Source organism: Syntrophorhabdaceae bacterium, from assembly GCA_036504895.1.
Taxonomy (GTDB): domain Bacteria; phylum Desulfobacterota; class Syntrophorhabdia; order Syntrophorhabdales; family Syntrophorhabdaceae; genus PNOM01.
Genome location: DASXUJ010000109.1, coordinates 1 through 56,577, shown reverse-complemented (window position 1 = coordinate 56,577; position 56,577 = coordinate 1). Strand labels below are relative to the sequence as shown.

Annotated in this window: 57 protein-coding genes and 2 tRNA genes (1 of these 59 only partly in view); 24 read left to right on the top strand and 35 right to left on the bottom strand. The window is 52.8% G+C overall.

The features are described from left to right. Positions 1-325: the 5' portion of a M14 family zinc carboxypeptidase gene (locus VGJ94_15840; GenBank protein ID HEY3278089.1), read on the bottom strand. Its footprint begins 644 nt before the window's first position; only the first 325 of its 969 coding nucleotides appear in the window; the start codon lies at positions 323-325; the stop codon falls past the left edge of the window. 280 nt (positions 326-605) lie between these two features. Here VGJ94_15840 and VGJ94_15835 point away from each other — a divergent pair, with 280 nt between their 5' ends. Next, a complete protein-coding gene (locus VGJ94_15835; GenBank protein HEY3278088.1) occupies positions 606-1,067 on the top strand; it encodes a hypothetical protein in 462 nt (153 codons plus the stop codon). A gap of 10 nt (positions 1,068-1,077) precedes the next feature. Here the strand turns inward: VGJ94_15835 and VGJ94_15830 are convergent, their stop codons facing one another. Next, a complete protein-coding gene (locus tag VGJ94_15830; GenBank protein HEY3278087.1) occupies positions 1,078-2,748 on the bottom strand; it encodes an alkaline phosphatase in 1,671 nt (556 codons plus the stop codon). Positions 2,749-2,976: 228 nt separating this feature from the next. Between VGJ94_15830 and VGJ94_15825 the strand changes: the two genes are divergently transcribed. The 4 genes from VGJ94_15825 (at position 2,977) to VGJ94_15810 (ending at position 6,229) form a co-directional block, all read left to right on the top strand. Next, positions 2,977-3,894, top strand: a complete 918-nt coding sequence (locus tag VGJ94_15825) for an FAD-dependent oxidoreductase (GenBank protein ID HEY3278086.1) — start codon at positions 2,977-2,979, stop codon at positions 3,892-3,894. Positions 3,895-3,990: 96 nt separating this feature from the next. After that, positions 3,991-4,911, top strand: coding sequence for a hypothetical protein (locus tag VGJ94_15820; protein HEY3278085.1), 921 nt, complete (start codon positions 3,991-3,993; stop codon positions 4,909-4,911). Between the two features lie 192 nt (positions 4,912-5,103). Then, the gene (locus VGJ94_15815; protein HEY3278084.1) at positions 5,104-5,640 is read left to right on the top strand and encodes a tetratricopeptide repeat protein; all 537 of its coding nucleotides are present in this window, start codon (positions 5,104-5,106) and stop codon (positions 5,638-5,640) included. Between the two features lie 28 nt (positions 5,641-5,668). After that, positions 5,669-6,229, top strand: a complete 561-nt coding sequence (locus tag VGJ94_15810) for an HDIG domain-containing protein (GenBank protein ID HEY3278083.1) — start codon at positions 5,669-5,671, stop codon at positions 6,227-6,229. A 40-nt stretch (positions 6,230-6,269) separates the two neighbouring features. Here the strand turns inward: VGJ94_15810 and VGJ94_15805 are convergent, their stop codons facing one another. Continuing rightward, entirely contained in the window at positions 6,270-7,142 is an 873-nt protein-coding gene (locus VGJ94_15805) for a hypothetical protein (GenBank protein HEY3278082.1), read from the bottom strand. Positions 7,143-7,270: 128 nt separating this feature from the next. Between VGJ94_15805 and VGJ94_15800 the strand changes: the two genes are divergently transcribed. Then, positions 7,271-8,005, top strand: coding sequence for an N-acetylmuramoyl-L-alanine amidase-like domain-containing protein (locus VGJ94_15800; GenBank protein ID HEY3278081.1), 735 nt, complete (start codon positions 7,271-7,273; stop codon positions 8,003-8,005). A gap of 61 nt (positions 8,006-8,066) precedes the next feature. On the opposite strand, the gene VGJ94_15795 is transcribed toward VGJ94_15800, so the two are convergent. After that, on the bottom strand, positions 8,067-9,053 hold the full coding sequence (locus VGJ94_15795) for a hypothetical protein (protein HEY3278080.1): 987 nt from the start codon (positions 9,051-9,053) through the stop codon (positions 8,067-8,069). 13 nt (positions 9,054-9,066) lie between these two features. Further along, the gene (locus VGJ94_15790; protein HEY3278079.1) at positions 9,067-10,071 is read right to left on the bottom strand and encodes an MBOAT family O-acyltransferase; all 1,005 of its coding nucleotides are present in this window, start codon (positions 10,069-10,071) and stop codon (positions 9,067-9,069) included. Between VGJ94_15790 and VGJ94_15785 the strand changes: the two genes are divergently transcribed. Beyond that, the gene (locus tag VGJ94_15785) at positions 9,997-10,281 is read left to right on the top strand and encodes a hypothetical protein (GenBank protein HEY3278078.1); all 285 of its coding nucleotides are present in this window, start codon (positions 9,997-9,999) and stop codon (positions 10,279-10,281) included. The two genes, VGJ94_15790 and VGJ94_15785, sit on opposite strands and share 75 nt — an antisense overlap. 922 nt (positions 10,282-11,203) lie before the next feature. Here VGJ94_15785 and VGJ94_15780 read toward each other — a convergent pair. Then, on the bottom strand, positions 11,204-13,468 hold the full coding sequence (locus VGJ94_15780) for a PAS domain S-box protein (GenBank protein HEY3278077.1): 2,265 nt from the start codon (positions 13,466-13,468) through the stop codon (positions 11,204-11,206). Positions 13,469-13,670: 202 nt separating this feature from the next. Here VGJ94_15780 and VGJ94_15775 point away from each other — a divergent pair, with 202 nt between their 5' ends. Continuing rightward, complete coding sequence (locus VGJ94_15775; GenBank protein ID HEY3278076.1) at positions 13,671-14,630, top strand: chemotaxis protein; 960 nt, start codon at positions 13,671-13,673, stop codon at positions 14,628-14,630. A 293-nt stretch (positions 14,631-14,923) separates the two neighbouring features. Then, the gene (locus VGJ94_15770; protein HEY3278075.1) at positions 14,924-15,874 is read left to right on the top strand and encodes a pentapeptide repeat-containing protein; all 951 of its coding nucleotides are present in this window, start codon (positions 14,924-14,926) and stop codon (positions 15,872-15,874) included. Positions 15,875-15,901: 27 nt separating this feature from the next. On the opposite strand, the gene VGJ94_15765 is transcribed toward VGJ94_15770, so the two are convergent. Both VGJ94_15765 and VGJ94_15760 read right to left on the bottom strand, forming a co-directional pair. Further along, complete coding sequence (locus VGJ94_15765) at positions 15,902-16,960, bottom strand: enolase C-terminal domain-like protein (protein HEY3278074.1); 1,059 nt, start codon at positions 16,958-16,960, stop codon at positions 15,902-15,904. After that, a complete protein-coding gene (locus VGJ94_15760; protein HEY3278073.1) occupies positions 16,951-17,880 on the bottom strand; it encodes an NlpC/P60 family protein in 930 nt (309 codons plus the stop codon). The genes VGJ94_15765 and VGJ94_15760 overlap by 10 nt, the downstream gene beginning before the upstream one ends. Positions 17,881-18,159: 279 nt before the next feature. On the opposite strand from VGJ94_15760, the gene VGJ94_15755 reads away from it, so the two are divergent. Both VGJ94_15755 and VGJ94_15750 read left to right on the top strand, forming a co-directional pair. After that, complete coding sequence (locus VGJ94_15755; protein ID HEY3278072.1) at positions 18,160-20,943, top strand: PAS domain S-box protein; 2,784 nt, start codon at positions 18,160-18,162, stop codon at positions 20,941-20,943. Continuing rightward, positions 20,904-21,305, top strand: a complete 402-nt coding sequence (locus VGJ94_15750) for a response regulator (GenBank protein ID HEY3278071.1) — start codon at positions 20,904-20,906, stop codon at positions 21,303-21,305. Before VGJ94_15755 ends, VGJ94_15750 begins: the two co-directional genes overlap by 40 nt. A gap of 46 nt (positions 21,306-21,351) precedes the next feature. Here the strand turns inward: VGJ94_15750 and VGJ94_15745 are convergent, their stop codons facing one another. After that, positions 21,352-22,284: a YihY/virulence factor BrkB family protein gene (locus tag VGJ94_15745; GenBank protein HEY3278070.1), complete on the bottom strand. Its 933-nt coding sequence runs from the start codon at positions 22,282-22,284 to the stop codon at positions 21,352-21,354. 492 nt (positions 22,285-22,776) lie between these two features. Here VGJ94_15745 and VGJ94_15740 point away from each other — a divergent pair, with 492 nt between their 5' ends. Beyond that, positions 22,777-23,568: a lipopolysaccharide kinase InaA family protein gene (locus tag VGJ94_15740; GenBank protein HEY3278069.1), complete on the top strand. Its 792-nt coding sequence runs from the start codon at positions 22,777-22,779 to the stop codon at positions 23,566-23,568. Positions 23,569-23,611: 43 nt separating this feature from the next. Here the strand turns inward: VGJ94_15740 and VGJ94_15735 are convergent, their stop codons facing one another. The 11 genes from VGJ94_15735 to VGJ94_15685 all read right to left on the bottom strand — a co-directional run bounded on the left by VGJ94_15735 (position 23,612) and on the right by VGJ94_15685 (position 33,644). Next, positions 23,612-24,493, bottom strand: coding sequence for a lysophospholipid acyltransferase family protein (locus VGJ94_15735; GenBank protein HEY3278068.1), 882 nt, complete (start codon positions 24,491-24,493; stop codon positions 23,612-23,614). Positions 24,494-24,499: 6 nt separating this feature from the next. After that, positions 24,500-24,676, bottom strand: a complete 177-nt coding sequence (locus tag VGJ94_15730; GenBank protein ID HEY3278067.1) for a Trm112 family protein — start codon at positions 24,674-24,676, stop codon at positions 24,500-24,502. 19 nt (positions 24,677-24,695) lie between these two features. Continuing rightward, positions 24,696-26,411 carry a 30S ribosomal protein S1 gene (locus VGJ94_15725; protein ID HEY3278066.1) on the bottom strand — a complete coding sequence of 572 codons (1,716 nt, stop codon included), beginning with the start codon at positions 26,409-26,411 and terminating at the stop codon, positions 24,696-24,698. Continuing rightward, complete coding sequence (gene ispH, locus VGJ94_15720) at positions 26,395-27,906, bottom strand: 4-hydroxy-3-methylbut-2-enyl diphosphate reductase (protein ID HEY3278065.1); 1,512 nt, start codon at positions 27,904-27,906, stop codon at positions 26,395-26,397. Before ispH ends, VGJ94_15725 begins: the two co-directional genes overlap by 17 nt. A gap of 125 nt (positions 27,907-28,031) precedes the next feature. Then, on the bottom strand, positions 28,032-29,108 hold the full coding sequence (gene hisC / locus VGJ94_15715) for a histidinol-phosphate transaminase (GenBank protein ID HEY3278064.1): 1,077 nt from the start codon (positions 29,106-29,108) through the stop codon (positions 28,032-28,034). After that, complete coding sequence (locus VGJ94_15710; protein ID HEY3278063.1) at positions 29,105-29,764, bottom strand: histidinol phosphate phosphatase domain-containing protein; 660 nt, start codon at positions 29,762-29,764, stop codon at positions 29,105-29,107. Before VGJ94_15710 ends, hisC begins: the two co-directional genes overlap by 4 nt. A 2-nt stretch (positions 29,765-29,766) precedes the next feature. Then, on the bottom strand, positions 29,767-30,264 hold the full coding sequence (locus tag VGJ94_15705) for a bifunctional nuclease family protein (protein HEY3278062.1): 498 nt from the start codon (positions 30,262-30,264) through the stop codon (positions 29,767-29,769). Further along, positions 30,261-31,583 carry a tRNA (N6-isopentenyl adenosine(37)-C2)-methylthiotransferase MiaB gene (gene miaB / locus VGJ94_15700; protein HEY3278061.1) on the bottom strand — a complete coding sequence of 441 codons (1,323 nt, stop codon included), beginning with the start codon at positions 31,581-31,583 and terminating at the stop codon, positions 30,261-30,263. The genes VGJ94_15705 and miaB overlap by 4 nt, the downstream gene beginning before the upstream one ends. Positions 31,584-31,659: 76 nt before the next feature. Beyond that, positions 31,660-32,760, bottom strand: a complete 1,101-nt coding sequence (gene fbp / locus VGJ94_15695) for a fructose-1,6-bisphosphate aldolase/phosphatase (GenBank protein ID HEY3278060.1) — start codon at positions 32,758-32,760, stop codon at positions 31,660-31,662. Then, positions 32,757-33,506: a 5'/3'-nucleotidase SurE gene (gene surE, locus VGJ94_15690; GenBank protein ID HEY3278059.1), complete on the bottom strand. Its 750-nt coding sequence runs from the start codon at positions 33,504-33,506 to the stop codon at positions 32,757-32,759. Before surE ends, fbp begins: the two co-directional genes overlap by 4 nt. Positions 33,507-33,570: 64 nt before the next feature. Beyond that, positions 33,571-33,644 (bottom strand) — tRNA-Pro (locus tag VGJ94_15685). 206 nt (positions 33,645-33,850) lie between these two features. Between VGJ94_15685 and VGJ94_15680 the strand changes: the two genes are divergently transcribed. Further along, entirely contained in the window at positions 33,851-34,435 is a 585-nt protein-coding gene (locus tag VGJ94_15680) for a carbonic anhydrase (GenBank protein ID HEY3278058.1), read from the top strand. A 213-nt stretch (positions 34,436-34,648) separates the two neighbouring features. Here VGJ94_15680 and lgt read toward each other — a convergent pair whose 3' ends face one another. From lgt to VGJ94_15660, 4 genes are all read right to left on the bottom strand, one after another. Continuing rightward, positions 34,649-35,461, bottom strand: a complete 813-nt coding sequence (lgt, locus tag VGJ94_15675) for a prolipoprotein diacylglyceryl transferase (GenBank protein HEY3278057.1) — start codon at positions 35,459-35,461, stop codon at positions 34,649-34,651. Between the two features lie 64 nt (positions 35,462-35,525). Further along, the gene (locus VGJ94_15670; GenBank protein HEY3278056.1) at positions 35,526-36,143 is read right to left on the bottom strand and encodes an HAD family phosphatase; all 618 of its coding nucleotides are present in this window, start codon (positions 36,141-36,143) and stop codon (positions 35,526-35,528) included. After that, a complete protein-coding gene (locus VGJ94_15665) occupies positions 36,121-36,822 on the bottom strand; it encodes a hypothetical protein (protein ID HEY3278055.1) in 702 nt (233 codons plus the stop codon). The genes VGJ94_15670 and VGJ94_15665 overlap by 23 nt, the downstream gene beginning before the upstream one ends. Positions 36,823-36,970: 148 nt before the next feature. After that, a complete protein-coding gene (locus tag VGJ94_15660; protein HEY3278054.1) occupies positions 36,971-37,186 on the bottom strand; it encodes a dodecin family protein in 216 nt (71 codons plus the stop codon). A gap of 169 nt (positions 37,187-37,355) precedes the next feature. Here VGJ94_15660 and VGJ94_15655 point away from each other — a divergent pair, with 169 nt between their 5' ends. Continuing rightward, complete coding sequence (locus VGJ94_15655; GenBank protein ID HEY3278053.1) at positions 37,356-38,240, top strand: amidohydrolase family protein; 885 nt, start codon at positions 37,356-37,358, stop codon at positions 38,238-38,240. 40 nt (positions 38,241-38,280) lie between these two features. Further along, on the top strand, positions 38,281-39,159 hold the full coding sequence (locus VGJ94_15650) for a hypothetical protein (GenBank protein ID HEY3278052.1): 879 nt from the start codon (positions 38,281-38,283) through the stop codon (positions 39,157-39,159). Positions 39,160-39,247: 88 nt separating this feature from the next. On the opposite strand, the gene VGJ94_15645 is transcribed toward VGJ94_15650, so the two are convergent. Next, positions 39,248-39,676, bottom strand: coding sequence for a hypothetical protein (locus VGJ94_15645; GenBank protein ID HEY3278051.1), 429 nt, complete (start codon positions 39,674-39,676; stop codon positions 39,248-39,250). Positions 39,677-39,954: 278 nt separating this feature from the next. On the opposite strand from VGJ94_15645, the gene VGJ94_15640 reads away from it, so the two are divergent. Genes VGJ94_15640 through epmA form a run of 4 tightly spaced genes read left to right on the top strand, consistent with a single transcriptional unit; the run spans position 39,955 to position 43,962 of the window. Continuing rightward, complete coding sequence (locus VGJ94_15640; protein HEY3278050.1) at positions 39,955-40,395, top strand: DUF2141 domain-containing protein; 441 nt, start codon at positions 39,955-39,957, stop codon at positions 40,393-40,395. 4 nt (positions 40,396-40,399) lie between these two features. Next, positions 40,400-41,122 carry a MerR family transcriptional regulator gene (locus VGJ94_15635; GenBank protein ID HEY3278049.1) on the top strand — a complete coding sequence of 241 codons (723 nt, stop codon included), beginning with the start codon at positions 40,400-40,402 and terminating at the stop codon, positions 41,120-41,122. After that, the gene (locus VGJ94_15630; protein ID HEY3278048.1) at positions 41,119-42,957 is read left to right on the top strand and encodes an NAD(P)H-dependent oxidoreductase; all 1,839 of its coding nucleotides are present in this window, start codon (positions 41,119-41,121) and stop codon (positions 42,955-42,957) included. Before VGJ94_15635 ends, VGJ94_15630 begins: the two co-directional genes overlap by 4 nt. Positions 42,958-43,011: 54 nt before the next feature. Continuing rightward, on the top strand, positions 43,012-43,962 hold the full coding sequence (gene epmA / locus VGJ94_15625; protein ID HEY3278047.1) for an EF-P lysine aminoacylase EpmA: 951 nt from the start codon (positions 43,012-43,014) through the stop codon (positions 43,960-43,962). Here the strand turns inward: epmA and VGJ94_15620 are convergent. The 3 genes from VGJ94_15620 to VGJ94_15610 are packed head-to-tail and all read right to left on the bottom strand — an operon-like array spanning position 43,952 to position 46,219. Continuing rightward, positions 43,952-44,704, bottom strand: coding sequence for a YdcF family protein (locus VGJ94_15620; GenBank protein HEY3278046.1), 753 nt, complete (start codon positions 44,702-44,704; stop codon positions 43,952-43,954). The two genes, epmA and VGJ94_15620, sit on opposite strands and share 11 nt — an antisense overlap. Before the next feature lie 2 nt (positions 44,705-44,706). After that, positions 44,707-45,600 (bottom strand): patatin-like phospholipase family protein, encoded by an 894-nt coding sequence (locus VGJ94_15615; protein HEY3278045.1) that lies wholly within the window; start codon positions 45,598-45,600, stop codon positions 44,707-44,709. Then, a complete protein-coding gene (locus VGJ94_15610) occupies positions 45,575-46,219 on the bottom strand; it encodes an MBL fold metallo-hydrolase (GenBank protein ID HEY3278044.1) in 645 nt (214 codons plus the stop codon). The genes VGJ94_15615 and VGJ94_15610 overlap by 26 nt, the downstream gene beginning before the upstream one ends. A gap of 224 nt (positions 46,220-46,443) precedes the next feature. Between VGJ94_15610 and VGJ94_15605 the strand changes: the two genes are divergently transcribed. Together VGJ94_15605 and VGJ94_15600 are read left to right on the top strand one after the other, a co-directional pair. After that, complete coding sequence (locus VGJ94_15605) at positions 46,444-47,103, top strand: thymidylate synthase (GenBank protein HEY3278043.1); 660 nt, start codon at positions 46,444-46,446, stop codon at positions 47,101-47,103. A 77-nt stretch (positions 47,104-47,180) separates the two neighbouring features. Continuing rightward, complete coding sequence (locus VGJ94_15600; protein ID HEY3278042.1) at positions 47,181-47,720, top strand: hypothetical protein; 540 nt, start codon at positions 47,181-47,183, stop codon at positions 47,718-47,720. Positions 47,721-47,730: 10 nt separating this feature from the next. On the opposite strand, the gene VGJ94_15595 is transcribed toward VGJ94_15600, so the two are convergent. The 4 genes from VGJ94_15595 to VGJ94_15580 form a co-directional block, all read right to left on the bottom strand. Beyond that, positions 47,731-48,621, bottom strand: a complete 891-nt coding sequence (locus VGJ94_15595; GenBank protein ID HEY3278041.1) for a hypothetical protein — start codon at positions 48,619-48,621, stop codon at positions 47,731-47,733. Between the two features lie 4 nt (positions 48,622-48,625). Next, complete coding sequence (locus VGJ94_15590; protein ID HEY3278040.1) at positions 48,626-49,258, bottom strand: hypothetical protein; 633 nt, start codon at positions 49,256-49,258, stop codon at positions 48,626-48,628. After that, positions 49,207-49,479: an HU family DNA-binding protein gene (locus tag VGJ94_15585; protein HEY3278039.1), complete on the bottom strand. Its 273-nt coding sequence runs from the start codon at positions 49,477-49,479 to the stop codon at positions 49,207-49,209. The genes VGJ94_15590 and VGJ94_15585 overlap by 52 nt, the downstream gene beginning before the upstream one ends. A 27-nt stretch (positions 49,480-49,506) precedes the next feature. After that, positions 49,507-49,580 (bottom strand) — tRNA-Met (locus VGJ94_15580). Positions 49,581-49,717: 137 nt separating this feature from the next. Here VGJ94_15580 and VGJ94_15575 point away from each other — a divergent pair. Further along, on the top strand, positions 49,718-50,680 hold the full coding sequence (locus VGJ94_15575) for an NAD-dependent epimerase/dehydratase family protein (protein ID HEY3278038.1): 963 nt from the start codon (positions 49,718-49,720) through the stop codon (positions 50,678-50,680). A 61-nt stretch (positions 50,681-50,741) separates the two neighbouring features. After that, positions 50,742-51,467: a ribonuclease Z gene (locus VGJ94_15570; GenBank protein ID HEY3278037.1), complete on the top strand. Its 726-nt coding sequence runs from the start codon at positions 50,742-50,744 to the stop codon at positions 51,465-51,467. A 2-nt stretch (positions 51,468-51,469) separates the two neighbouring features. On the opposite strand, the gene VGJ94_15565 is transcribed toward VGJ94_15570, so the two are convergent. Together VGJ94_15565 and VGJ94_15560 are read right to left on the bottom strand one after the other, a co-directional pair. Further along, positions 51,470-53,317 carry a hypothetical protein gene (locus VGJ94_15565; GenBank protein HEY3278036.1) on the bottom strand — a complete coding sequence of 616 codons (1,848 nt, stop codon included), beginning with the start codon at positions 53,315-53,317 and terminating at the stop codon, positions 51,470-51,472. 267 nt (positions 53,318-53,584) lie between these two features. After that, positions 53,585-54,172 (bottom strand): hypothetical protein, encoded by a 588-nt coding sequence (locus VGJ94_15560; GenBank protein HEY3278035.1) that lies wholly within the window; start codon positions 54,170-54,172, stop codon positions 53,585-53,587. Between the two features lie 411 nt (positions 54,173-54,583). Between VGJ94_15560 and VGJ94_15555 the strand changes: the two genes are divergently transcribed. Further along, positions 54,584-55,072: a hypothetical protein gene (locus VGJ94_15555; GenBank protein HEY3278034.1), complete on the top strand. Its 489-nt coding sequence runs from the start codon at positions 54,584-54,586 to the stop codon at positions 55,070-55,072. A gap of 250 nt (positions 55,073-55,322) precedes the next feature. On the opposite strand, the gene eno is transcribed toward VGJ94_15555, so the two are convergent. Further along, positions 55,323-56,577 (bottom strand): phosphopyruvate hydratase (gene eno / locus VGJ94_15550; GenBank protein HEY3278033.1); only part of this gene is annotated, 1,255 nt, incomplete at its 5' end.

Genomic DNA, 56,577 nt, shown 5'->3' with positions numbered 1-56,577 from the left:
GGATCTCATCTCCGTGGATCCCTCCGAGAAAGAGGGTGCAGTCGGAGGGGGAATCGCCGAACCGGGCAAAGATCATCGGCCTCTTGAGGTGGCTTGTCCGGTATGACTGCCATGGGATATCCTCTATTTTAATGTCATTCCAGCCGTATGCGGCACACCGTCTGCCCAGCTCGTCAATAAGGGGAGACAGTTCTTTTATTGGAGACGGCGCGGCTGAAACGTTGACGGCGAGGAAGACCGCAAGAAAGGCAGGGCTTAAAAAAATGCCCAGGACCGTGAGGGCGGTGCGGGAAAGAGGTTTCTTTATCTTCGTCAATAAACCCATTGTTTCTGATCCTGACTGTCTCGCTGAATGTAAGGTTCTTGCAGCGGAATGGCCGCAGGTAGTGCAAGATATACTATTCTTTTTACCGGGCGGATTCAATAGTTTCCTTCTCTATAATTGATCGAAGCCGACGGCCCGGGACAAGAGTTGACGACAGCGCATCCGAAGGTATATAAATAGACGTCCATATATGAGAGGGCGCGGAATTCCCTCGGCTTCCTTACCATCTAATCTACTCAAGGTTCCTCTGCTTCGGGGAACCGGTCACTCAGGGGGGACCATGAAACGGCTGATTATCATTCTCGGATTGCTATTACCCGCAGTCTTCCTGTCTGTCTCGCAGGGAGTCGCCGCGCCCAGGCTCAAAAACTGGACAGGCAGCCGCGGGTGGGGCGCTGAGGCGCCTTATGTGCGGCTCTACAATGTAAAGACAGTGGAAACCGTGCGGGGCATGGTGACGGCTGTTCAGAGGTTTATCCCCGGCAGGGGCATGTCGGCGGGGGTGCGTATTCTGGTGAGGGTCGGCATCGATGTGATGGACGTCCACCTGGGGCCGGAGTGGTTCATTGAAAATCAGGACCTGATGATTCACCCAAAAGACCAGGTTGAGGTAAAAGGCTCAAAAGTTTTTTTTCGCGCTCAACCAGCCCTGATAGCCTCGGAATTAATAAAAGGCGACAATATTATGAGACTTCGGGATGAAAACGGATTTCCTGCCTGGATCGCCTGGAGGCGCCATTAGCCGCTTTGCCTCACCTGCCAACGGGAATATTTTTGATTGAACGTTCCAACAGTCTTGCACTTTCCCCTGGCAGATAAATCTTACCTGTGTGGGGCGCGAGCACTGAGATGCCCTCCATCTCATATGTTTTTCCCTGAGATTTAATATACATCAGATTGGTCCCAAGGGGAAAATCGGCACGGGCCTCCCCCTTTCGCACCGTGAGTACAGCCTTGCCCGTCCCGGCCCCTTCCAATGAGAAGATGACGCCCGGAGCACTGAAAACCTCACGGGCGGGGACGAATAGACGGCTCTCCACCATGCTCAAATCGAATCCAAGTGCCTTGGCGGTCATTCCGGCGATCTCGGTGTTCTCGATCAAACCCAAAGGACGGTTAAGCCCGTAATGGTAAAGGAACACGTCCTCGCCCGTGTGACCTTTCGTGGTCCAGCCGATTCCCGATCTCGCGCTCATCATGGGACCCAAAGCCCGGCGGGGACCTTGTGACGCATTGCGCAGGGTTTTTATCTCGCCGGCGGTTAAATCCTTAATCCCATAAAATTCGCCTACTATGTTCCGGATCTTTTCTTCCGAGCCGTCCTTTTCCAACTTCTGCTCCACTCCTTCAGCGGTAAGAACGGCTTTTTTCAGAGGACCGAATACTTTTTCGAAGGGGAGGGTGGAGTAGCTCTTATTCACCCCGTCGCTTCCAAGGGACATGCCGCCCGTGCCATGGTCCGCGAAGGCAAGGACGAGGGTCTTGCCATCCTTCTTCGCGAAATCGAGGGCCACCTTTACGGCTTCGTCAAAGGCGAGGACCTCGCTGACCACGCCGATGGGATCATTCGCATGGGCTGCCCAGTCGACTTTACTCCCTTCCACCATAAGAAAGAAACCCTTCTTGTTCTTCGAGAGGATCGTAAGCGCCTTTTTGGTCATTTCGGCGAGGGCAGGCTCCTCCGGCCTCAAATGGGGGCGATCGAACTCATTTGCCATGGCGTCATCGGCAAAGGCCCCCCAGACCCTGTTGCCCCTTGCCTTTTCCAGCTCTTCTCTCGTGTGGACAATGAGATAGCCCTTTGCCCTGAGCACTTCAGTCAGATCCTCTCCGTCCGTCCGGGCACCGCCCTTTTCCTTCGGTACAAGGTATTGTTTCCCGCCGCCCAGTACCACATCCATGCCTTGATATACCTGATGCTTCCCGATTTCGTTATAATTATTCCGATCCGGCCAGTGAGCGGAAAAGGCCGCCGGGGTGGCATGCTGAATATTCGACGTGGCCACGAGACCTACCGACTTCCCTATAAGCTTTGCCCCTTCGAGGACGCTTGGCACCGGCTTATACCTCCGCTCCTCCGGTATGGGTGCGGCGCCCGGTGTGGTTACCGAATCGGGAAGAATTCCGATAAATTTATCGGCAGTCTTATGTCCTGTGGCAAAGGCAGTGGCGGCCGGGGCGGAATCGGTGATCAGGGAGTTCGCGCCATAGGTTCGCACGCCCCCGAGATACATCCGATCGAGGGCGAGGGGAGCGCCTTTATACCATCGTGCAACGGTAACCTGAGCCGGGCTGCACCCATCGGGCACCATTATGATCACGTTTCTGAAACGGTTCCCATGTTGGCCTGCGGCGGCTGCGAGAGATGAAAAAAATAAAAGAATAATGAGGGCCAGGACAGCCGGTCTGAGACGGAATCCCATCAGATTCTCCCTAGTATACATTTTGCCAAGAAATGGCTTCCCTAGTGTAACCTCAGATCAACCGAATGTGGAGAAAATAAAGAGCCGGACCCTATTACCTTACGCTAATTATTGACAATAACAGGGCTGGTGCTGATAATCGGGTATTGGGGGCAGTAAGGACGTGACTTTTCCGGTCACACGCGAGAAACAAGCCCCTGACCCTATTGACTGCCGATGGAGAGTCCCATGTATGATGTCATCATCGCGGGAGCAGGTCCCGCCGGCCTTACGGCTGCGGTCTATTCCGCCAGAAAACAACGGAGGACTCTCCTTGTGAGCAAAGATATGGGCGGTCAGCCGAACTGGACCCTTGGCGTCGAAAATTACATGGGTTACCAGTTTATAGAAGGACCGGAACTGATGCGGAAATTTCTGGACCAGGCGCGGCAATTTCCGATTGATGTAAGGGTGGGGGAAACCGCCAGGGCCATCTCCCTTCATAAGGGGATATTTACACTCGCAACCGAAGGAGAGATATCCTATGAAGGCCTCACTATAATTGCGGCAACGGGCAAGAGTCCACGGACCCTCAACGTGCCGGGCGAGAAAAGTCTGATAGGACGGGGTGTAAGCTATTGCGCCACCTGTGATGCGCCATTTTTTCGAGGCCGCGACGTGGCGGTGGTCGGCGGGGGCAACTCCGCGGTAGGGGCCGCCCTGGACCTTGTGAAAGTGGCAAAACATGTATATCTCATCTCCCTCACCGTATTGACTGCTGACCACGTGCTGGTGAAGAAACTGGGAGATTCTCCGAACACTACCATCCTTACGGGACATGAGACTTTGAGTATTATCGGGGAAGAGTTGGTAGGCGGTCTCGTGGTCCGGGATCTAATTAAGAACAGGGAAGTAACCCTTGAAGTGGAAGGGGTATTTGTGGAGATCGGCCTCTCCCCTAACTCAGGCCTGATAGGGGACCTGGTTCCCCTGAATAGCTTGGGCGAGATCGAAGTGAGCTGTGCGAATGAAACCATAATTCCGGGACTTTTTGCGGCGGGGGACGTGACGAACGTCCCTGAGAAGCAAATCGTCGTCGCTGCGGGTGAAGGCGCGAAAGCGGCGCTCCAGGCCCACCGTTTCCTCCAGAGGCAGCGGGACGCCTGAAAGCTCGAATCTCCATTCACTGTAAAACAGAATTCTTGCAAATTATCCATCTCATGCCGTAAACTGGTGAAATAAATTTAAGAAAGGGAGGAGAAGATGCCCGTTATTACCAGAGATAACATAATGGTGCCCTTGGACGTGCCGAGGGTAATGCGCGATACCTATATCGAGAACTATTTGGCGATCACAAGGTCGAGCGGAAGATTGATGCTCTTTGCGGGAGACCAGAAGATGGAGCACCTGAATGATGATTTCTATGGAAAAGGGATCCATCCCGATGATAACGGACCGGAACACCTTTTTAAAATTGCCGCTCAATCGAAAATCGGCGTATTCGCAGCCCAGCTCGGCCTTATCGCAAGGTTTGGTATGGATTATCGAGATGTGCCCTATCTGGTGAAGGTGAACTCCAAGACCCCCCTGGTGCCTACGGCCCAGGATGACCCCGTGAGCCACCAGTGGTTTGACGTGGAGCAGGTGGTCGAATTCAAGGAGAACAGCGGCCTCAATATTCTCGGGGTGGGGTTTACCGTTTACCTCGGCAGCGAATATGAAAGCGATCTCCTGGTGCAGGCCGCCCAGCTCGTCTATTACGCCCATCTGAACGGTCTTGTCACCGTCCTGTGGATGTATCCCCGCGGTAAAGCGGTAAAGGACGAGAAAGACCCTCACTTGATAGCGGGTGCAGCGGGAGCGGCCGCATGCCTCGGCACCGATTTTGCCAAAGTAAATTATCCCACAAAGGCAGGAGAGGAGTCCCGTGAGATTTTCAAAGAGGCGATTCTCGCAGCCGGAAGGACCAGGGTGGTCTGCGCGGGCGGTGGAAGTGAATCCGCGGAGAAGTTCCTCGGTCAACTCTACGACCAGATCCATGTGAGCGGCGCGGCGGGAAACGCCACGGGAAGAAATATTCACCAGAAGTCTCTCGATGAGGCGGTCCGCATGTGTAATGCGGTATATGCAATTACCGTTGAGGATGCAAGTGTCGACGAGGCGGTAAAAATATATAAAGGCTGATACTTATCCGCAAATAGTATCGATGAACAGGGGGCCCCGGGGTCTCGCGAAGGCGGGACCCTTTTCACTCCGTAATATGTGGCCGAAGACGCGGCGTTCGGAGGAGGGAACCGGTTGTCTTAGAGGACAAAACCTGTGGGAAAGGTCCTGATAGTATGATAATATCAGTCAAATGAACGAACGGGAGGATCCATGGTATCCGATACGCGCGCATACGCAAAACCACTAATACCTTTTCTCTGCACCCTCTTTCTGGCCCTTGCCCTTTTGGGCTGCGACCCCGTGATCAATATGACCAGGGACGGCGAGTACTATCTCGTATCGGGCGATTACTATAAAGCAATCGATGTCTACACTCACGCCATAAACCTCAATTCGGGCAACGCCATGGCTTATCTCGGCCGTGCCACGGCCTGGGAGGAACTGGGACGCTTTGATAAGGCCCTCGACGATTTTAATGCCGCCGTCATTCTCCTGCCGAAAGACGCGGGTGCGCTGCTCGATCGCGGCCTTCTCCATGAAATTATGGGCAGTTACAGATTGGCCCTTGATGACTATACTATGGCATGTCAACTCGATCCCACCAATGGGAATGCCTTCTTTCACCGGGGGAATGCCTCCATGAGCCTGGGCGATACTGAAAAAGCCTTTGAGAACTATAGAACCGCGGCCCGCCTTGGACACGTGGAATCTCAGAATATCTTGAGGTCAAGGGGAATGGGCTGGTAAATATTCATTGAGAGAAAGGAGAGAGGATATGTCCCTTTCACAGGATGACATCGTTTCCTTGCTTCATCAGTATGTGAAGAACGAAAGAATGGTTAATCATTGTTATGCTGCTGCCGCGGTTATGCGGGCTCTGGCGCGAAGGCTGGGCAGGGATGAAGAGAAATGGGCAATGGCGGGACTTCTCCACGATCTGGATATAGAACTTGTGGGGGGCGATCTCAGCGTCCATGGTCTTCAAGCCGGGCGCATACTGAACGAGCTCGGGGTGGACCCTGAAGTGGTCGGCGCGATAGTGGCCCACAATGAAATGGCGAAAGGCGCAAAGAGGGATACGGAGTTCCAGCATGCCCTGGCCGCGGGGGAGACGATCACGGGCCTCGTCGTGGCCACCGCCATGGTTTACCCTGATAAGTTGCTGGCGAGTGTCAAAGCGAAGTCAATAACGAAGAGGATGAAAGAGAAGGCCTTCGCCGCCTCGGTCAGCCGCGAGAATATCAGGGAGTGCGAAATGATCGGCATCCCCCTCGATGAATTTGTGGACCTCTCCCTTACGGCGATGAAGGAGATAAGCGATAAACTGGGTCTCTGAAGAGCCGGCGGACCTTCCTTCTATTCCGGAGTAGGGATGGCTATCCGAGATAAACCGCCTGATTCGTGCCGGCGGCCCGGGTCACGGCATCTTTATCAAAATCCAGGCTCATAAGCCTTTGAGCGGCCTCCGTGACGGTCATGGAGCCTCCCTTGAGCGCGCCGTTCCCATCAATTATTGCTTCTTTTCTGCGGTCCCGGACCATGACGGGCGTTTCTTTCACCGTATCCGAAACGATCATAATTTTTGAAGGGTCCTTTAGCCTGAAAACAAGCTCGATGCTTCTGGGGTGAAGGTGAAAGGGGTCTGCGATCAGCTCTACAAAGATATGGGGATTGAGGAGGCCGAACCCGATGATACCCGGCTCCCTCTGGTGAAAAGGCCTTGCTGCGTTCATAAAATGGGTAATCCCCTTTGCCCCGTGATGAAAGCCTGCTTCCGCTTCGTGAAAGGTGGCGTCCGTATGGCCCATGCTCACGCTGATCCCTGCCTTCGCACAGCGGGTAATGAGCTCGGGGCCTCCGGAAAGCTCCGGCGCGACGGTGATGATCTTTATCACGTCCTCGAAGCCTTCCACGAGGGACCTGAGTGGGTACTCGCCGGGCTCAATAAACGTAGCAGGATCGAGTGCACCCGCACGAATCGGGTTGAGGAAGGGTCCTTCCAGGTGAGCCCCGAGTATTACGGCAGCCCCGGCGTCGGATGAGCGGTGTTCTGCCTGCGCCTCCATCGCCCTCTTTATCGTCGCCAGTTGACTTCGCATCTCTTCAAGGGTGCCGGAATATATGGTGGGAACGATGGCGGATACGTCCGAGGAGCCGTGAATACTGGCCATGGCTAATATCTCCTCGGGATCTTTTGTGTGCGTGTCGTACCCGCCGATCCCGTGGGTATGAATATCTATCGTTTTCATTTTCCCACAATCATACCAGAGAACCGGCCGGGATAAAAGCATATAGAGAACGGTTGGGCAGGGGTGCTATAATGAGTGATATTCGGAGGCCGAAGGGGCCTCAAAAGTGTTGAGGAGAATTCATTGCCATGTCTGAAGATGGGATAATAAAACTTGGCAAATGGTCCGTGGGGGAGCTGGAGCGCCTTATGGAAGAGGCATCCTCCCTTCCCGAAACGGGTCCGAGGATAGAAAGAATATCAGGCATGCTTTTGGGCACCCCTTACCGGGCTTCCACTCTCATCGGGAGTGACCGAATACCCGAAAGGCTGGTGATCGATCTGGAAGGGGTAGATTGTTTCACTCTTATTGATTATGTGGAGGCCATGCGGCTTTCCCGCTCCCTGCCCGGTTTCAGGGATGCCCTGATCCGGGTGAGGTACCGCGAAGGCAGGGTTTCCTTTAAAGGGCGGAATCACTTTTTTACCGACTGGCTATACTCTCCCCGTAATCCTGTGGCAGATGTAACTCGCGAGATCGGCGGGGTTGAATGCCGCAGCGCAGTCAAACGGCTCAACCTGAAGAAAGACGGTTCTCTCTTCCTTCCCGGAATCGAGGTGACGGAAAGGGAGATCACCTATATTCCGGGCGAATCGATTGACAGCGTTCTGGAAAAGAGGATCAGGGAGGGGGATTATATCGGCATCTACACTTTTGAGGAGGGTCTTGACGTTTCCCATGTGGGTATATTCGTGGGGAGGGAAAATACGGGCCGGCTGAGGCATGCGTCCTCTTCTTACGAGTCGAGAAAGGTCGTCGACCAACCATTCGAAGACTATGTTTCCCGCAAGCCGGGAATCATTGTGGTGCGCCCCGGCTTGTGAGTCGATTAAGGCTTCTTTCGCAACCTCAGGGAAGTGTCACCATCCGTCCATCCATCCTCCTCTACCGAGCCCCGGCGTGAGAATTTTTAAGATACCGATTCAGGAGGCCTGTCAGCTTTTCCGTCCTGACGGACTTTCCCTCCGCCGTCAGATGATAAATAGTATTGGAAAAATACCGGTAATCCAGTGTGAAATCATGAGGGGTGCCCAGTATCGGCATATTAAGATTCTTCTTGAGAGATATGTAAAGTCGGTCCAATTGGATCTGATTACGCCTATATTCTTCCGAAGGAATTGCGCAAAAACATAAAATAACTGTAATCCCTCTCGCCCTGGCAGTGGCGGCAAGATCATTCAGGCGCATGTAAACCGCGGGATCAATCCCATCTGCGGGGAAGATAGAACCATATCCCGAGATCCGTTCCTTTGCCAGTGAAATAAATTCTTGATTCTTACTATCGCCGAATTTGTTGGCCCTGAGGGAATAATTAATGTAGCCTCTCCCAAAAGGGCTCTGAAAAGGCCGCGTGAACATGGCACGCGCAAGTCCCACAATTTTATATTGGCAGAGACTTGCCACATCGGGCAAAAGCTCACCTATGTCTAACCACCCTTTATAAAGGTATTTAAGGGCATTACGTGGCGACATGGCAAAACACCATTTTCTCACATCTTTGTTGGGATAAATTGAAGCATCATAGAGGAGTCCATATTCGGGCACAAGTACCAGTACATCCTTCGCTCTCATAAAGCGCATTGCTTCCATAGGAGCAAAGGTCAAGCCGAATCCGGCAAAAAGTCCTATATTCGCGACATTATACTCGGTCTCTTTTTGAACATATGAACTGTCGAGTCCCGACCAAAGGCCACTCCCGCCGGAGAAAACGATCAGGCGCTCCTGACGTATCGCGAATTCACTTACCATATCATTTTTATTTATAATGGACGCGAAATGATAACCATACCGGAGAGGCGCGACGCTAAGAAGGAAAAAACTCAGGGCTACCAGAACCGAAAAGAATACCACTTTCATGAAGAAGTTTTTCATATGCCTACTCTCTTCAAAACTGGAAGTAGATGAAGTTCTTCATATTATCAAAAACCCCAAAGATAAGTATCCCCATGGCAAGGGCATAGTAAATCGTCCACCGAAAAGGTGCCGGCCTGGCTGAGAGCATGGAACGCATCTCTTCCTGTGATACGAGTCCCTCGACAAGTTGCACGAGAAGGATGCCCAATAAGGCCAGCGGAAGCTGGATATGATCCAGACCCAGCTTATTCAGAGGCAGCATCTCTTTTAACTGAGCAGGATGAAGAGCCTCCCGGTAACCCGTAAAGAGGTGAGAAGCCACATAAAATGCATCTTCCAAATTCTTAGAAACGAAGAAAATCCAGGCGAAAGAGACTATGCAGAAGGTAATACCCACCTTCATGGCCTTGTGGAGGAGCACATGCTTCTCTAACTCGAAGGTGATGACAAATCTTTTTCTCAGATCCTGAGTCCAACGGGAAAGGAGGTAATAGAAGCCATGGAGCAGCCCCCAGACAACAAACGTCCAGTTAGCACCGTGCCACAGGCCACTTATGGCGAAAGTGACAAGAATATTGGCACACCACCTTAGCCGTGTCACTCGATTACCGCCGAGGGGACGGTAAAGATAATCCCGAAACCAGGTGGAAAGGGAAATGTGCCATCGCCGCCAAAACTCGGTGATGGATATAGCGTAATAGGGCCTTTTGAAATTGTCCACCAGACGAAACCCTATCACTTGAGCGGAACCAATCGCAATGTCGGAATACCCGGAGAAGTCGCAATAGATTTGGAACGCGAAAAAGAAGGTCGAGAGAACCAGAAAAGGACCGGAAAACTCCCTTGGATTTGCATAAACCGTTGACACGAGCATGCCTAGCCTATCCGCGACCACCACCTTTTTGAAAAGTCCCCATGCCATCAACTTAATGCCATTTGTTGCCAAGTCATAAGAGAATTCATGCTTCTCGCGGAACTGGCGAAGCATATGTTGCGGCCTCTCAATGGGACCTGCCACCAACTGAGGGAAAAACATGATAAAAAGGCAATAATAGCCAAAATGTCTTTCGGGCTTTTGGGCCCCTTTGTAAACCTCTATTATGTAACTGATGCTCTGGAAACTGTGAAAGGAAAGGCCCACGGGCAGCAGTATATTCAGTACATGGGGGGAATAATTCCAATGAAAGAACCGGGCAGCCGCGGTGATGGTATGGTCGAGGAAACCCAGATATTTGAAAAAAAATAGAATAGAGCACGTGAGGACAATGCCGGCGACAAGAATCCATTTTCTACTCCGGCCCCTTTGTTCCTGCAGCAGGAGACCCACCGCATAATCGATGACAATAATTGCAAAGATAACACCGAGGTACGCCGGGATGAAAGTCATGTAAAAAATTGAGCTTGCAGCAAGCAATAAAATCCAGCGGTATCTGTGGGGCATAAAAAAATAGAGGACCGCAACACTTGGGAAAAAAATGGCGAATTGTAAGGAATTAAATAACATGCAAGGTCCGGGGAAGAGGATGATTTGTGTGATACGATCTGTTAATTTTTGCCTTCATGTGGAATAAAAGGCCAAAGCAGGGATTATTCCCGTTATGGAGATTCATAGGAGGTTTGTGCCAAAATATGTACCTTATATAAATATACGGTATGAATGTCAAGTTTTTTCAGATATCCGGAAAAGGCTGCAAGAAGCCCCATGGGGCCCAAGCAATAACATCCCATGGAATGAAAATACCTCTTGATCGCCAATGCAGCCTCTAATTAACCAGGCAATGGTTAATCTGTCTTTGACTTATCTTAAAAGATCGTACGCGGGCTCTAAGGAAGATCGAATCTTTCTTGAATAGCTATCTCACCTGCCGATCAACAATGATCAAGAGTGCCGGGCGAATTTAACTTCGGTTTCTTTGCCACTACTCAAGAGAAGCAAAGAATGCATGCAAAAGGACCTTAGGCTCGTTGGCTGATTTGACCGGTTCGGTTGTTCATTCATGAATTGTAAAAGGATCATCTGCCGTTCCTGGAGGGATCCGATTGGTAATTATTTTTTCTTGTACGCTCTTTTCTAAAATGCGGTACTAAACAGCTCTATTTCTCAGATGAAATTGATTTTGACATAGAAGTGTTGATTACGGAAGGTATCTCATTCTGTGGATTCATTTCTATCCACTGTCCAATTCGGGGGTATAGCGGCTGTACTGGTTCTTGCCGCCCCGTTTTGCCCGGTACATGGCGACGTCAGCCTTTCGTATCAGGGATTCCGCGCTTTCCCCGTCATCGGGATAGAGCGCTCCGCCGATGCTGACGGTGACAAAGAAGTGATTGGAATCGACGACAAATGATTTTCTGAAGGCATGGACGATTTTTTCTACCACCGCCTGAACGTCCTCTGCTCCGTTTATCTCGTTCAGAATAAGCATGAACTCATCGCCACCCATCCGGGCGACCGTATCGCTCTTGCGGAGCACCGACAGGAGGCGGTTCGCGGCGGCCTTGAGCACAAAATCTCCCGCCTTATGACCCAATAAATCATTCACCCTTTTGAACTGATCCATATCGAGAACCGCCACGGCCAACTTGTCGCCTTTGCGCCGTACTTTCGCCATGGCCACTGAAAGACGGTCTCCGAAAAGTGTGCGGTTCGGCAACCCCGTCAGAGAATCATGGTAGGCCATATGCCTGATAGTCTCTTCGGCTTTTTTAAATGCCGTTACATCGCGCACAATTCCCTGATATCCAGCTACCGAGCCGTCACGGGCCTTCTTTTCAGAGACGGTAAGGAGGCAGTCCATTTCGATGCCGTCCTTTTTCTTCAGCTTTACCTCGAAATCCCGTACCGTGCCGAACTCCCTGAGCGATCTTATCACGGCGTGCCGGTCCTCTGTGTTCCGGTAAGTATCTCTCGCCTTCATGGAAAGCACCTCTTCTTTTATATGGCCGAAAAGATTGAGGAAAGACCTGTTGCAGTCGACAAAGCGGCCATCCACGGAGGCGATATAGATTGCATCATTTGAATCTTCAAAAAGGGTCCTGAACTTTTCCTCACTTTCGCGCAGGGCCTCTTCAGCCTTTTTCTTCTCCGTAATATCGGAGAGGAAGATAATGGTTCTGCCGTCGTCGAGGAAGGTCTTTGTAAAGGAGATCTCTTTTCTTGAGCCATTTTTGCAGGCTACGCTGAAAACTTTCTCCCGTGTCGCATGAGGACCGTTCTCGCTCAGAAACAAGATGGCCTTTTCCCTTTCGACTGGTTCGGGGTACGCCTTATCCAGCCAGTCAGCATATGAAACGGCATCGTCGAGGGTATATCCTGTAATGTTCGTATATTCGGGGTTTACATAAAGATAAAGGCCGCCGGAGTCGCCGAGGACTACGCCATAAGGGGTTTTTTCGAGGATCTCTCTAAAAGTCTCCCGCTCCTTATGGAGCATTTCCTCCATGAATTTTTGAGCAGTGATATCCTCATAGGTGCCTTCGTAATAGAGTATTTTGCCGTTTTCTGCGCGTACCGCCCGGCCATTCATGGAGACCCAGAAGGTACTTCCGTCCTTTCTGCGCTGCTCCGCCCTGAATCCCTCGATCCGGCCGTCTCGCTCCATAAGGCAACGGAATTCATCCTGCTTCATGGAATCAACATAGAGTTGGGCGCCGATCGAAGTTACCTTCTCCATCATCTCTTCTATGGTATGGTATCCATACATTTTTGCCATTGCCGGGTTTATGTTCAGGAGCCGGCCTGAAGGGGCGGCTTGAAAGATTCCCTCCATGGCGTTTTCCACTATGCTCCTGTATCTTTCCTCGCCCGCCTGCATGGCTTCGAAAGCCTTCTTTCGTGCCAGGGCATTGGCAAAGATTTCGCCCACTATCTTAAGGAGAGACGTTATTTCCTCGTCCCATGCCTTTTTTCTGAGAATGCTGTCGAGACCAAGGAAGCCTATGAGGGAATCGCCATACACCATGGGCACTGCGATAAGAGACTGCACGTCTTCACCCAGGATCTTCGTCTTCTCGGCCCTTGCCTTGGAGGGAAGGAGGCCCGTATCGGGGGCATGTATCACTCCGAGTCCCCGGAGCCTTTCAAAAAGCCAGGGGAGATCTTCTTCGGTGAGTCCCTTTACCCGGCTGATGAGGGAGGAAATTCCGTGGGCGCACCATTCATGCGTATTGCTTACCACCCTGCCATTTTTGTCGAACTGAAAAACATAGGACCTGTCGGCAGACGCGAAATTTCCCACCGCACCGAGCACATCTTTTATGCCTTCATCTATCTCATCGGCGGGAAGGGCGATAAAGTTTGTGGATAGGGCGAGAATCAATCTCAGCAACTCTTCGGTTCTTCCGTTTTTGCCTTCCTTTGTGGCGGCAGACCCGGTTTCGCGGGAGGGAGCGACTGTCTTCGCAATATCTTTATGACGTAATTGATCGGCCATATTCGTCTAGGGTTTATCGGCAAAATTGAATGTTACCTTAAAAGCGGCTCCAGGGCGGTCTCTCCCATGGCTTCGTAACATTGCTTAAGTATCTATTTTTCAGGCCGATAAGTGATGTAACCGCATAGACCCTGCGGTGTGGGAAGATCGGGTCTCTTCGGGCATAAGTCCGATAGATAATCGTTATGCAAAAGGGGCGGTCATGGGAACGAGCCAGTCAAACATTCTTCTTGAATCAGGCACGAATGAAGTCGAAATCCTGGAGCTTTTCATCGAAGAAGAGGAGTACAAGGGCTATTACGGGGTCAACGTGGCGAAAGTTCTCGAAATCATCCCCATGCCTTCAAAAATAATGCGGCCCCCTCACCTCAAAGGGTCCTTTGCATTCGGCATGTTCAACCACAGGGACAAGATTATCGCCCTCTTCGATCTGGGATCCTGGCTCGGAAGGACCAGGGTAGAGCATACGCCTCCCAAAGTCCTCATTACGGAATTTAATAACGTGGTAAATGCCTTTCTGGTCTCGGGAGTCACCCGTATCCACCGGGTCACATGGGGAGATATCAAGCCTCTCGACGGCTATATGGATGGCTTGAGCGATACGATCACCAGTGTTATAGAGCTCGAAGATAAACTCGTCTTCCTTTTGGACCTTGAAAAAGCGATGGCCGATCTGAACCCCGATCTGGCCATACAAGCCACCTCTCTCGCCTCGCTCCAATCATCGACATTCATGGATGTACCCATCAAGGTACTCCACGCCGACGACTCAGGGGTAATCCGTACCACCGTGAGAAAGCAATTGGAGGAACAAAAGGTCTTTTCCGTGAAATCGGCCACCAACGGTGATGATGCATGGGAATATATGGTGGGTGTCAAGAACAGATGCCACGAAGCAGGAACTGAACTTACTGACGAGCTCGATATCGTGCTCACCGACATTGAGATGCCCGGCATGGACGGATACCATCTCTGTAAACGCATCAAAGAGGACCCGGAGCTTAAGGCCATCCCCGTAGTGCTCTTCTCTTCCCTCATCACCGAAAAGCTTGCCCACAAGGGAGAAGCAGTGGGCGCGGATGGTCAGTTCGCAAAACCGGACATGCAGCTCATGCTCTTTATGAAAGAACTGGTCGAAAAAAGACGGCAGGAGGAGAAATAGCCTGACCTGCAAAATGTGATGTTTAAGCCCGTCACGCCGATGTGCCGGGCTTGCCATGCCAATCTCTCTCTATCGAAAAATCTACCTGCCTTGCAATCAGTCATTCCCCCACCGGACACCCTTGCGAGCACGCAAATGACCGATGTACCTATCGGTGGAATTCGGTTTATAAGGAAAATACTGGCATTTTGTGATATAAAAGTTTATTCTCACCTTAGAATCGGGCTACACCATCCCTTCCGGAGGATGGGCCAGGCAAAAGGTGAGCCTAATAAGCCAAGGGGGTATGGGAAATGAGAGAAAAAATCGCCGTCACTATGGGTTTAATAATCATTTCTTTCATATATCTCGCCACGGGCGCACAGGCATTTAATAAAGACGACTACTACCGGCTCATGACCACCAACGAATGCCGTGGCTGCGACCTTACCCGTATCGACCTTTCAGGCAAGGACTTGATGAATGCCGATCTTGCAAAGGCAAACCTGCACGATATCGATCTGGCGCAGGCAGACCTCTACTTCGCAAATATGCCAGGGGTCCGCCTTGACACTTCGAACCTTTACAGGGCAAACCTGAAAGGGGCAAACCTGGAAGGCGCCAACCTGGCCGGGGCCCATCTCTTTGGCGCCGATTTCTACGGCGCTGATCTCTCGGGCGCAAACCTTTCCGGCGCTGATCTCGGCGCGGCCAATCTCTCGCGGGCAAATCTTACAAGGGCGAATATGACAAAGGCCAACATGGTGGGGGCGATCCTTTCGGGCGCAAATGCGGCACGGGCAGTACTCAGGGATGCGAACCTTTACAGCGCAACTCTTGCGGGCACCAATTTCACCGGTGCGGACCTCATAAGGACTGATCTCAGAGGGGCATATATGGCCAAGGCAAACCTCTTTTGCGCGGATCTGCATTTGGCTCAAATTTCAAATGCCATCCTTCACAGTGCGGACTTGAAAAGCGCCGATCTCAACAGGGCCGACCTTTCGGGCGCCAATCTGACGGGCGCCAACCTGACGGGCGCCGATCTTTACTTTACCGATCTCACCAGGGCGAATCTGACCGGTGTTAACCTCTACAGGGCCGCCACATCCACGGCGATCATGTCGGATACGATTACCACGGGGACCATAACGGAAGACGGGGGTATCTGTAAGGTTGCGAGCCCCGGACGGGTACCGGCCCTTGCGGATAGGAACGCATTATTCAGGCCTTCTCTCATGGAAAGGGATATCAGGAAACCCTGAGCTCTTCCTGCCCAAAACGAAAATCGCTCACTCTCCGATAAAGAAGCAGGGAGGTCTTATCTCTATAGCGCCATATTTTTTCAGGTGATGGAGAAAATAAATACCGTCGAGATCGATATAATCAAAAGCGCCTGTGCCTGCTGCAAGCGATATCCCCGCGGAGAGACCCACCATTGTTTCGGTCATGCACCCTATCATGAGCTTCAATCCCGCCTCTTTCGCCATCGCAAGGAGATCGAGGGATTCCAGGATCCCGCTTTTTGCGATCTTTATGTTAACTCCTCCGGCAAGGTTCTCGCTGATCACACGCTTTAACTGCTCCCTTCCGACCACGGTCTCGTCGAGTATCACGGGTATGGGAGAGTGCCTCCTGATCTCTCTCAAACCCCTATAGTCATCCGCAGGGAGGGGTTGTTCAAAAAGCTCCGTCCTTATGCCGGTCTTCTCAAGAAAATCAATCATTTGAAAATAACTTCGGGGCGTGTAGCCCTGGTTCCCATCGAGCCGGAACGTAAAGTCCCCGGTCCTGAGGCCCGGATGACCGAAAATGGCGGAGAGGAACTTCTTGTCCTCCTCCACATGACCGCTCACTTTTATTTTGAAAATCCTGAACCCCTGCTTTACCGCATGATCGACCCATGGGAAAAGACCGGGGTCTTCGGGTATGAAGGGAATGGTGATATCCGTCTCTATCTCCCTCAGTTTCCCCCCATGCCACGCAACCTCGCGTAAGCCCCTGTGGTTGAGGAAGGCCCTGAAAAGTGCCGTTTCAAGGCCCGAGACAGCCATGGGGAAAGAGGCGTGCCTGCGGCGGATGGTGCGGACCCTGTCTTCCCACCCCTCGATCGGCATGCCTTTCAAATCCCTTGCCCATCCGGCGAGACGAAGTTTCATGGCAGCCATAGTATCTCCGGGAAAGGCCGCACTCGTCGGACATTCACCGGAGCCTGAGGCGCCGCCTTCCAGAATTACCGTCACAATGAGGCTTCGCATCATGCTCTTGCCGCCCAGTGAGGTGGCGAAGAATACCTTGAGCGGTCTCGAGACTTCTTTCATGCGGATGTGTGTTATCCGGTCTACGGCCACAGGGGCGCCCTCCCGAAGAATACGGCTGATTGACCCCGGACCCTTCCGGAATCCGGAAAGGCCGCACGGCGTACGCCGAACCTATTTTCAAAGGTATTCATTCCCACTGCGGTCCCCGACTCGACCGCCTCTATGAAATGTTCTCCGCCCATATAGAGCATGACGTGGTTCACTTCTTCCGGGGAAGGGGCAATAAATATAAGATCACCTGTCATTATGGAATCGGCGGTCAGGCGGCTTGCTTTCATCCATTGCTCATGGGCGTCCCTGGGAAGATCAATACCTGAGATACGGAAAACCAGATTTACGAGGCCCGAACAATCGACCCCCGTCGCAATCGACGCAAGACCGGGCATTTGCATGCTCCTGCCGCCCCACAGGTAAGGGGTCCCGAGAAAGAGCCGCGCCGCCGCCACTACTTCCTCTCTCTGCCTCTCTTCGTCATGAGCAGGCGCCGCGGACCTGAGATGTCGCGAATCGATCCAGCCGCAACGTGCCTTCCCTGCCTGAATAGGAGAAAAATATCCTCTCGGTTCATAAGTGTGATCGAGATTGACACGAGTGCCCAATGAGAGGGTGAAGAGTGCGGCGCTGCCTTCGTCAGGCGTGAGGAGTACGGGCACGATAGCGCTTTTTACCACCCTTATATCTGCAAGAGTTTCTTGCCGTGCGGGCTCGAGGCATTCTTTTTCCACCCATCCCGGATACCCCTCCCAAAAACCGTGACTTCTGAATGTTTTCTGCTCGAGGGCTTCGACGAGCGCCCATTTACCCTGATGCCCTTTCACGCTCACCCTCTCATTGAAAAGGAGCTGGGTTACCAGCTGTTCATCGTGATAATAGGAGATTTTCCCAGTTTCAGGAGTTCTCCTGAGATTGACCACCGGCTCGATTATTCTGTATTCCTTGTCTCCCTTCATCCCTTAGCTTTACCACATCAAGGGCGGGAACGACAATAGTTCGCAATGGCATGGATAAAGAGGTAACGATATCACCGATCCCTGCTGATTTAATAACGAATCTTTGAAGAGAGAGTAAATCGGAAATGTGAAAAAAATCCTAAAGTTTTGCGGACCGGCTGCCGATAACCGAGTGGGAAAATGGTTTTTCACGATGTGCGAGCGGGCCTTAAGGGGGAAAGGGCCGTCCCGTAACAAAATAACTGCAGCATAACTGGTTGTTACGAGGGGGCAAACAGCATGGAGGGAGTGCGGGAAGAGAATGGCAAAGTAGCCACGTTGCGTGAGGGCGGGAAAAAGGGGGGTTCCGACCGCAACAGGAGAGCGAGGGGCGCACGGGAAGAAGGAATCTGCCGCCTCATTTTTGAGACGGCCTATGACGGGATATTTGTTCTCAAAGAAGGGTTTATTGCGGACTTTAATGAATCCTTAAGGTTCGCTCTTGGGGGCAGCCGGGAGGATATCATCGGAAAGTCCCTTGCAGACCTTGGCCCTGCCGTCCAACCAAGCGGGGAGGAATCCCGCGATAAAGCCGTCCGTATAGTGGAGCAGGCCTTTAATGGTGAGGTGCAGCGTTTCGAATGGACGTTCCTCCGGTGCGACGGGACGGCCTTCGATGCCGAAGTAACGCTCCATGTCATTGACGGGACGGGCGAAAAGATCCTTGCAGGGACGATACGGGATATTACGGAGCGTAAAGCAAGGGAGAGATCCCTCTCCGAGGCGGCGGCGAGATACCGGGATATTTTCGATTATGCCACGGAAGGCATGTTCCAGTCCACGCCGGAGGGGCGATATATGCAGGTAAACCCGGCCCTCGCCCGAATTATGGGCTATGAGAGTCCGGAAGGCATGATTCATGAAATCACGAGTATCCGCGAACAGGTATTCATGAAGCCGGAGGCCCGGGCACGGCTTATGAACCTTCTTGAAAAAGATGGTCATGTGGAAGGCTTTGAAGCGCAGTTCCTGCGGAAAGACGGCACCGTCATCTGGGTATCTACCGACGCCCGCGTGGTGGAGGACGGGGAAGGGGAAGCCCTTTATTTTGAGGGCCTTACCCGGGACATCACGGAACGGAAGAAGTCGCAGGAGGCCCTTCGCAAAGAAAGAGAGACCTTCCTCACCATCCTCGACAATTTTCCTCACGGCGCGGCCCTCATCTCCGAAGAAGGGGCCTATCTCTACGTGAACCATAAGTTCAGCGAGATTACCGGCTACACCCTCGCCGACATCCCCTCGGGGCAGGAATGGTTTGTCCTGGCGTTCCCCGACCCGGAGCAGCGGAGAAACGCGGTCTCCGCGTGGATGATGGATATGAGGAACAAAGGCGCCGGAGAAAGGGAAGGAAAGATATTTTCAATCCGGTGCAAGGACAGCGCTCAAAAGTTTCTCAATCTCGTGACGGTCAAGCTGGAGACCGGCTCGTTTATCGTGAGTTTCGAGGACGTGACGGAGAAGCAGAAAAAGGAGGAAACCCTCCTTCTCACCCAATTTTCCATCGACCACGCCTCCGATGCGATTTTCTGGATAAAGCCCAGCTCCCGCTTTCTTTACGTAAACGAGGCATCACGCAGGATGCTCGGGTACACGCCCGACGAACTCCTTGACCTGTCCTTCTTTCAGGTCGATGTCGATCATCCGGCGGAAGAGGGCGGACGCCTCTGGAAGAGGGTTAAGGAACACGGATCGATGGCCTTTGAGTCCCGGTTCAGGGCAAAGGACGGGAAGGTCTTTCCCGTGGAGATCACGGCGAATTACGTGCACTTCCGCGGACGGAACTATGTCCTCTTTTTTGTCCGCGACATCACGGAACGGAAGAAAGGGGAAGAGGCGCTCCATATGGAGAAGGAGCGGCTTGCAGTCACTTTGGGGTCTATCGGAGACGGGGTGATCGCCACGGATACCGAGGGGCGGATAATCCTTCTCAATGCGGTTGCCGAGCAATTGACGGGCTGGCCCCATGAGGAGGCGGCAGGAAAGCCCCTCGCGGAAGTCTTTCATATAATCAACGAAAAAACCGGGGAGACTTGCGAAAGCCCCGCGACGAAGGTGCTCAAGACCGGGAAAGTGGTGGGACTTGCGAATCATACGGTCCTGGTCTCGAGAGACGGGAGGGAGTTCATCATCGCGGACAGCGGCGCCCCTATCACGAGATCCGACGGCACAGTGATCGGCGTGGTGCTCGTATTCCGGGATCAGACGGAGAAGAGGAAGACGGACGAAGAGCTCTCCAGGATCAGCAGGCTCGAATCGATCAGCGTATTGGCAGGGGGCATCGCCCATGACTTCAACAATATCCTCTCTATCCTCCTGGGCAGCATCTCTCTTGCCCGCACCTATATCGGAAGGGATGAAGAGAAGGCTGTGGCCAAGTGCAAGGATGCCGAGGCGGCGGTCAGCCGGGCAAAGGACCTTACCCAACAGCTCCTGACTTTTGCCAAAGGCGGCTCACCCGTGAAGCAAAAGTCGACCATATCGGACATACTGCGAGAGTCGGCACAGTTTGCCCTTACAGGCTCACCGACCCGCTGCGAGTTCGAGCTCTCCGAGTATCTCAGCCCTGTGGAGGTGGACCAGGGCCAGATAAGCCAGGTAATATCCAACCTCGTCATCAACGCCGATCAGGCCATGCCCCAGGGGGGCGTGATAACCATAAAAGCGGAGAATGCGGTATGGGAAGAGGAGAGAAGGCGGCATGGTTTTCCCCTGGCTGCCGGAAGATATATGAAAATTTCGGTCTCAGACCAGGGCGGGGGAGTCCCTAAAGAACATCTCGCCAAAATATTCGAACCCTATTTTACCACAAAGAAAAAAGGGAGCGGCCTCGGGCTGGCGATGGCCCATTCCATTGTCAAAAACCATGACGGGTATATAACCGCCGAATCTGAAAGCGGCGAAGGCTCGGTTTTCACCATTTTCTGCCCGCCTCCGCGGCAGATCCGACCGAGACGGACGGAACGGCCAAAGAAGGCGATACGGAAATGCTGGGCCGGGTCCTTCTCATGGACGATGAAGAGATGATCCGGGATATTACCGGTGAAATGTTGGGAAGCATCGGGTATAACGTATCTTTCGCTGCCGATGGAGAAGAGGCGATGTCGCTCTTCATCAAAGCCCGGGGTGAGAACAGGCCATTTGACGTGGTGCTACTCGATCTCACGATACCCGGAAACGTGGGGGGCGCTGAGGTCCTGAAACGACTTCGCGAGGTCGAGCCTGGGGTAAAAGCCGTGGTACTAAGCGGGTACTCCAACGATCCGATCCTCGCCTCATCGGGGGAACATGGATTCAAGGGTGTGCTGACGAAGCCATATACCCTTCAGGAGCTGAGCGATACCCTCGCCATTGTGCTCAGTGCAGGCAGTACTCCGGGCGACCGCTAATTGAGTGGAAATGGGGAGTGCGTCAATCGTCGCCCCCTCTTTCCCGTTAGATGGGTTCTTTTTGTTCAGGATGGGAGGGATGTCTTTTGTCTCCCGGGTCCTCGCCCGGAAGTGAAGCAGCCTCTGTCGTGGGCTTCATACGGGAACCGTATCTGTTAGTATACAACTGCGTAAATTCAGCCCCAAAAAAGAAGATCTGCGCCGAATAGTAGACCCAGACAAGGAGGACCACGAGAGAGCCTGCTGCCCCGTAACCTGACGCCATGCTGCTCTTCCCCAAGTACAGGCCGATGCAGAATTTACCGAGGGTGAAGAGAAGGGAGGTGAAGGCCCCGCCGAGCCATACATCGCGCCATCTTACCCTGACATCGGGCAATATTTTATAGATGAGCGAGAAAAGTATCGCTATAACCCCAAAAGAGATCACGAACTCGGCAATCTGCAGAAGAACGGTTATACCCGGAAAAAGACCGCCCATGAACGTGCCGAAGGCAGCGACCGCGGTACTCGCGGCGAGTGAAACAATGAGAAGGAACCCTATGACGGGTATGATGGAAAGAGAAGGCAGCCTCGACCTGATGATGCTCCAGAAACCCTGCGATGATTTGGGTGTCACCTCCCATACCGTGTTAAGCGATGTCTGTAGCTGGTAAAAGACCCCTGCCGCGCTGAACGCCAGTACCACCACACTTATTGCCGTCGCGACGATACCCACGGAGCGCTGTGGTGAATGCTCCACTATTTCTCGCAGCGTGTTCGCGCTTTGAGGTCCGAGGATACTCGCGAGCTGCTGCATGACCTGTCCCTGGGCCGCTTCTTTTCCAAAAATAAAGGCAACTAGCCCGATGATTATCACCAGAAGCGGCGCAAGCGAGATGATTGTATAGTAGGCAAGGGCAGCGGAAAGTGTCGACGCATCGTCATGCCGCCATTCCTGAAACGTATCTTTGAATAATTCTACGATCCCTCTCCATTTCATTCATTCACCCCGACGGTATCGATCTTAACGGGTCTCACGAATACTGAAATACTTAAGGAACATGATCGTCTACATGCCCGTTCATAAAATAATGAATAAGTATTCTCACTACCGGGAGTCAACTAAAATGGCTCAAAGATTTCCTGAATTGCGAGGCCGCCACGTGTTACGAAGAAATAAACATCCCCTGCTGCGGCCCCTAGCTCGCACAGCGAGCGAGACCAACAGTAGGCGCCTCAGGCGGGGGGAGGCTCATCAGGCTTTGCCGGATGAGGGGGCGACGCAAGCCCCATTAAAAACAAACTGATCCCTCCAGGCCGTCATGCGGGCCGCCGGAAGGAATGATTGAGAAAAATCCTTCCGACGGCCCCTAGCTCGCACAGCGAGCGAGAGGGGGAGGCTCATCAGGCTTTGCCGGATGAGGGGGCGACGCAAGCCCCATTTAACTGTTTAAAAAAGCATTTGTATCGTTTAAACTCATAAACGACACCCATGAATCTCCTCACTCCACTCATTTATGGCCACTATCTCATCTATTTCGCGGGAGAGCCCGCGGACCCGTTGCCCATGATTCAGTGTATCGGAAGAGGGGAGCTCATAGAGGGGAAGGGCAGGGGCGGTATAGCGCTCGTCCGGCTTAACGGGCAAATGCTGGCCTGCAGGAAATATACCCATGGCGGACTTCTGAGAGCCGTCACAAGAGATATATTCTTCTCCGACCGGAGGGCCCTCTCGGAGCTTGGGATCACCGGTTACCTGAGAGACAATGGTTTTCCCGTGGTGGTGCCTTTTGCCGTTATCGCGGAGAAGAAGCTTCTCACGAAGCGTCTCTATATCCTGACCGTCTATATGGAAGGGGCCGTTGACCTGCTCCAATTTCTCGTCTCTTCAAGCAAAATGAGGAGGCTGAGGACCATAAAGAGGTTCGCCGAGCTTCTCTATAAGATGGAGAAGCTCGGTGTCCGTCATCCCGACCTCCACCTCAATAATGTCCTCGTGACCCGGGACCGTCAGCTGGTCTTCCTTGATTTCGATAAATGTGGGAGGGGAATATTTACCGGCAGGGACACGATCCGCATGATCTTCAGGCTCAACAGGCATGCTGAAAAGATGGAGAAGAAAGGCGCAGCTGCCTTCACGCAGCAGGAAAGGGCAATGTTCTTGAGGGCGTATCATAGGATTTCAGGCCGGGACCTTTATCCGGAGATGGAGCGTAAGGCGGGCTCGAAGAAGTTGCTCAGCAGGGTGGGATGGCTCGTGGAACGGCTCCTTTATGGCTGGTAAGGCGTTCCCGGTTTACCGGTAAAGCCTTTGCCGGTGTGTCTCTTCAGCCTTTCCTTGCCCAACGACGGTGAACCCAGAACCATTCCTCAGGACGCTCCCGTACGATCGATTCGAGGCATTCATTTACTCTCCGCATATTACGGGCGACAAGCTCCTCGATATTGCCTTTTCTTTCCATGAGAAGCGGTGGACAGCAGACGATGGTATACCGGAGAAAACCTTCTCTTCTGAAGTAAAAGGGAACTACCGGAGCGCCGGTCTTCATGCCTATCATGGCGATGCCTCTCGAAGTGGGCGCTTTCCTGCCGAAAAAATCGACGTAGACTGCCTTCGAGCGTTTTTCCCGCTGGTCTCCCAGGATTGCCACTATCCTGCCTTCTTTGAGATATCGCATCACGTCCCTCGCGGAATTGGCGTTCGGTATGATAGTGAGTCCCGTCTCTGCCCTCATGCTGTTGAGAAATTCGTTTATCCGGCGGTGCCGCTTCAGAGGCCGGGCCAGAACGACTATTTCATGGTGGAGCAGACGGGAGGCGACTCCCATAATCTCCCAATTTGCATAGTGAAACACGAGCGCCACCAGACCTTTACCGGCAGCCAGGGCATCATCCGCATAATGCCTGTTCTCGATAGTAAAGCGACGGGTGAGGTCGTTGGGGGGTATAAAGGGCAGGACCATGGATTCCACGAAATTAATACCGAGGTTTTCGAGGCATTTGCGGGCGACGGCTGTAGCCCCTGCTTTCCCGAGAGATGGGAGGGCTTCCAGAAGATTGGAAACCGCGACCCGTCGTCTCTCGCGCAGCGCAAGATATGCTCCCCGTCCGAAAGCGGCGCCGATGGACCGCTGAATCTTTTCAGGCAGGAAGCGGAGAGCCTGCTGAAAGGATTTGACGGCAATGATAAGAAAAGGATCTACAATCACATGAAGCTACTTTGTATCAATAGGCTTCGCCTCGTCTACAAGCATGACGGGTATATCATCTTTAATGGGATACATGAGCTTGCATGAATCGCAGACGAGGCCGTCCTTCGATTCATTGAGCCGAATGTCGCCTTTGCATTTCGGACAACAGAGTATGTCGAGCAACTCTTTACTTACGGACATAAAATCACCCCCACCGCGCCTAATTGTCGTGATTCTCCCGGTTCATAGCCCTTTCAAAGGCGTCGCCGAGAGTCGAAAAAGCAGATTCGTCCCTGGTGTAAGATGTCTCTGCGGGTTTGTTATCTTCGGGCCTCCTCAGTGCTTTGATGGAGAGGCCGATTCTCTTGTTCTTCTCGTCGATGCTTAATATAGCCGCAGTCACGGGATCATCGAGCTTGAAGAGGTCGGCTACATTTTTTCCCTGGAGATCCTCTATTTCCGAGAGGTGTATGAGCCCCTCCACTCCCTCTTCGATCTCCACGAATATGCCGAAATCGGTAATACTCGTCACGAACCCCTCGACCACATCCCCGGAGTGATACCTGGAGACGAGTCCTTTCCAGGGATCGTCTTTGAGACGCTTGATGCTGAGGGAGAACTTCTTGGCTTCTTTGTCGACATTGAGAACAAGGGCTTCTACCGGCATACCCTTCTTATAGGTTTCCGATACCACTTTCTTCCGCCGTGACCAGGAGATTTCGGACACATGGATCAGTCCGTCGATGCCGTTCCCTATGCCCACGAACATGCCGAATTCGGTGAAATTCTTCACCTTCCCCTTTGCGATCGAGCCGGGCGGGTATTCCGATGCCAGCTCCTCCCACGGGTCGGGCAATAGTTGTTTCATTCCGAGTGAGATCCTCTTTTTTTCCTTATCGAACCCGAGGACCACCACATCCACCCAATCTCCCTTATTCACCAGTTTACCGGGGTTCTTCAATTTCCTGTCCCAGCTCATCTCGCTCACATGAAGGAGTCCTTCCACGCCCTGCTCGAGCTCCACAAAGACGCCGTAATCGACGATTCCTACCACCTTGCCCTTTACCTTTGTCTCCTCAGGGTACTTTTCCTCTATCTTGAGCCAGGGGTCTGCCTTGAGCTGCTTTATGCCCACCGATATTCTTTCTTTTTCATAATCGATGGCGAGGACCTTTACTTTGACCTCGTCGCCTACCCTCAGATATTCCTTTGGATGGGTGATTCTTCCCCAGGTAATGTCATTGAGGTAAAGAAGTCCGTCTACTCCGCCTAAATCTACAAAGGCCCCATAGTCGGTGATATTTCTGACGAACCCATAGACGATCTGGCCGTCTTTGATGTTCTTCCAGAATTCCTGTTTCTTCTTCTCCCTCTCCTCTTCCATGAGGATTCTTCGGGAGACGATGACATTGCCCTTTCGTTTGTTTACCTTCAGGACTTTGAATTTGAGCCGTCTTCCTATGAAAGAGGCGGGGTTCTTTACGGGCTTGACATCGACTTGAGAGATAGGCAGGAATGCATGGACTCCTCCAAGGTCCACCATGAATCCGCTTTTGACCTCGGATATGATGTCTCCCTCCACGGCGGAGCCGTCTTCAACGGCCTTATCGAGGTTGGTCCAGACCCTGATGCCGTCCACCTTTTGCTTTGACAGGAGAAGGAGACCGAACTCCCTTTCCCTGCCCACTACCATGACCTCGACCTCATCCCCGACTTGTATCTCGGGCTCACCAGGTTTGCCGCCGAATTCGGAAAGAGAGACCTTGCCTTCCGATTTGAGCCCCACGTCAACGATGACTGCATCGCCATTTATATCAATGATTTTTCCTTTCAGGATGTTACCGTCTTGCAGACTCCTAAGGGAAGTCTCGTAGAGCTCCTTCATCTCTTCTACGGTGTTTTCTTTTTGTGCTGATGTATCAACAGTCTCTACCATTTGACGACCCCCTAAATGAATTTACGCGCCTCTCCACCAAATCTATAATAAGATCGGGGGTTGATGCTCCCCCCGTTATCCCTACTCTCTTCGCGCCGGTAAACCACTCGGGCCTCAGGTCTTCTTCGGTTTCGATGTGGTAAGAACCGGGCTGTATCTTCTTTACTATGGTATAAAGTTTTGTCGTGTTTGAACTGTTCTTGCCGCCCACGATCAGCATCACATCGACCGTGGAGGAGAGCGCCGCGGCCTCCTTTTGCCTGACCTGTGTGCTCTCGCAGATCGTGTTGTAAATTCTTATTTCCTGGGCCCCTTCCATGAGTCCCCTCGCCACGCCGGTAAAAGTATCGGTGTCAAGGGTGGTTTGGCTCACGACCCCGATCTTTTTTGCGCGAACAGGTGCCGATTTTTGCAATACAATACCACCATTACGTAAATAACTCAATACACTTTTCACTTCCGGATGCTTTTCATCCCCAACGATTACGACAGTATAGCCCTCTTTCTCGAGACCGAGAGCGTGGTTGCGCACCCGCTTCACAAAGGGGCACGTAGCGTCTATGACCCTCAGGTTTTTCTCCCTGATATATGCCTTCTCTTCCTTCTTTATCCCGTGGGTGCGGAAGACGACTATGCCGTCCTTTATCCGGGTCACGTCGTCCACCGGAGAGATGCCTTTTTCCTGGAGCATCCTTACCATCTGGGGGTTATGAATGATGGGACCTATGGTATAGATGGGCTCCCCGGTCTTTTCGCGCTCCCGAAGCACCATGTTGATTGCCCGTTTTACCCCGAAGCAGAACCCTGCGTGGGCGGTTTTTATGATCTCCATAGGCTTGTCGTCTCCGGAAACCACGCGGCGGACCATGAGATCGACCACCCCCCGGGCATCTATACCCGTAGTGTCGATTCTTACCGCACCTTCAGGTACTATAAGAGGGGCAAGATCGCGCTCGGAGTCGCTTCGGTCTCTCTCGACCATTTCCGCCAGGACAACCGCAAAGTCCGGTGCCGGTCCTTTTGCGGAAAGCTCCATGTGTCTGCGTTTCGCCCGTTCCTCCGGCTTTGCGTCCAGGAAAAATTTAATATGGGCATCGGGGAAAACCACGCTTCCCGTGTCCCGCCCCTCGAGGACGATCCCGCCTCTCTTCCCCATCTCCCGCTGGATGCCCCATAGATATTCTCTCACTTCTTTATTTTGAGAGAGCTTCGAAGCGAGCAGGGATATCTCGGGAGTCCTGATTTCAGGGGTGATGTCCTTTCTCTCCAGGGTTACCTTTGTTCCGTTGACAAACTCAAATTCCAAAGAGACTTCTCCGATAAATCGAGCCATATCCCTGGGCTTGCCGGCTTTCACATAGGCGAGCGCCACTCCCCGGTACATCGCTCCCGTATCGATATAGGTGTAGCCCAGCGCCCTTGCAAGCATCCTGGCCACCGTGCTCTTTCCCGCACCGCTCGGTCCGTCTATGGTAATGATAAGATCGTTCTTCATATGGTTCTCCCAAGGATCGTTTCCCTGCCCCATAAGGATACCTCCACGAGAACGGGGGAGATAGCGGATAGGGATTGAATGGGCGCCCATGGTTCGACGCACGGGTTCGCCCCTGCTCCTCCTGCCTACCTGAGTGTATCCCTCACCCGGCTCAACGCTTCGATGAACCGTATGTTCTCGTCGGGTCTGCCTACGGAAACCCTTATATAATCGGGAAGTTTGTACGCACCCATCCAACGGACGAGGATCTTCTCTTCAAAAAGTCTCTTTACGGCGGCCTCCGCCTGATTGCCGAACCTGAAGAGAATAAAGTTTGCCTCCGTGGGTACATATTCGAGAGAAAGGCTTTTTAAGGAAGAATAGAGAAAGTCTTTTCCCTTTCGGTTGTTCGCCAGGACTTTTTGAAGGTACCCTGTATCGATCAGGGCCGCGTGGGCGCCGATGAGGGCGAGCACATTCACGCTGAAGGGCTGCCTGGTCCGTTCCAGGTAGGAGATGAGTGATGCTTCTCCCACGCCGTAGCCGATCCGCAGACCGGCGAGGGCATAGGCCTTCGAGAAGGTCCTGAGCACGAGGACGGGGTGATCATCTACGTAGGAGAAGGCCCGGGGGAATTGGGGGCTCTCCGAAAACTCCGCATATGCCTCGTCAAGGACCACCAGCACTTCGGGCGGCAGGTCGCGAAGAAAGGCACGACACGACTCGTCGTCGAAGACGGTGCCCGTGGGGTTCAGGGGATTGTTGAGAAATATGACCCGCGTATTCCGGTCAACCGCCTGCCGGATAGAGGCAAGATCTACTCTCATATCCACGACAGGCACCTTCTTGACTTCGTAGTCATATATGGCTGCGGCAATGGCATAGAAGGGAAAGGAGGGCTCCGATACGATCACCCCGTTTTTCTCCCCATGTTTCATGGCCCTCAACACCATCTCGATCAGCTCATCCGAGCCGTCGCCCAGCACGAAATGATCGGGAGCGAGTCCGTAGAGTCCCCCCAGGGCGCTTTTTAACTCACCCTCGCCCCCGGGGTAACGGTTGAGGTCGAAGAGGGCATCCATAATGTGAGAAAGCACCGCCTCCGAAGGAGGCAGCGGGTTCTCGTTCGATGCGAGTCTGGTCCATCCTTCTTCAATCCCGTACATCATAGCCCCCGGATAATGGGGGATTTGTTTTATCCGTTCATCAACAGTAAGAGTCATGCCTTTTTCCCGATCGCCCTTTTTACCAGTTCGACTGCATTCGCCTGCATGTCGTAAAAATCATCCGCTGAAAGCCCCGCGCCCATCACGACCCTCCGTGCCTGTTCCTCGCTTACCAGATCGGACGGGCTATGGGTATCGGTATTGAAAATAAGCCTTGCCCCTATCTTTTTCGCGAGCTTGGCCACGTGACCGTTCGAAAGGGAATGGCCTTTCCTCCCGCTTATTTCGAGAAGGACGTTCTGCTGCCTCGCGAGGGCCACCTCTTCTTCGGAGATGATCCCCGGATGGGCAAGTATGTCCGCGCCGCCTTCGATGGCCTCCCGGTTCGTTCCTTCCTCCACCGGCTCCGCGATGGTCTCCCCGTGGACTACTACGTAGAATATACCAAGTCTCCTCGCAAAAGCTATAGTCTCTTTTACCAGTTTTCTCGGCACGTGGGTAATCTCGACCCCGGGCAGGACAGTGATGTCGTCATATCCTTCTATTTTCTCGGTCAATTTCAGGACCGAGGCCACGACCTTCTCGATATTCGAGATGTCCACGTGATCGGAGATGCCGATCATCCGATATCCCTTGACCTTCGCCCTCCTTATAAGTTCCGAAGGCAGAAGCTCGCCGTCGCTCAGCAGTGAGTGGGTATGGAGGTCTATCATGGCTACATCTTATATTTGCCGAAATCATCCTGGGAGAGCCCTTCGAGGAGATCCTCCCATTCCGTCGTATCCGTCACCACCTTGTCGCCTTTTTGGGTAAACTCCACTTTAGCCGCCCTCTTTATTACGCTCTCTTCGACAAAGATCGGCGCCCCCGTCCTCAGGGCGATTGCGATGGCGTCACTCGGCCGGGAGTCCATTGTGAATTTTTCTCCCTCAGCCTTGACATGGAGCACCGCGTAAAAGGTATTCTCCTTCAGGTCGTTCACCTCTATCTTGACTACCTCCGCCTTCAATTTGTCGAGAAGATTCTTGAGAAGGTCGTGGGTCATGGGCCGCGGGGTCTGAATGTGCTCGATGGCGGTCGCGATGCTCGACGCTTCAAGAAGGCCTATCCAAATAGGCAGGGCTTCGTTGTCATCGAGATCCTTGAGGATCACGATGGGTGTATTGGTGAAAGGATCCACGGTAATACCCGCAACTCTCATCTCCTTCATCATCCGGCACCTCCTTCAATTTCTACTTTTTCGCCTTTCAGGGAATTTGCATAGCCCTTTACGACATTCACCGTGACAAGGGTTCCGATCATTTCCCTGCCGCCTCTGAAATTGACTATCTTATTTGTTCTCGTTCTCCCCATCAGCTCTTCGTCGGAGTTCTTGCTCATATCCTCCACCAATACTTCGACGGAGCTGCCTTCCATGCTCCGGTTCGCGGCAACGGTAATCGCCTTTTGCAGACTTTGCAAGGCCGTGAGCCTTTCGAGGGCGGTCTGTCTCGGCACTACATCAGGGAGAGCCGACGCGGCGGTAAATTTTCGCGGCGAATAGACGAAGGAAAATATCCCGTCAAATCCGATCTCCTTCACCATATCCATGGTGGACGCGAAAGCCTCGTCATCTTCTCCCGGAAAACCGACGATGCAATCGGCGGTGAGGGATATACCCGGACATTGCTCCCTGATGCGCCTCACCTTATCCATATAATCGGATACCGTGTAGCCGCGGTTCATGAGGCCCAATATTTTGTCGGAGCCTGACTGGAAAGGGAGATGGATATGCTCGCAGAGTTTTTCCAGCTTTCCAAAAGAGTCGATAAGCTCGTGAGAGAGGTCTTTCGGATGGGACGTGATAAACCTGATCCTTTCGAGGCCGTCGACCCTGTTGATCGATCGCAGAAGAGAGGGAAAGGAGAGATCTGTCGAGCCTCTGTTGTATGAATTTACGTTTTGGCCGAGAAGGGTGATCTCCTTGACGCCCTGCCCGGCGAGCACCTTCGCCTCTTCGACGATATCCGCGCTCGGCCTGCTTGTCTCCCGGCCCCGTACGTAGGGGACCACGCAATAGCTGCAGAAATTATTGCACCCTTTCATGATGGTAATATATGACTTTAACTCCTCTTTTGCGCGGGCAGGCCGTATAAAAAGGGGAGCAGCGCATCCGTTGTCGGAGAATTCGAAAAAGGGCCTTTTCTTCCGGGCCTCATCAATGGCTTCGGCCACCTTATGGATACTCGAGGGGCCGAGGGAAAAGTCGATGAAGGGCAGGCGCTCCGTGATGCCCTCTTTTTCAAGCTGGGCGATGCATCCCGTGACGCCGAGAAGAAGTTTCCGTCTCTTCTTCACCAGCCGCAATCTGCCCATGAAGCTGTAAAACTTCTGTTCCGCTTTTTCGCGTACCGCACAGGTGTTCACGATCACCACGTCCGCATCGTGGAGTCCCGTAGCCTGTTCATAGCCTTCTTCCCCCAGAAGGGCGGCCATTTTTTCCATATCGTGGTCGTTCATCTGGCAACCGAAGGACTCAATGTAAAATCGCATGTTCTTTCCCGAATGTGACAAGTGGTGAGGGAAAAGCCGCCTCACCACTTGTCGTTCTTTTATTTTTATTCCTTATTCAGCCCCTTACCTTGAACCGGGGCTCCAGCCTTTCCATCTTCTTTACGATTCCCCCGTACTCGAGCTCCGAATAGGGGAGCATGGCCGAACCGGAGAAACCCTGCTGCCTCAGCTCGGTCGATTTACGAGAAACCATATTCCTTATATAATCCCAATAGGGATGGTCAAAGGCATCCGCCGGTTCCGTCAGCTTCCCCTTGTGCACGCAAAAAGCCTGGGCGGACACCACAGGGGGTCCGTCAAAATAGGAGACAGCGGAATTCATCCTGACCGGCATCAATGGTCCTGTATGGCTGCCCCTCATAAAACCCGCTACATAATGGCCGATATTAAAGGGGGCGAGTGCCTCGCCCGTGGCGGGGAAGGGTCCCTGGACCCGCACCAGCATGACGGGATCGTCTTTGCCCGTATATTTACCCGCGATATTGTGAAGCCTCGTGGTGCTTACCGACGCGGCGATCTCACCCGTTTCCCTTGAATAGATCGATTCCACCACGAACCGCTCGTTGTCCCGAAGCAATGCCGCAATGTCGTAGAGCTCTTCAGGCGCGTGCAGCTCTATCACCCTGTCCCCTTCCGTATAGCCCACGTCCATGATCACGAATTTGAAACCCTTCGCCATATTGGGTGAGAGCATGAGGCCCGAATTGTACATGGGATCGGCGAAGGCCAGGTACAGGGGGAGGTTATACGCCCCCGGGTCGGTCTTGTCGGCCGCGAAGAAGACGAAGGGCTCGTTCGGCCTCTCTTCGAACTCCATCTCCGCCACTGCGGGTCCCATGCCCCTCACATTTCCGGAAAAGGAATCCTTGAGGAGGTCCTGACCGGCGCCGTAAAGGCCCTGCTCCTTCGCGATCTCCGTGCCGGCGATAAACGCGTCCCAGGCGAGTTTGTGGATACCTTCGTTGCCTACTCCGTGGCCATGAGAAAAAAGTATCGCCACATCGTCTCCGGTGTGGCACACGAAAAAATCATATGCGAGTTCCTTGCCTTCGTCTCCGATGTACTCAGATACCCTTTTGAGCAGCCTTTCGCTCGGCTTGATATGACCGCCGATGCTCCCAATATCAGCCTTGATGACGGATAATGTGGTCTTCATAAGCTCCTCCTGAAAGTTTTTTGATACATCTCAATAGAGCTTTCGCTCGTATTATCGAGACTCAGAGGGGTAATGGAGACATATCCTTTTTCCACGGCAGTAAAGTCGGTTCCTTCGATCGGCTCGTACTTGTCGCCGTCTCCGCCGATCCAATAGTATTTCCCTCCTCTGGGATCAATTCTTTCAGTTACATTATCATTATATATCCTTTTTCCAAGCCTTGTCACCATAAAACCCGGGATCGATTGACGGGGGAGGTTCGGTATGTTGATGTTGAGGAAGACCGATCTATTCCGGGGCAGGTTTCCGATTATCCCCAGGATCTCTCCGGTCACCTCTGCGGCGTCGCTGAAAAGGAAACCCCTTCGGGCGCAGATAGATACCGCGATCGAGGGGATTCCGAGAAACGCGCCTTCCATTGCCGCCGCGACCGTGCCCGAATAGTTTACGTCCTGTCCCATGTTGGGTCCGCTGTTCATGCCGGAGATAATGAAATCGGGTGTTGCCGGGAGAATGGCCTTTGTGCCCAGATAGACGCAGTCGGCCGGGGTCCCGCTCGTGCAGAATACCTTCTCCTCTATCTGCCGTATCCGCAGCGGCTTATGGAGGGTAATGGCATGGGCCACGCACGTCCGCTCCTTGTCGGGCGCCACCACGTACACGTCATGGTTCTTCCCGAGCACATCCTTGAGAACGAGAAGTCCGTGGGAATGGACTCCGTCATCATTCGATAAAAGGATTAACATAGATCACCTGCTGAGATATTGATGAGTGAAGGACCGGAAGAGACTAAGGTGCGTTGTAAATAAATCGGGGCGACTGGATTTGAACCAGCGGCCACTTGCACCCCATACAAGTGCGCTACCAAGCTGCGCTACGCCCCGATGAGAAACAGTTTATAAGATTCTCGTTCAAAAGTCCAGAAGTTTCGGCAGGGAATCGAATCCCCGGCGTTGATAGCTCGAAGGGACCGCTCAAAGTTTTCCCCTCCCGGGGCTGCCCACTGTGGACGGTGAGTGAGGCAGAAAAATGTTGATGATCCGTGCTTTATCTTATAATATAATCAAAAAAATCATTCATGGGGGTATCGATGTCAAAGGGCTCGAATGCTGAAAAGGCTTTGCGGCAGCTCGCGGACGGCAACGGGAGGTATGTCTCCTCGAAGCTCACCCATCCTCACCAGGGGGCCGAGCGGCGTCTCGAGGTATCGAAAGGGCAGGCGCCTTTCGCCGTGATCGTGGGCTGCTCCGACTCGCGTATTCCGCCGGAGATTGTCTTCGACCAGGGGCTTGGAGACCTCTTTGTGATCCGCGTAGCGGGAAATGTTCTTGACGATCTGGGCATGGGAAGTATCGAATATGCGGTCGAGCACCTGGGCGTCTCCCTCGTTCTCGTGTTGGGCCACGGGAAATGCGGCGCCGTAGGCGCCACCGTGCAGGGCGGGGAAGCCCATGGACATATCGCCCATATCGTGAAGGCCATCGAACCTGCCCTCGACAAGGCCCGGGGGCTCGAGGGCGATCTTACGGACAATACCATCCGCGCGAATGTGGGTCTGGTAGTCGAGCAGATCAGGTCCTCCCGACCCATTCTCGCCAAAAAGGCCGATGAAGGAAACCTGAAGGTCGCAGGCGCTTATTATGATATTGCGAGCGGGGTGGTGGAATACATTTGAAAGGGGACTATTATTGGGGCTCACGTCGCCCCCTCAGTCGGCGAAGCCGACTGAGCCTCCCCGTCTCGCTCGCTGTGCGAGCTACGTCACGCGGGGAGATTGCGTAGGTAAGATGCTTAAGGGGCACGCTTGATTGGTTTCGGTTGAGCGTGCTTTTTCTCGCTCCTTTGGCGACTTTATCCAAGAGATACCGGTGCGCGAAAAACCGGTCCGTTATTTCTGGGGCTCCCGTCGCATGCCTTTGCTTTTCTCCCTGGCGGGCAGGTAGAGGAATTTTAGGGCCAGGCCCGTGAGGATCATGAAGATGCTCAGGATTTGGCCCATGGAGAGGATGCCGAAAATGTAGCCCAGCTGTACGTCAGGCTCTCTGAAGATCTCGCAGAATATCCTGAAGGCGCCGTAAAGGATGAGGAACAGGGCGAGCACGTCCCCGTCTCTTTTCTTTCTGTCCTTGTATATCCAAAGTATAAGGAACATGAGAAGCCCCTCGAGGCCCGCCTCGTAAAGCTGGGACGGATGTCTCGCCACATTGCCGCCATGGGGGAATACCATCGCCCAGGGAAGGTCGGAGGGCTTTCCGAAGAGCTCGCCGTTGATGAAATTGCCTAACCTTCCGAATCCGATGCCGATAGGGCAGGTCGGGATAATGAGGTCCCCGATGCCGAAGAAGTCGAGTCCCTTCTTCCTGATCACGATATATCCCGCGATAGTTGCCCCGATGAGGCCGCCGTGGAAGGACATTCCCCCGTGCCACAGGACAAGCGCCTCCGCGGGGTGCTCGATATAAAAGCTCAGGTTATAGAAGAGCACATATCCCAGCCGCGCCCCCAGGATAAGGCCGAGGATGAGATAGAAGAAGAGGTCGTCTATCACCGCCCGGTTCACGGTGAGCTTCTTTTTTTTGAGCTGATAGATCACCAGAAGATACGACGCTGCAAAGCCGATCACATACATAAGGCCGTACCATCTCAAAGAGAGAGGGCCTATGGTAAAGATTACCGGATCTATTTTCGGGTATGCGATCATCGGAGCCCGTCCTCACCTTCTCTCATGTTCCATCCTTTCGGGGTGCGGAAATTCCTTTCCACGGTCAAATGCCGCTTCTCCTGATGCTCTCCCAGAGGCCCGCTGCGTCCCGGAAGACCGTGCCCTGAAATCCGTAGCTTTTTGCCGCCTCCACATATTGGCCGATATCGTCCACATAGAAGACCTCCTGGGGAGCCACGTCCATTTTTTCAAAGATGACGTCGAAGATTCTCTTTTTCGGTTTTTTTGCACCTACTTCAAAGGAGAGTATCCATTCGTCGAGAGTATGGACAATGGGAAAATGTTTGATTATGTAGGCAAAATGAAGCTCATTGGTATTGCTCAGAAGAAAGACGGGGTAATCCTTGCTCTTAAGATACTGAATGATCTCATTTACTTCGGGATTATGTGCGAAAATAGGATTCCAGATCCTTTTGAATTCTTCGAAGTCCATTTCAAGACCATAGCGGTCCCGGATGGTCGAGAAGAATTCAATAGAAGAGATGAGCCCCTCCTCATAAGGGTTTACGAAACCTTCTTCGAGATCGAACATGAAAGAGAAGCACTCCTGAGGGGAAGGCACGATTTTGTCTTTCACCTTCTTCAGCAGTTTCACCACGATCTGCCGGTGCTCAAAAGGTACGATCACATTGCCGAGGTCAAATACGAACAGCTTGATCATAGATGAATACCTTCACGGGGTTTAGGGGAGCAAAAAAATTGCGCGGGTCGTCGAGATGCCGCCAGCCCGTGATATGGAGGAGCCTTTGTCCACGGTGGCGGACCATGAGGACCTTGATCTTGTGGGACATGTATTCGTCTCTCACTGCCATTTCCTCCGTATAAGCCGCCGTATTTATACCTTCTTCGAAATAAAGACGTGCCAGGATATGCTCATATCCATTTCGCTCGCTCGTCTCCTCGCAGAGGAGCCTTTCCAGGTTTTCCGGGTCGAGAAGCTTTCCGATCTCCCTTAATCTCAGATATGAGAAAAAATCCATGTCGATCAAATATACGGGAGCCCCATGTATCCGGCCATATTGCAGTGCCCCCGCGAGTTCGAAAGGCATCTCCACGTAAGACAGGGCCATGGATACCGCATTGTCATAACATGGCAGGTTGTCCCTTTTCAACCTATTATGGACCTCCTCGATGCGCTGCCTGTACGCAGGCCCCCTCTCCTCCCGAAACCTTCTGCCATAATTGGAGAATTCAAGGGTAACTACCGCGGGTGAGACCGCATCGAGCCATTGATCCAAAAGGGCGGGACCTTCGGGTGCCCGGTGGATCACGCCGAGCATAAAAAAGTCATGCTCCTTTGACTGCCCATCCCCATAGGATTCCTTCCCAAATCTTTCCATACCACAATATGAAACGTAGCGGCAGGGGAAATGTCAAGGGTCTCTCCCGGCCCTCCCCGACGGGGGAGAGGGAAAAGGGCAAATATTCGGCAGGTATCTGAAATCCGAAGCGGGGACAGGAAGACGTCCTTCCGTCCCCGCCCGCTCTTTAATCTTCTCCGTGATATTTGAATGAAATGTTTACCCGGGCCCGGTAATTGGTCACCTTTCCATCCTCAACGGTCAGGTCCAATTTGGAGATTTCTGCAACCCTCAGATCTTTGAGCGTCTTGGACGCGGTTTCAACCGCGTTGCGGGCCGCCTCTTCCCATGATGTGGTGCTGGTGCCGACTAACTCGATTATTTTGTAGATGCTTCCGGACATGTTACACCTCCTGGTTAGGATTCTGTTACGCCCTGTGCCTGAACCCCTTTGTCTGAAGCCCCAATGCCACAGAATCTATATGGTGAATCATAAAGCCGGATTCGCCAAAGTCAAGCGGTCGGAGAGCGGCTCCTTGACAATCTTTTCTCATTGATATAAAAGAAGAAAAGTGCGACTCATCGACGTCCATATACATGTAGGGCACAGATTTGAATGGACGGAGCCCGCCCGAAGGCTCTGGATGGACACCGGTCCCTATGTCCCGCGGATCTTCGATGAAAAAGGGCGGCAGATGCCCGACGCATATGGGGAAGCCGTAAAAGAGGAAGGTGTGGTAGGCGGGATTCTGATTCCGGAGCACTCGCCCCTTACCGCCGGGGTGATGCCTTTCCAGAGGGCCCTCGAGATAAATTCCCTCCATCCGGAGCTGATTCCGTTCGCGAATATAAATCCAAACTATCATGACGATCCCATGACCGCTTTCGTGGACCAGCTACACCGCGGTGCGCGGGGGCTAAAGATACACCCGATTCACGGTTTTTTTTATGCAAACGATCAAAGGCTCTACCCCCTTTACGATAAATGCGAACAGGAGGGGCTTATTGTAATGTTCCATGCAGGGACCAGTGTCTTTCAGGGCTCCAAAATGCGTTATTCCGATCCCTACACCTTCGATGACGTGGTGAGTGATTTTCCTCTCCTGAAGGTCGTCCTTTGTCACGGAGGGAGAGGGTTCTGGTATCATATCGCGGAATTCATGGTGAAAAGGTTCGAGAATGTCTATATCGACATATCAGGCCTTCCTCCCGGCAACCTCCTTCAGTACTTCCCGTCCATGAAGAAGTGTGCGACAAAATTTCTGTACGGGACCGATTTTCCGGGTGTCCCGGGTATCAGGAGGAATTTTGAAGTCCTCGCGGGTCTCGTCAAGGACTCGGCAATCCTGGAGCGTATCGGCTTTAGGAATGCCTTCGACCTGTTCGGATTCTGGAAGGAGGGACAGGTGTCACAGGGAAGAAGCGTGAACTCTACTGAAGGCTGTGGTGATAGTTGATAAGGGAAGAACATTAAATCCATTCGATAAGGGGAGAATTATGAAAATCGATACGTGGAGAATCGGTAAGGTAGGGGCAGTCTTGTTCCTGATTTGTGCAACGGTATTGTCTCTTGTGACCGCCGGAGTCGCCCAAACAGGTGCTCAAGTGGCGGAGGAATTTCTCAATAAGAAGCCCATCACCTCTTTTGACGCGACAATGACCCTCGATCAGGCTCGGAAAGCGCAGGGGGAATTCATTGCTGCAATCAGCAAAGAGCTCGGGGAGCCGGTGGGATACAAGGCGGGTCTCACCAATCCGAATATGCAGAAGATGTTGGGTGTGTCGGAGCCTATACGGGGCACTCTGTTACAGAAGATGCTTCTCCCCAATGGAGCCGTGGTGTCGGCCGATTTCGGCGCCATACCTGTGGCTGAAGGCGACCTGATCGTGCGCGTGGGAGACGAAGCGATCAATGAAGCGAAGACCCCGGTGGAGACCCTGAAGTATCTCGATGCGGTGATCCCCTTTATCGAACTCCCCGACATGGTCTTCGGTAAAGGCGTAAAATTGACCGCCCCCGCGATAGTAGCGATCAACGTAGGCGCACGATACGGGATATTGGGGAACCCTATTGCCCTTGCGACTACTCCCGAATGGCAGGAGAGGCTCAAAAATTTCACGTTCCAGATGTTCGATGAAAAGGGAGTGATGGTGGCCGAGGGGAAAGGCACTGCCCTGCTCGGAGGTCCCCTCAATGCAGCCTTCTGGATAAAGCAATCACTCGCTGCCGAGGGGAAGAGGCTTAAGAGGGGCGATCTCCTTTCCCTCGGATCCCTCACCAGGCCGATCCCTGCAAAACAGGGCGCCGCGCTTAGGGCGAAATACCTCGGTCTCGATCCCAAGGGGCCCGTGGAAGTATCGGTGAGTTTCAAGTAACGCCCGGACCGACCCCTGTAGCGGGTTTGAGTATCCCTTAAGGGGCCTTAAAATTGGCGATGGGCAAGGGCAATAAGCGCAGGGTCGCTCATAGGGGCGGGCCCTGCTCGTTTTTCCCATCCAGGAGCCTCCGCAGGATCAGGGCTCCCCTTCGCACATTACATATATAGAAGAGGGAAAGGAAGAGACTCATTCCGAGATAAAAGCACCCCTCAAAGAGGAAGGGCAGAGCGGCAGCTGTTGCGAGTTTCGCTTCGGACACATCGTAGAACGCCTGGTACCACATAACGAGTGCAGCGGACCAGGCAAAGACCACCCCGAAGGTACTTACCCCGTTCACGGCCCTTATTTTTATGAGAGAACCCCCTTCCGTCTCAAGGATGGTGCCCTGGAAAAGGGGTAGAATGCCCCCTATATAGTCCTTAGCCTCTTTAATATTGAACCCGCGACCGGTAAGCTCACCCCGGAAAATGGCCCGTCGGGCGTCGCCTTGGTCCTTGCGCAATGCATTTCTCAATATTATGAGGATAGCCTCCCTTGATAAATCGGTCTTTATCTCGAAACTCTCTTCCCACGGAATCATCTTCATAGTTTTTGTGTAAGTCGGAAAAGTCCGTCCTTTCCGGACACTCGCTAAAGTATTGTAGGTGCTGCTCTCATAAAATGTCAATTTGCGACCCGGTCGTGAATAATTGTGTTACAAAGTGTAAAGTGGCACTTGACACAATTCACTTTATGGTATAGAATTGTTCTGTAACGGATGGTGAAGATATCGAAAATTGTAAGGAGGAGCATATGAAGATGAAAGGCATTGCATGCATCTGGTGTGCAGTTTTTCTGTTGGCCCTTATCGGGCAGGTCGCGGCCCAGGATGGAGCAACGCTTAAGGTCTCTGTGTCCGGGTTTCAAAATGACAAAGGCGACGCAAAAATATCTATTTTCAATTCAAAAGAGAGTTTTGCGGCCGGCGACACGGGCTTTCGCGCGGCGGTGTTGCCGATCAAGGGCGGGAAGGCCGAATGGGTGCTCTCCGGCCTTCCCTACGGAACGTATGCCATAAAGATATACCACGATGAGAATGGCAACGGAAAACTCGACAAGAACAGCTTCGGCATGCCGAAAGAGAAATACGGCTTCTCGAATAACGCCAGGGGCTCTTTCGGGCCTCCTGGTTACGATCAGGTGGCGTTCACTTTCAATAACACGAACAATACGATAACGATCACCGTGGAGTGAGGCGATGGCAGGCAAAGGAACAGGGGCGGACGAGAGGAAGAAGAGGCCTGAAGAGGGCTTGAGAATGAAAGAATTGACCACGGCCACGGGCCTGCCGAAATCGGCCATACTCCATTATGTCGCTCAGGGATTGCTCCCGGAGCCAATAAAGACCAGCAGGAACATGGCATACTATGCACCTGAATGCGTGGAGAGGATCGCCTTCATAAAGTCCCTTCAGGAACGGTACTCCTTTCCCCTTAACAAGATCAGGGGAATTCTCGCCTCAAAAGACGAGGGTAAAGACCCTGCAAGGATCATCGAGCTGTGTGAGGTCATATTTCAGGGGCATGAGGGGCCCGTCTTCGACAAAAAGGCTTTTTGCGAGGCAACGGGGCTCGACCCGCGGCAGGTGAAGGCCTTGAGGGACGCGAAGCTCCTCCTGCCCCTCGACGACGAGAGCTTTAACGGGCAGGATGTGGTGATAGGGGCCCATTATGCGAGAGGGCTCGCACTGGGTCTTCATGTGGCGGACCTGTCTTTCTACGCAGAGGCGGCAAAGAGGATAGTGGACAAGGAGATGGCGTTGAGAAAGAAATTGACGGCCCGCCTGCCCGAGGATCAGGACGCGGGCCTTACTGCCCAGCTGGTACAAGCGGCCCGACAGATCAGGACCTATGTCCTCGACCGCTCGTTTCAGACCTACGTAAGCACAATGAAGGATTTTAAAGGGGAGGAAGACGCATGAGAAGGCTTCTCGCGGCCGGAGCCCCGGTCATGGTGTCTCTCTATATAACTGCGGGCAATATGACGGCTTTCCGTCTCTCCGTCATGCGTCCCCTGAGTCTCGCGGCCCTGCTTTTGATGGGGGGGATTCTATACGCCAAGGGAAGAAGGGAAGGCCTTACCGCCCTGGACAAGGGCTTTTTCGCGTACATAGCCGTCGCCAATGCTCTGTTCTGGTTTTTCCCTTACTCTATTTCAGGAATAGTAGCCGATTTCCCGACCGGCATTCTCTTTGCCGTCCTCTTTTCCGCCGTCGCGTTCCCGGCCTTGGCAGGGCGGTATTTTACGGAGTATTTCGCGAAGAAGACATCTCCGGAAGCGGTATGGCAGACCGATATCTTCAAAACGATCAATCGCCGCATGACGTGGGCATGGGCTGTCATATTCGCTTTGTCCGCCTTCGTGACGACCATGCCGTTGCTTTTTGATCTGCCGGGCAATCCGGGGACGGGGTTCCTCTTTCAGGTCGTCCTTCCGGCGCTTTTCATGCTGGGGGTAGGCGTTCCCATGAACAGGAGATACCCCGCGTACTACCAGAGCAAGATGGGTATAGAGCCGCCCGGACCGGAACCTGTCGGATGCGATACCAATAAGGGCGCACATTTAAGTGAGGCACCTCCGAAGGAGAACAGGATGGAGAATGGAATGGAAAATCAACGAAAAGTAGTGGCTATTAACGGCTCACCCCATGAGGGTGTCGGCAATACGAGCCAGATGCTCGGGATGATCGCGTCCGTTCTCGCCGGCGAGGGCGTGGCGATGGAGGAGATCTATCTGGCAGGCAAAAAGATCGATTATTGTATCGGGTGCGGCGCCTGCCTGGAAAAAGGAAAGTGCTGGCGTCCGGATGAATATGCGGCCATAGCCGAAAAGCTATTTTCCGCCGATGGAATTATTTTCGCCTCTCCCGTCTATTTTAATCATGTGACGGCCCAGATGAAGACTTTCATCGACCGCTCCCTCGCGTTCGGTCACAAACCCCGGACGAGCTGGAAACCGGGTCTTGCCGTGAGTGTGTCGGCGGGTAGATCGGAGACCGCGACCGCTCAATATCTGGCCGGCACTCTCCATGTCTTCGGCGCCTTCGCCGTGGGGACTTTGACCGCCATGGCAACGGGACCCGGTACTTTTATGGGTAAAGATCTCGTGGAAGCAAGGGCGCGCGACCTCGCCCTCGATCTTGTCCGGGCTATAAAGGAGAAGCGCCAATACCCGGCCACCGACGAAAACCTCTCTTTCTACCTCTTCATGAGGGATCTTGTGGTGAGGGAGAAGGAGTTTATGCGCGATGATTATCGTCACTGGCAGGATGCCGGACTCTTAAAAGGTTTCGAAGCCTATATGGGACAGAAATATGCTGCACCCAATTTTGATCCGGAATTCAGAAAAGAATGGCTGAAGGAAAACATCAGGGAATCGAAGTCGGCGGAGAGGGTGATTACCCTGTCTCCGGAACCATCTCGCGGCCCGTCATCCGTTATATCGTGCCGAGAGTTTCTCATGCTCATGCCCGGGGGACTCAGAAAAGATGAGGCGGGAGATCTTTCGGCGATCTACCAGTTCGAGATCACGGGTTCAGAGGAGTTCGTCGCCCACCTTGCAATCAAGGACGGGGCCTGTCTCTTTCACGAGGGTCCCCATCCTCATCCCGATGTGACCATAAAGGCGCCTGCGGATCTGTGGCTTGCCATATCGCAGGGCAATGAAGACGGGCAGAAGGCGTTTATGGCGGGAAAATATAAGATCGAGGGCAGCGTAGCCCTTCTCATGAAGCTCGGGAGGCTTTTCAGGGGTTGAAGAAGAAAGGGGTTGGGCAATAAGAGATCCAGACGATAAAAAACCGGGTGGGGGATGAAAGAACGAGAGATACTGGAGATAAGGCACGAATATACAAAAGCAATACGGGAATTTTTTTACAAGGGCGATTACCTGGAGGTGGAGACCCCGAGCCTCGTGAAAACGTCTCCGCCCGACCCTCACATCGATCCTGTTGAGGCATGGGTGGGAAAGAAAGGGCCCTTCTATCTCCACACTTCTCCCGAGGTACACATGAAACGGCTCCTCGGGTTCGGCCGCGACCGGATTTTCCAGATATGCAAGGTCTTCAGGGTCGAGGAGCTGGAGGAGATCCATAATGTGGAGTTTACCATGCTCGAATGGTACCGGGAGGGGACTTACGAAGAGGCGATGAAAGAGGTCGAGGCCCTTGTCTGTTTTGCGGCCAATGCCCTCGGCCGGGCCGACAGGGCCCGGTTTGAGCCGCCCTTTGCCGTCTACGACCTCGACCGGCTATTCGTCGAGAAGACTGGTGTCGACCCGTTCCCGCTCGACAGAGACGCTCTCGTCAAGGCGATGGGAGAGAGGGGCTTCAGGGGCATCGATGAAAGGGACGAGTGGAGCGACCTTTTCTTCAAGCTCCTTATACAGGAAGTGGAAGGCGCCATCAGAGATGAAAGACCCTATTTTATCAAGGACTGGCCCCAGGCCATCCCCACCATGGCAAAGAGCCGGGCGGGGGGGAAGGTGGAGAGGTTCGAGTTATATATAAATGGGGTGGAGATCGCGAATGGCTATACGGAGCTTATTGACCCCGTGGAACAGAGGGCGCGATTCCTGAAAAGCAACCTGGAGCGGGTAAAACTAGGGAAAAAAGAGTTTCCCCCGGACGAAACTTTCCTGGAGGACCTTTCCTCTCTCACGGGTTCTTACACGGGGGTCGCCCTGGGAATGGACAGACTTCTTATGAGCCTTCTCGGCCTCAAAAAAATTGAAGAGGTGATGATTCATAGGTTCAGAGTGTGATCTTATAAAAGAGTATGCCGATGTATTCCCTCACCGCTGCGGTCACGTTCACGGTGTTGTCGATGTCGGGGAGCCAGGAGAAAGGGTCTGCGGCGCCCGAAGCCCTGGAGCCTGCGGGAAAAGGGGTGACGGGCCCGGAAAGTTTATTGAAGAGCATGACGGACCTTCTCATGTGAAAGGCGCTGGTAACGAGGAGTATGCGTCTGAACCCGCGCTCCTCGCATATGACGCGGGTATAATAGGCGTTTTCGTACGTATTCCTGGCCCTTGTTTCTGTAATGATCAGTTCTTTATCGACACCGAGGTTTATGAGATATCGTTTCGTGATCTCAGCCTCAGTCTCTCTGCCAAGGTAATCTCCACCGGAAAGGATGATCGGTTTTCGGTCGATGAGGTAGAGGCGGTAGGCGGCCATCACTCTGGTAAGGGCTTCCGGTGAAGGCAGACCTTTTCCGTCGATGGTCGGCGCCCTTGGATTGGCTCCGCCTCCCAATACGACATACACGTCGCACTGCGCGATTTTGACGAGGGCGGGAATCTCATATGCCTTTTCCAGATTGCCGAGGAGCAGGTCTCCCACGGGTCCGATGGATGTCAGGTAAATGGCCGCGGCGAGCGCGAAAGCGGCAATTCGTGCCTTTTTGCGCGCGAAGAATGCGACGATGAGAGCGGCCACGACGAACAGGCCCGGGGGTATGAGACAGCAGGTGATCAGCTTCTTGAGAACGAAGGCGACGATCATCCCTACCGACTCTTATACGCGTCAATGAGCTCTTTGATCCGGGGAAGGGCCTTTTTGGCTGCCTTTATGCCTTCCTCCATCATTGCCTTTTTCTGCGTAAAATCGAACATCGATACGCCCCTTGCATCGGGCTCGATTATCACGTCCGCGTGGCGGAGCTTTATTTTATTGCTCTCATGCATCATGATGCTTGCAGACTGGCCTATCATATCGATGCAAGAGCCCAGATTATAATCTTTCACATCCTTCGAAAGGTTTACCGCGATCACGATGTCCGCGCCCTTATTTTTCGCGATATCGCAGGGGACATTGTCCGTGACGCCTCCATCCACCAGGAGTCTTTTGCCGAAGGTCACTGGTACGAAGATTCCCGGTATGGCTGACGATGCCCGAATGGCCTTCGCAAGGGAGCCCTTTTCCAGGGTGACCGTCTCGCCTGTATTGATGTCGGTAGCAACGGGATAGAAGGGGATCTTTGTCTCTTCGACCGTCTTCACCTTTGCGGTCTGCTCCACGAAGGCCTCGAGCCGCGCCCCTTGTACGGGCCCCCATTTCGAATTGATGACGGATATATCGAGTATGTCGTTCCTGTCGATTTTGAAGGCAATCCATTCGAGCTGGAAACTGTCGGGATTTGCCGCGTAAAGACCTCCGATGAGACTTCCTACGCTGGTCCCCACGATCATGGAGATGGGGATTTTCTCCTGCTCCAGCACCCGTATCACGCCCACGTGGGCGAACCCCTTGGCTGCACCGCCCCCCAATACGAGGGCGATCCTGGGCTCTGCCCGGCGCGGCACAACCGGGGCGGACTGGCAGGAATAAATCAGGAACGCTGCTGCCAGCAGGAGGAGAGAAAGCGAAAGATACTTAGCGGGGCGCCCTGATCCCGACATAAGGGTTGAAGGCCTTTTCGTGTTCGATCGTACTTTTTGGCGTCTCTCCGTAATTATGACCCGAGGCTACAACGGTCTCGTCCGGAAGGGTGAAGAGCTTGCCGTGCACGGATTTCACGAGCGTCTCCCACGAGCCGCCGGCGAGGTCCGTCCGTCCCACCCCTCCCACGAAAAGAGTATCTCCTGTAAAGACGATCCCGTTATGGTAGAGGGAGATGCTGCCCGGAGAGTGACCCGGTGTATGCAATACGGTAAGAGATGTCTCGCCGATGATGATCTCGTCTCCGTCTTTTACGGTCTTATCGGCAGGCGGTGACGGCTCCGCCCCGAAAGACGCCATAAGGGAATGGGACTGGTTCGTGAGACTCATCGCCTCGATTTCATGAATGATAATTTTGGCGTCCGTAAGGTCTTTCATCCTCTTGTTTCCCATAATGTGGTCCACATGGGAATGGGTGTTGACGATATACTTGATGGTATAGCCTTTATCCGTGGCTTCCTTGAGCAGTCTTTCGCCATCAGCCGCCGGATCGATCACGAGCGCCTCATTCGTTTTCTTGCATGCCACAATATAGGCGAATACGGCGAATCCCCCGACTTCAATCTGTTTTACGTACATAGGACCTCCTGTGTGATGGATAATCATAATATGTTTCCCTCTCCTTTTTCAAACAGATTGCGTAAAAGCCCTGATGGCGGTGAAGGCAAGCTGCGTTCGCCGTGGTGAGACCGATTGTTCCGTCAGTCCATTTTTCTTTTGCAAGAGCGATGAAGGTTATGCCAGAATATGGAAAGCCGTTTTTGGCGGTCCTTGGGAATCACTATATCGGAACAGGAGAGAAAATGTATATCGAAGGGACAACGATCGATGATACGTGGAGGAGTATGATGGCGGCCTGCGTAGAGCACGGCGTCGACTATGAAGTGAAAAAGGGCTCATACGTTGGTCAGTTGAGGAAACAATTCTCCAATGTAATGATCAAAATAAGAACCCCCTGGGTCCGTCCCCTTGCGCCCATTCTCCCGCCCTCTCTCCCGGGACCCACCACGGATGAGGCGATTCAGGAATACTTTGTGGAGTATCTGATGGGAGACATAGTAAAACCGAATGAGGATTACACCTACGGCAGCTTCATAGTGCCCCAGATAGAGGCAGCCATAGGGATACTCAACGAGTCCCAGGGAGGCACCAACCAGGCGTGTATCACTGTGGGAGACAGGGGGTCCATAACTCAGGCCGATCCCCCCTGCCTGAAGGTAATAGCCTTTGACGTTATTAAAGGAAGGCTCGCGATGTCGGTCTTTTTTCGGAGCTGGGACGGCTTCGCCGGATTTCCTCAGAATATTGGCGGACTGCAACTTCTCAAGGAATTCGTGCGGGAGCAGTTGAGCTTCGATTGCGCCGATGGAGAGATATACTGCTATAGCAGCGGGCTTCACCTTTACGAGCAGTACTGGGACCTCGTGGACCAGCTCTGCTACGGCACGCGGTGCAAACCCTAGATGCCTTGTTCCGGTTCTTCTCCCGTCGCGCCTGAACCCGAAAAAGATTGCGATCATCCGATGGATTGGAGGCCACTATGAAAATGAGGAAATTATGTATCGGAGCATGTGCGGGGGTCTTTATCGTCCTCCTTTTTTCGTGTGCATCCGATCCCGGTTTCAAGGCCTATCGGGATGGGCTCTTCTACGGATCGAAGGCACTCGAGAAAGAGGAGTACCGAACCGCCCTCGATCAGTTCCTGAAAGCGGCCGGGGGGCAGCCGGACCAGCCGATCTCGTTTGCCCTGGCCGGACATGCGGCATATCAGCTTGGCGATCTTGCGGCTGCGCGTGGCTATCTGGCGGAGGCCGAGAGGCTCGACCCGAGGGAGCAGACCCAATCGTATGTAATTATCAAGGGGTTTCAATCCCTCATCGCCTTCAGGCAAGGCCGCAGGGAGGAAGGCATGGCTGCCCTCGGTGAATATGTGAAATTTTACCGCCACTCCTATCCCGATTCAACGTATGACGAGGTGAAGAATATGCTCCAATCGGGAAATATCAATGTTCCCGGTCTCGAAACCTTAATCCTGCATCAGATGACGCGATACGAGAAAGAGGTATTTCTCTTCTTTTAGGCCTTCCCCTCTATTGATCCCGGGACTGGGCCGCAATAGAGTCGTAGACCTTTTTTATCCTGCCCTGTACGAGTTCCAGCTCTTTGGGATGGGTGAGCGTTTCCGTCTCAAAGGTTTCGTTGGAGGGGTTGAGCAAGGTAAGGTACAGGAGGTCGTCGGCGGCGGGGACCAATTCCACGAAGACCCTTCTCTGAAAAAGGAAATAGATGCCGTAATAGGATGCGGTAATGTAGCAGTCCTTGCAGTAATATGCGGTGAAGCTCAGGATTTCGTTCACCATCTCCCTGTAGGATGCCTGCTCTATCCTCTCGATATGGTCCCGGACATGGGGAGACTTTATGGAAGCGGCGATCCTTACCTCCCGCGCCTCACGAGCGGACGATGTCCCATCCGGCAGGAGACTTCCAAGATTGCGACTCAGGTAAATGATCTCAGGATAGGAGAAGGAGGATTTGAGCCATAACCGGTGAAACAATGCATCCCCTTCCTCCCATGGGATCTCCTTTTCCATATCGATGAAGAGGTTCCTTCGCGTGAGCTTATCGAAAAAGCTCTCTATCCCTTTTCTTTCCATGCGGCTGTCCACATAGAGGCTCCATATCTGGTTATACCGTGCCGTGATCCCCGGCTCTTTATCCTCAAGGGGGGTAATTTTCGGATTGTATTGGAACAGGGGGTCGAGGACATCGCTTATGTAGATAAAGAGACGGAATATGCGGCCGAAAAGAAAAGAGTCGTCGCTCCAGATGGTAATCTTGACGTCGAGAGAAGAGCCTTTTCTTTTGATAAAGGCTTTTTCATTCCAGGGTGAATCCGTTTTTTCGACAAATATGCTTCGGATGGAGGGGGCTATTCCGAGTGAATCGATTGCAGTTTCCGCAATTCCCCGGATTGTATCCAATCTTCTAGAATTCGCCTTCCAGACCGTAAAGCGCCAGAAGGAGCTTTTTGGATTTCATCCATGGAGAATCCGATTTTGTGGAAAAGGGGGTAGTTTCAAACACCTTGAGGAGGTATTTTCTTGCCCGGTCCGAATCGCCTTTTTTTGCATACATGTAGCCGAGATCGTAGGAAGACATCTCCCGGATAGAAGTATATTTCGGTATAAGCTGATTCATCCTGTTCAATTTGATGACAAGGTCTTCCCGCTCGCCTTGAGAGACGGAGGAGTCGCTGATGACCTTTTCATAATGGGTGCGGAAAAGCTTCACCGTCTTGAGAACATCTTCCGAATAGTCGTTGATCCTGATAAGTGTAGGAAGAGAACCCTCGAACTCCCCTTTTTTCATCTGCTCTTCTGTTTTCTTAAGATAATCCTGGACGGTCGCGTCGTTTATCGCCGATTCCTTCTGCGCTACCGGCTTCTTCGGCTTCTTATCCGCCCGTTGCGCCCACGAGGACGTTCCGGCAGCAATAATGATGCACGCCATGAGCACGACAAAGAGGAAAGAGCCCGCTCTTCTCCTGTATTGTGGAGCTTGTACGGCTATATCGCGTCTTTCAGTTTGTTTCCTGGTTTGAATTTCGGGATTTTGCATGCCGGTATCTTGATCTCCTTTCCCGTTCTCGGGTTTCTCCCTATCCGTGCCGCCCTTTCCACGACTGAAAAGGTGCCGAAACCGGTCAATGTGATCTTGCCGTCCTTTGTCTTGAGGGCTTCGGTGATGTTGTCGAGAAAGGCATTCAAGACTTTCTCCGCAACGGACTTCTTTATTCCTGAACTGTCTGCCACGTTCGCGATAAGCTCGGATTTGGTCATGCCCTACCTCCCGTGAAGAATAAAAAATGGCGGTGCAGGGAATTGAACCCCGGACACTGCGGATATGAGCCGCATGCTCTAACCATCTGAGCTACACCGCCGCTGATTTGATATATGATATAATACTAGCCTTGTCAATACCAAAAAATAAGCCTCCCATTGGCCCTCCTATTTTTTTGTAGGCCCACGACTTGCAGCTGTGGTATAAAAGCAACAGGTTTTGTAAGGGAGGAAAAGAATGAAAGTGCTCGTGAGCGGCGGATGCGGATTCATCGGCTCCCATGTGGTGGACGCCTTTGTCCGCGAGGGTCATGATGTAGTGGTGATAGACAATCTATCCTCAGGAAAGATTGAGAATCTGAACGGGAAGGCGAAGCTCTATGTCCGTGACATCTGCGATGATGCGATCGAAGAGGTATTTCGTGAAGAGAGGCCGGACATCGTGGACCATCACGCGGCGCAGATCTCCGTGCCCCAATCGGTGAAAGAGCCGCTTTTTGATGCGGAAGTTAACATCAAAGGAACCGTGCGGCTGCTCCAACTCTCAAGGATGTACGGTGTCGGGAGATTCATTTTCGCATCCACGGGAGGCGCCATATATGGAGAGGCAGACCGAATACCGACGGATGAGGAATACTGTCCCGAGCCGGTTTCGCCCTATGCGATCGCGAAATTTGCAAGTGAGAAATATATAAATTTTTTCCTCCATCAGCACGGTCTCCCCTATACGGTCCTGAGGTATAGCAACGTATTCGGACCGCGCCAGATCCCTCATGGAGAAGCGGGGGTGGTCGCCATCTTCACTGAACAGCTTCTGACCGGAGTGCACCCGACATTAAATCATTTTCCGGAAGAAAGTCGAGGCATGGTGCGTGATTACTGTTACGTCAAGGATATTGCGCGGGCCAGTCTTTTGGCCGCGGCAACGGAGGGCTCCGGTATTTTCAATATAGGCACGGGAACGGGCACCCATACCCTCGAGCTTTACACTGCGATAATGGAGGTCCTGAGAGGCAAGGGGCATACTGCCCCATCGGGATTTGACGAGCCGCTGAGGGATGTGGCCAGGCCCGGAGATATAAGGGCGAACATTCTGAATGCGGGGAAGGCAAAAGCAGGACTCGGCTGGACCCCGTCCTATAACCTGAAAAGCGGTTTAGCGGAGACAATAGACTGGTACCTGGAGAGAAACGGCAGATAAGAGGCGGAGCCGGAATGGGTTGCGCGAGACCATAAGCGTGCGCGACGGAAGGGAAGACGGGATGAGGATTAAGATACTCGGCACGGGGACCTCCATTCCTTCCCTCAAAAGAGGTTCCTCCTCGTACGTCGTTCATGGGGCGGGAAAGACAATCCTGATAGACGCCGGCCCTGCCGTGGTACGCAGGCTCCTTGAATTCGGGTACGTCGTCGATGACATCGATATCCTGATCATTACCCATTTTCATGTCGACCATACGGCAGATCTCTCCACCTTCCTTTTCGCCTGCAATTACGGCCTCACTGCCAGGGAAAAACCCCTCTCCCTGATCGGAGGGCAGGGGATGCATAAATTTTTCCGGGGCCTAAAAGCGGTCTATCCGTGGCTTGCGCCAAAGCACTACCTGCTTACCGTAAAAAGCTTGCCTTCCGGCTCAATCGAGGAGGATGGGCTCCGCATTGAGACTAAAAAGATGAATCATAACCGTGAATCAATAGGCGTGACCCTGATCGTTGACGGCACGCGGTGTGTAATTACGGGTGATACTGATTATTCATCCAATCTCGTGAGCCTTGCAAGAGATGCGAAGCTTCTTATTGCCGAATGCGCGTTTCCCGAAAAAAAGGTGAAGGGTCATATGAACCTTGAAACTCTGAAGAGAGTGGTGGGCGAGGCAAAGCCGCAAAGGGTGATCCTTACCCACCTTTACCCGGATTGGGATGATTTCAGGGGTATACTCCACGCCCCTCTTCTTCTCGGCGAGGACGGGCTGGAGATCAGGTTGTAATTCTAGATTTTTTTCTTAAGGATGCAGAGGCCTTCGCCCGATTCTACTTCATATCTCTTCGAGCGCTTCAGTTCGGGCACGAGCTGATCGATGGCGTGAGGAGAAATGATCACCAGCTTCCCCTCCTGCTTCAGATAAGGCATGGCTCTTTTAACAAAGGCTTTCGTAGCCTCTGCAAGAGGCAGCTCCTCTTCCCATGCATAATTGAGCGCGGGCTGTACGAAAATGAAATCAAAGGCGTTAGTCAGGAGAAAGGGAAATTCTATCTCTAAATGAAAAAAGCCGTTTCTCTTTGCAATCTCTTTAGACTCCCGGAACCAGTCCTGGCTCTTTATGGCGGCCCAGGCTGCTTCGTTACCGTCCAGACTGAAAATCATATCCTGAATCCGTCTGTTTTCGACGGTCTTGGTAAAATAGGTGGCAGTCATCACGTCCATGAGGTCTCTGATCCGCCCGGTAAAGGTCTTGAGCCGTATTTCAGTCGCCATCCTTATCTGCAGGTCTTCCTTGATCTTATCGGAGAGAGAGAAAAAGAGGGCGTAAAGCTCTTTGAATTCGGCGATCATCTCCTTGGGATGTTTGTTGAAAAGTGCCATTTGATTGGTTGTATCGACAATGCTTGAAATATTCTTAAGAGGCATGCCTATCAGGGGATTACCGAGTCTGTAGTTTCTCGCGTAAATGCCGAAACGGTTCTCCATCGTGTTCTGAAGGATATCGAAAGTAATATGCGACCTTTCTATGCCGTAAAGCACCGTATCGAGAATGTGCTTCTTCAGGCTCTTCTCCTCCTCCCATTCCCCCCTGAAGGTATTTCTCTCCCTGTAAGGCAGGATAAAGGAAATATACGCCAGGGCATCAACGAGCTGGGTGGTGAAGTTGCCGAAACCGGGGGTGATATCGAGGATCCTCAGGGAAAAAATGTCTTCCTTCGTAAGCTTCCTGTTCCGGTCGGCGAGCATGATCTGCTCGAGGTTAGGGTTTATATCCCCCCCCGTTTTGCTGAAGACATAGGAAAAGATGTCCGCATGATCGTAGCTGTTGGCAACGCTTCGATCGGTTACACCCCTTCCCCCCACATCCACATTCTTCTCGTGCAAATAAAGCTCGGTGGAAGGGAGTTTCCAGCCCCCGAAGAAGGACTGGTACATATCCACCGCGGTAGGATAAAAATCGACCTTCCGTTTCTGACCGCGAAGCTTTTCCTGAAAAAGATGTCTTTTCTCGCTTAATTGACGGATGAGGGTGGTCCTCTCGTCTTCGAGGGCCTGGGGAAGCAGTTTTTTAAGTCCCCCGCAGGAGAAAGCCCCGCAAAAGAGGCGAAGGGCCTCCAGATCTTCCTCAAAGACCGCCCGCTCGAGATCTATCTCGATAACCCTGGTTTCGAATTGAACCGGTCGTTTCATCAGGATCCACTGTTTCCCGTTGGTGAGCATGCCCCACGGCGTTCTCGATTTCTTGAGGAGATAGAGCATCTGATAGAGGGGCATTTTGTTCTCAAATTCGAGATAGAAACCGCTTATGCCTTCATGAAGGTTCCGGCCGTATCTCTTCAACAACACTATTCCGAGGGCACTGGTGTAATACTCCCGGGTGCCCCATAACTGTGACGTCTTCACCCTCTCTTCTTCGGAGCTGAAGAGGGCCACGTCGGGATTCTTTATCTGCTCTTCAAAAAATTTGGGTTTCGATTCGTATACATAGCCGAGATTCTTGAGTATGGGCTTCACCAGATGAATCTCGGTATGGATCTCGCTTGCAAACTTTTTGATATCCTGGAATTTCGTAAGTAGATCGAAAAGGGAGGCGCTTAATTCCGCGTTCTCCGGAAGGGAAACGACCGTCTCCACGCTTCGTGAGGAGAGTAAAGTATTTCTTAATACACAGGAAGACATTTCTTTGAAAGAATAGACGTTTAATCCTGTTTAGTCAAGGAATGGTGTGCCTTTTTCCTTGACCCGGGGGTGAACGTACCGATTCGCTCCGTTTCCCCTGTTTCATCCCGATAAATATGGCAAAGGTGAGTATGCTTGGAAGCAGGGGTGAGCGGGCCTGCTATTTTCGTTCTGCAAACCAGAACAATAGGGAATAGATGCGGTTCGGGCGACCGGCGTCCTTCACTTTGTCCCGCCCGCGTCATGCCTGCGTTTGGCATCCGGTTCGTTGGCGAGGAGTCTTTCTTCTATCCGGCTCGCGATCTTTGCCGCCATCTCCTGAAAGCGGTCGATCGGCGCCCGGTATTTATGGAACATCAGCATCTGCTCTTCCCTTACTTGATAGAGGAAGACTTCGGCCCTCACCTCATCGCCGGTCCTTACGTATCGCCCGAAGACGACATAATGGATCTGACTTTCGTGCCAGAACTCCGGGTTCGGCCACACCTGATCGCTCTTTGTCCGGGCAAAGGCGACGTTGGACAGGATCTCCATCTTTGCGGGATTAGGATAGTAAATGATATATTCGAAGGCAGGACTCTTTCCGAGATGGGAGACGATCCTCCGCCTCAGGTCTGCCCCTCCGTCTTCGCCGCTTTGTTCCTCAAAGGGAAAGAAAATAATCGAGACGAAGCAATCCTGGGAGGAGAGGGGATGTTCCACCATCGGGATGTATGCGTATGAAAAGCCTGCAAGCATCAAGGCCATCATCAGGCCTATGGCACTGCGGCGAAAAGAAGGGATCCCATATCGGGTAAAGAGCTTTTTCATTTTTTCTATTGCTCCTTGCAGGCTTCTCTTTCGTTAGGGTCTGGTTTCAGGCCCTTGCCTGTCTTATTCCATAGTCTCTTTCCCGGCCGCTCTCTTTTTCAATGGGTGTTTCGACATATTTTCTGTCATCTTTTTGGCCACATCGACAGGTGAGCTTTCTTGCAAGGGTTATCTTCGGTTCCCTTTGCCGGCCCGGCGGAATCGATCCCGTGGACCAACCGCCTGAATTCACTTGACAAATGCCCCGACCCTGTTCTATTACATAATTTCATCACTCGTTCGGGAGCGGTGCTGAGCGGGCTTTGAGAATGGTCCTGTGCCCTCAGGGCAGAGCGGATTGCAAAGGGAATTTAATGTGGGACCGGAGGGAGTAAAAGTTCTCCCTCACGGCTTTCACCAAGGGGGGGATTTATGGGTGACTATGACGACGAAAGGCCTGATTGGCGGGAGATAGATAGAAAAAGGGACCGAAGCGGGGGTGGGGGCGGGAGTAAAGAGCCGAAAAAAGAGAGACTTACCGATAGATGGAAAGCGGGCCGGGTAAAGGAAGCACTCGACCGGATCTTTATGGGAGAAAAAGGCACGCCGGAACATGACAAGGCCTACCGAAAGCTTCATAACGCCTATGGGTCTGAAAGATTTGGAAAAACAGTAAATGCCTATATTGAAAAATACGGACCGCCCGACGACGTGCCCACTCTGATCCTCGTTCTGGATGCGAAGGATTCGGAGATCATGGAGAAGGTTTTCGAAAGGTTCAAATCGGTGTACGGGGGACTCTCGGGACGTCATAAAGAAGATATACTGAGAAAGCTGTCGATTATGGCCCTTTCCGATAAATCAAAAGAGGTCCGCATGAAAGCCGGTGAACTGATGGAGGAATTGAAGGGGGCACCATAGGCGAAGGCTTCGCCAACGCTGCCCCTTTTATCTGCTACGGTTCAGATCCGGAATTTTCCCGCACAAAAGCCCGGAACGATCTGTCGTACGTCTTCTCCCCCTCGGAGGTAAAAAAGCATCCCGGGACCTGTTTTTTATCCCTGTGATAGGCCACGCACTCGCAGCACTTACCCCGTCTCGCACACCCTTCATAGGTGCAGGTGCATAAAGAGGGGTTTTTATCCGCAATACATCCCATCTGTTCCCCGTTCTACCTCTTGCGGATGCTGTAAAATACATCCGCTCCGCCGAACACGGATATTTCACCCAATTCATGCTCGATCCTCATGAGCTGGTTGTACTTTGCGATGCGCTCGCTCCGTGATGCGGATCCCGTCTTGATCTGGCCCACGTTGGTGGCCACGGCCAGGTCCGCGATAAAGGTATCTTCCGTCTCCCCGGAGCGATGGGAGATGACGCAGGTGTAACCGGCCCTTTTGGCGATCTCTATGGTGGTGAGGGTTTCAGTCACGCTCCCTATCTGGTTGAGCTTGATAAGGATGCTGTTCGCCACGCCTTTGCTTATCCCTTCCATGAATATTTTCGGATTGGTGACAAAAATATCATCGCCTACGATCTGTATCTTTGCCGCGCACCGGTCGGTAAACTTTTTCCACCCCTTCCAATCGTTTTGGGCGAGTCCATCTTCTATGGATATAATCGGGTAGTCATTGATAAGGGAATCGTAAAAATCGACGAGTTTGTCGCTCGTCCAGGTGTTGCCGTCTATCGAATATTTTCCTTTTTTGAAGAGCTCGCTCGCCGCCACATCGAGAGCGAGGAGTACCTCTTTCCCCGCTTTGTAGCCCGTTTTCTCGATTGCGGTAATGAGAGTATCGAGGGCTTCTTTTGTGGAGCCTATCTGGGGGGCAAAACCGCCTTCATCGCCCACGCCGGTGGCGAAACCCTTACCCTTCAGCACGTCCTTCAGGGTGTGAAATATCTCCGCTCCCATGCGAACTGCCTCGGTGAAGGACTCCGCGCCCACGGGAACTATCATAAATTCCTGAACATCCAGCGAATTCTGGGCATGAGCGCCGCCATTTATGACATTCATCATGGGCACTGGCAGCTCTCTCGCCCTTACGCCCCCAAGGTACTGATAAAGGGGTATGGCCATATAGTCCGAGGCGGCCCGGGCGATTGCCATGGATACGCCGAGAATGGCATTGGCCCCGAGATTGCTCTTGTTCTCCGTGCCGTCAAGCTCGATCATCAGGTTGTCGATATAGGCCTGCTCGATCGAATCGAGCCCCGTTATCTTGGGTGCGATTATATCATTCACATTCGCCACTGCCCGGAGCACGCCTTTTCCTCTATATCTTTTCGGATCGCCGTCCCGCAGTTCGAGGGCTTCCCTTTCTCCGGTAGATGCTCCCGAGGGGACGATTGCGCGCCCCATATAGCCGCTTTCCAGAACGACCTCGACCTCGACTGTGGGGTTCCCCCTGCTGTCGAGCACTTCC

Excerpts from the sequence above, each read along its gene's own strand:
- VGJ94_15815 (HEY3278084.1), top strand. The coding sequence starts at position 5,104 with ATGGTATCCGATACGCGCGCATACGCAAAACCACTAATACCTTTTCTC.
- VGJ94_15665 (HEY3278055.1), bottom strand. The coding sequence starts at position 36,822 with ATGGAAAGATTTGGGAAGGAATCCTATGGGGATGGGCAGTCAAAGGAG.
- VGJ94_15780 (HEY3278077.1), bottom strand. The coding sequence starts at position 13,468 with ATGGCCGATCAATTACGTCATAAAGATATTGCGAAGACAGTCGCTCCC.
- ispH (HEY3278065.1), bottom strand. The coding sequence starts at position 27,906 with ATGAAGAACGATCTTATCATTACCATAGACGGACCGAGCGGTGCGGGA.
- VGJ94_15745 (HEY3278070.1), bottom strand. The coding sequence starts at position 22,284 with ATGAAATGGAGAGGGATCGTAGAATTATTCAAAGATACGTTTCAGGAA.
- VGJ94_15620 (HEY3278046.1), bottom strand. The coding sequence starts at position 44,704 with ATGATCGTCGCCTTCGTTCTCAAGAAGCTGATCACCTGCTGTCTCATA.
- lgt (HEY3278057.1), bottom strand. The coding sequence starts at position 35,461 with ATGATCGCATACCCGAAAATAGATCCGGTAATCTTTACCATAGGCCCT.
- hisC (HEY3278064.1), bottom strand. The coding sequence starts at position 29,108 with ATGACTCTTACTGTTGATGAACGGATAAAACAAATCCCCCATTATCCG.
- VGJ94_15825 (HEY3278086.1), top strand. The coding sequence starts at position 2,977 with ATGTATGATGTCATCATCGCGGGAGCAGGTCCCGCCGGCCTTACGGCT.
- VGJ94_15805 (HEY3278082.1), bottom strand. The coding sequence starts at position 7,142 with ATGAAAACGATAGATATTCATACCCACGGGATCGGCGGGTACGACACG.
- VGJ94_15640 (HEY3278050.1), top strand. The coding sequence starts at position 39,955 with ATGAAGATGAAAGGCATTGCATGCATCTGGTGTGCAGTTTTTCTGTTG.
- VGJ94_15775 (HEY3278076.1), top strand. The coding sequence starts at position 13,671 with ATGGGAACGAGCCAGTCAAACATTCTTCTTGAATCAGGCACGAATGAA.
- VGJ94_15560 (HEY3278035.1), bottom strand. The coding sequence starts at position 54,172 with ATGAAAAAGCTCTTTACCCGATATGGGATCCCTTCTTTTCGCCGCAGT.
- epmA (HEY3278047.1), top strand. The coding sequence starts at position 43,012 with ATGAAAGAACGAGAGATACTGGAGATAAGGCACGAATATACAAAAGCA.
- VGJ94_15785 (HEY3278078.1), top strand. The coding sequence starts at position 9,997 with ATGCTTCTCGCGGAACTGGCGAAGCATATGTTGCGGCCTCTCAATGGG.
- VGJ94_15710 (HEY3278063.1), bottom strand. The coding sequence starts at position 29,764 with ATGATAGACCTCCATACCCACTCACTGCTGAGCGACGGCGAGCTTCTG.
- VGJ94_15835 (HEY3278088.1), top strand. The coding sequence starts at position 606 with ATGAAACGGCTGATTATCATTCTCGGATTGCTATTACCCGCAGTCTTC.
- VGJ94_15615 (HEY3278045.1), bottom strand. The coding sequence starts at position 45,600 with ATGTCGGGATCAGGGCGCCCCGCTAAGTATCTTTCGCTTTCTCTCCTC.
- VGJ94_15600 (HEY3278042.1), top strand. The coding sequence starts at position 47,181 with ATGAAAATGAGGAAATTATGTATCGGAGCATGTGCGGGGGTCTTTATC.
- fbp (HEY3278060.1), bottom strand. The coding sequence starts at position 32,760 with ATGAAGACCACATTATCCGTCATCAAGGCTGATATTGGGAGCATCGGC.
- VGJ94_15820 (HEY3278085.1), top strand. The coding sequence starts at position 3,991 with ATGCCCGTTATTACCAGAGATAACATAATGGTGCCCTTGGACGTGCCG.
- miaB (HEY3278061.1), bottom strand. The coding sequence starts at position 31,583 with ATGCGATTTTACATTGAGTCCTTCGGTTGCCAGATGAACGACCACGAT.
- surE (HEY3278059.1), bottom strand. The coding sequence starts at position 33,506 with ATGTTAATCCTTTTATCGAATGATGACGGAGTCCATTCCCACGGACTT.
- VGJ94_15610 (HEY3278044.1), bottom strand. The coding sequence starts at position 46,219 with ATGTACGTAAAACAGATTGAAGTCGGGGGATTCGCCGTATTCGCCTAT.
- VGJ94_15790 (HEY3278079.1), bottom strand. The coding sequence starts at position 10,071 with ATGTTTTTCCCTCAGTTGGTGGCAGGTCCCATTGAGAGGCCGCAACAT.
- VGJ94_15810 (HEY3278083.1), top strand. The coding sequence starts at position 5,669 with ATGTCCCTTTCACAGGATGACATCGTTTCCTTGCTTCATCAGTATGTG.
- VGJ94_15770 (HEY3278075.1), top strand. The coding sequence starts at position 14,924 with ATGAGAGAAAAAATCGCCGTCACTATGGGTTTAATAATCATTTCTTTC.
- VGJ94_15650 (HEY3278052.1), top strand. The coding sequence starts at position 38,281 with ATGAAAATCGATACGTGGAGAATCGGTAAGGTAGGGGCAGTCTTGTTC.
- VGJ94_15830 (HEY3278087.1), bottom strand. The coding sequence starts at position 2,748 with ATGGGATTCCGTCTCAGACCGGCTGTCCTGGCCCTCATTATTCTTTTA.
- VGJ94_15725 (HEY3278066.1), bottom strand. The coding sequence starts at position 26,411 with ATGGTAGAGACTGTTGATACATCAGCACAAAAAGAAAACACCGTAGAA.
- VGJ94_15575 (HEY3278038.1), top strand. The coding sequence starts at position 49,718 with ATGAAAGTGCTCGTGAGCGGCGGATGCGGATTCATCGGCTCCCATGTG.
- VGJ94_15795 (HEY3278080.1), bottom strand. The coding sequence starts at position 9,053 with ATGAAAAACTTCTTCATGAAAGTGGTATTCTTTTCGGTTCTGGTAGCC.
- VGJ94_15635 (HEY3278049.1), top strand. The coding sequence starts at position 40,400 with ATGGCAGGCAAAGGAACAGGGGCGGACGAGAGGAAGAAGAGGCCTGAA.
- VGJ94_15585 (HEY3278039.1), bottom strand. The coding sequence starts at position 49,479 with ATGACCAAATCCGAGCTTATCGCGAACGTGGCAGACAGTTCAGGAATA.
- VGJ94_15800 (HEY3278081.1), top strand. The coding sequence starts at position 7,271 with ATGTCTGAAGATGGGATAATAAAACTTGGCAAATGGTCCGTGGGGGAG.
- VGJ94_15605 (HEY3278043.1), top strand. The coding sequence starts at position 46,444 with ATGTATATCGAAGGGACAACGATCGATGATACGTGGAGGAGTATGATG.
- VGJ94_15680 (HEY3278058.1), top strand. The coding sequence starts at position 33,851 with ATGTCAAAGGGCTCGAATGCTGAAAAGGCTTTGCGGCAGCTCGCGGAC.
- VGJ94_15630 (HEY3278048.1), top strand. The coding sequence starts at position 41,119 with ATGAGAAGGCTTCTCGCGGCCGGAGCCCCGGTCATGGTGTCTCTCTAT.
- VGJ94_15555 (HEY3278034.1), top strand. The coding sequence starts at position 54,584 with ATGGGTGACTATGACGACGAAAGGCCTGATTGGCGGGAGATAGATAGA.
- VGJ94_15670 (HEY3278056.1), bottom strand. The coding sequence starts at position 36,143 with ATGATCAAGCTGTTCGTATTTGACCTCGGCAATGTGATCGTACCTTTT.
- VGJ94_15760 (HEY3278073.1), bottom strand. The coding sequence starts at position 17,880 with ATGAAGGGAGACAAGGAATACAGAATAATCGAGCCGGTGGTCAATCTC.
- VGJ94_15730 (HEY3278067.1), bottom strand. The coding sequence starts at position 24,676 with ATGTCCGTAAGTAAAGAGTTGCTCGACATACTCTGTTGTCCGAAATGC.
- VGJ94_15660 (HEY3278054.1), bottom strand. The coding sequence starts at position 37,186 with ATGTCCGGAAGCATCTACAAAATAATCGAGTTAGTCGGCACCAGCACC.
- VGJ94_15755 (HEY3278072.1), top strand. The coding sequence starts at position 18,160 with ATGGAGGGAGTGCGGGAAGAGAATGGCAAAGTAGCCACGTTGCGTGAG.
- VGJ94_15570 (HEY3278037.1), top strand. The coding sequence starts at position 50,742 with ATGAGGATTAAGATACTCGGCACGGGGACCTCCATTCCTTCCCTCAAA.
- VGJ94_15750 (HEY3278071.1), top strand. The coding sequence starts at position 20,904 with ATGCTGGGCCGGGTCCTTCTCATGGACGATGAAGAGATGATCCGGGAT.
- VGJ94_15590 (HEY3278040.1), bottom strand. The coding sequence starts at position 49,258 with ATGCAAAATCCCGAAATTCAAACCAGGAAACAAACTGAAAGACGCGAT.
- VGJ94_15740 (HEY3278069.1), top strand. The coding sequence starts at position 22,777 with ATGAATCTCCTCACTCCACTCATTTATGGCCACTATCTCATCTATTTC.
- VGJ94_15705 (HEY3278062.1), bottom strand. The coding sequence starts at position 30,264 with ATGATGAAGGAGATGAGAGTTGCGGGTATTACCGTGGATCCTTTCACC.